61 protein-coding genes and 4 tRNA genes (2 of these 65 only partly in view) are annotated in these 55067 nt (G+C 59.1%); 11 read left to right on the top strand and 54 right to left on the bottom strand.

Features of this window, described 5'->3' with window-relative positions; all coding sequences use genetic code 11:
- The 32 genes from LQ231_RS10530 to rpsL all read right to left on the bottom strand — a co-directional run.
- On the bottom strand, positions 1–48 hold the beginning of the coding sequence (locus tag LQ231_RS10530; protein WP_230171280.1) for an EAL domain-containing protein. Its footprint begins 2100 nt before the window's first position; only the first 48 of its 2148 coding nucleotides appear in the window; it begins with the start codon at positions 46–48; its stop codon lies off the left edge, out of view.
- Between the two features lie 326 nt (positions 49–374).
- Complete coding sequence (rplQ, locus tag LQ231_RS10525; RefSeq protein WP_007598335.1) at positions 375–797, bottom strand: 50S ribosomal protein L17; 423 nt, start codon at positions 795–797, stop codon at positions 375–377.
- Between the two features lie 116 nt (positions 798–913).
- Positions 914–1924 (bottom strand): DNA-directed RNA polymerase subunit alpha, encoded by a 1011-nt coding sequence (locus tag LQ231_RS10520; RefSeq protein WP_007598337.1) that lies wholly within the window; start codon positions 1922–1924, stop codon positions 914–916.
- Positions 1925–2024: 100 nt separating this feature from the next.
- Positions 2025–2414, bottom strand: a complete 390-nt coding sequence (gene rpsK, locus LQ231_RS10515; RefSeq protein ID WP_007598338.1) for a 30S ribosomal protein S11 — start codon at positions 2412–2414, stop codon at positions 2025–2027.
- Positions 2415–2540: 126 nt separating this feature from the next.
- The gene (gene rpsM, locus LQ231_RS10510; RefSeq protein ID WP_007598340.1) at positions 2541–2909 is read right to left on the bottom strand and encodes a 30S ribosomal protein S13; all 369 of its coding nucleotides are present in this window, start codon (positions 2907–2909) and stop codon (positions 2541–2543) included.
- 230 nt (positions 2910–3139) lie between these two features.
- Positions 3140–3790: an adenylate kinase gene (locus tag LQ231_RS10505; protein WP_230171279.1), complete on the bottom strand. Its 651-nt coding sequence runs from the start codon at positions 3788–3790 to the stop codon at positions 3140–3142.
- Positions 3787–5127: a preprotein translocase subunit SecY gene (gene secY, locus LQ231_RS10500; RefSeq protein ID WP_113140778.1), complete on the bottom strand. Its 1341-nt coding sequence runs from the start codon at positions 5125–5127 to the stop codon at positions 3787–3789. The genes LQ231_RS10505 and secY overlap by 4 nt, the downstream gene beginning before the upstream one ends.
- Before the next feature lie 239 nt (positions 5128–5366).
- Positions 5367–5846: a 50S ribosomal protein L15 gene (rplO, locus tag LQ231_RS10495; protein WP_230171278.1), complete on the bottom strand. Its 480-nt coding sequence runs from the start codon at positions 5844–5846 to the stop codon at positions 5367–5369.
- Between the two features lie 16 nt (positions 5847–5862).
- The gene (gene rpmD / locus LQ231_RS10490; RefSeq protein ID WP_007598359.1) at positions 5863–6072 is read right to left on the bottom strand and encodes a 50S ribosomal protein L30; all 210 of its coding nucleotides are present in this window, start codon (positions 6070–6072) and stop codon (positions 5863–5865) included.
- A 14-nt stretch (positions 6073–6086) separates the two neighbouring features.
- Positions 6087–6656, bottom strand: a complete 570-nt coding sequence (gene rpsE, locus LQ231_RS10485; RefSeq protein ID WP_113140776.1) for a 30S ribosomal protein S5 — start codon at positions 6654–6656, stop codon at positions 6087–6089.
- 144 nt (positions 6657–6800) lie between these two features.
- Positions 6801–7163, bottom strand: coding sequence for a 50S ribosomal protein L18 (gene rplR, locus LQ231_RS10480; RefSeq protein ID WP_007598363.1), 363 nt, complete (start codon positions 7161–7163; stop codon positions 6801–6803).
- 12 nt (positions 7164–7175) lie between these two features.
- Positions 7176–7709: a 50S ribosomal protein L6 gene (gene rplF, locus LQ231_RS10475; RefSeq protein ID WP_113140775.1), complete on the bottom strand. Its 534-nt coding sequence runs from the start codon at positions 7707–7709 to the stop codon at positions 7176–7178.
- Between the two features lie 42 nt (positions 7710–7751).
- Complete coding sequence (rpsH, locus tag LQ231_RS10470; protein ID WP_007598367.1) at positions 7752–8150, bottom strand: 30S ribosomal protein S8; 399 nt, start codon at positions 8148–8150, stop codon at positions 7752–7754.
- A gap of 12 nt (positions 8151–8162) precedes the next feature.
- Entirely contained in the window at positions 8163–8468 is a 306-nt protein-coding gene (gene rpsN / locus LQ231_RS10465) for a 30S ribosomal protein S14 (RefSeq protein WP_113140774.1), read from the bottom strand.
- A 33-nt stretch (positions 8469–8501) separates the two neighbouring features.
- Positions 8502–9059: a 50S ribosomal protein L5 gene (gene rplE / locus LQ231_RS10460; RefSeq protein ID WP_113140773.1), complete on the bottom strand. Its 558-nt coding sequence runs from the start codon at positions 9057–9059 to the stop codon at positions 8502–8504.
- Positions 9052–9360: a 50S ribosomal protein L24 gene (rplX, locus tag LQ231_RS10455; RefSeq protein WP_113140772.1), complete on the bottom strand. Its 309-nt coding sequence runs from the start codon at positions 9358–9360 to the stop codon at positions 9052–9054. Before rplX ends, rplE begins: the two co-directional genes overlap by 8 nt.
- A 13-nt stretch (positions 9361–9373) precedes the next feature.
- Entirely contained in the window at positions 9374–9742 is a 369-nt protein-coding gene (gene rplN / locus LQ231_RS10450; RefSeq protein WP_003495199.1) for a 50S ribosomal protein L14, read from the bottom strand.
- A 230-nt stretch (positions 9743–9972) separates the two neighbouring features.
- Positions 9973–10209, bottom strand: coding sequence for a 30S ribosomal protein S17 (gene rpsQ, locus LQ231_RS10445; protein ID WP_113140771.1), 237 nt, complete (start codon positions 10207–10209; stop codon positions 9973–9975).
- 14 nt (positions 10210–10223) lie between these two features.
- The gene (rpmC, locus tag LQ231_RS10440; protein WP_009109531.1) at positions 10224–10424 is read right to left on the bottom strand and encodes a 50S ribosomal protein L29; all 201 of its coding nucleotides are present in this window, start codon (positions 10422–10424) and stop codon (positions 10224–10226) included.
- A gap of 11 nt (positions 10425–10435) precedes the next feature.
- Positions 10436–10849, bottom strand: a complete 414-nt coding sequence (gene rplP / locus LQ231_RS10435; protein ID WP_009109534.1) for a 50S ribosomal protein L16 — start codon at positions 10847–10849, stop codon at positions 10436–10438.
- A gap of 37 nt (positions 10850–10886) precedes the next feature.
- Positions 10887–11609 carry a 30S ribosomal protein S3 gene (gene rpsC, locus LQ231_RS10430; RefSeq protein WP_113140769.1) on the bottom strand — a complete coding sequence of 241 codons (723 nt, stop codon included), beginning with the start codon at positions 11607–11609 and terminating at the stop codon, positions 10887–10889.
- Positions 11609–11998 carry a 50S ribosomal protein L22 gene (gene rplV, locus LQ231_RS10425; RefSeq protein WP_113140768.1) on the bottom strand — a complete coding sequence of 130 codons (390 nt, stop codon included), beginning with the start codon at positions 11996–11998 and terminating at the stop codon, positions 11609–11611. Before rplV ends, rpsC begins: the two co-directional genes overlap by 1 nt.
- 2 nt (positions 11999–12000) lie before the next feature.
- The gene (gene rpsS / locus LQ231_RS10420; protein ID WP_113140767.1) at positions 12001–12279 is read right to left on the bottom strand and encodes a 30S ribosomal protein S19; all 279 of its coding nucleotides are present in this window, start codon (positions 12277–12279) and stop codon (positions 12001–12003) included.
- A 15-nt stretch (positions 12280–12294) separates the two neighbouring features.
- Entirely contained in the window at positions 12295–13131 is an 837-nt protein-coding gene (gene rplB, locus LQ231_RS10415) for a 50S ribosomal protein L2 (protein WP_113140766.1), read from the bottom strand.
- A gap of 17 nt (positions 13132–13148) precedes the next feature.
- Positions 13149–13442, bottom strand: a complete 294-nt coding sequence (locus LQ231_RS10410; RefSeq protein ID WP_009109905.1) for a 50S ribosomal protein L23 — start codon at positions 13440–13442, stop codon at positions 13149–13151.
- The gene (gene rplD / locus LQ231_RS10405) at positions 13439–14059 is read right to left on the bottom strand and encodes a 50S ribosomal protein L4 (RefSeq protein ID WP_113140765.1); all 621 of its coding nucleotides are present in this window, start codon (positions 14057–14059) and stop codon (positions 13439–13441) included. Before rplD ends, LQ231_RS10410 begins: the two co-directional genes overlap by 4 nt.
- Positions 14060–14072: 13 nt before the next feature.
- Positions 14073–14711: a 50S ribosomal protein L3 gene (gene rplC / locus LQ231_RS10400; RefSeq protein ID WP_113140764.1), complete on the bottom strand. Its 639-nt coding sequence runs from the start codon at positions 14709–14711 to the stop codon at positions 14073–14075.
- Between the two features lie 176 nt (positions 14712–14887).
- Positions 14888–15196 (bottom strand): 30S ribosomal protein S10, encoded by a 309-nt coding sequence (gene rpsJ / locus LQ231_RS10395; protein WP_009109911.1) that lies wholly within the window; start codon positions 15194–15196, stop codon positions 14888–14890.
- A gap of 256 nt (positions 15197–15452) precedes the next feature.
- Positions 15453–16628, bottom strand: a complete 1176-nt coding sequence (gene tuf / locus LQ231_RS10390; RefSeq protein ID WP_230171273.1) for an elongation factor Tu — start codon at positions 16626–16628, stop codon at positions 15453–15455.
- A gap of 71 nt (positions 16629–16699) precedes the next feature.
- Positions 16700–18799 (bottom strand): elongation factor G, encoded by a 2100-nt coding sequence (gene fusA / locus LQ231_RS10385; protein ID WP_230171277.1) that lies wholly within the window; start codon positions 18797–18799, stop codon positions 16700–16702.
- A gap of 34 nt (positions 18800–18833) precedes the next feature.
- On the bottom strand, positions 18834–19304 hold the full coding sequence (rpsG, locus tag LQ231_RS10380) for a 30S ribosomal protein S7 (protein WP_113144305.1): 471 nt from the start codon (positions 19302–19304) through the stop codon (positions 18834–18836).
- Positions 19305–19383: 79 nt separating this feature from the next.
- Complete coding sequence (gene rpsL / locus LQ231_RS10375) at positions 19384–19755, bottom strand: 30S ribosomal protein S12 (protein ID WP_003507760.1); 372 nt, start codon at positions 19753–19755, stop codon at positions 19384–19386.
- 509 nt (positions 19756–20264) lie between these two features.
- On the opposite strand from rpsL, the gene LQ231_RS10370 reads away from it, so the two are divergent.
- On the top strand, positions 20265–20558 hold the full coding sequence (locus LQ231_RS10370) for a transcriptional regulator (protein WP_113144304.1): 294 nt from the start codon (positions 20265–20267) through the stop codon (positions 20556–20558).
- Positions 20559–20773: 215 nt separating this feature from the next.
- Here LQ231_RS10370 and rpoC read toward each other — a convergent pair whose 3' ends face one another.
- The 10 genes from rpoC to LQ231_RS10320 form a co-directional block, all read right to left on the bottom strand.
- Entirely contained in the window at positions 20774–24985 is a 4212-nt protein-coding gene (rpoC, locus tag LQ231_RS10365) for a DNA-directed RNA polymerase subunit beta' (RefSeq protein WP_113144303.1), read from the bottom strand.
- A gap of 184 nt (positions 24986–25169) precedes the next feature.
- Positions 25170–29306, bottom strand: coding sequence for a DNA-directed RNA polymerase subunit beta (gene rpoB / locus LQ231_RS10360; protein WP_113144302.1), 4137 nt, complete (start codon positions 29304–29306; stop codon positions 25170–25172).
- Between the two features lie 248 nt (positions 29307–29554).
- Positions 29555–29929, bottom strand: a complete 375-nt coding sequence (gene rplL / locus LQ231_RS10355; protein ID WP_113144301.1) for a 50S ribosomal protein L7/L12 — start codon at positions 29927–29929, stop codon at positions 29555–29557.
- A 68-nt stretch (positions 29930–29997) separates the two neighbouring features.
- Positions 29998–30516, bottom strand: coding sequence for a 50S ribosomal protein L10 (gene rplJ, locus LQ231_RS10350; protein ID WP_054160245.1), 519 nt, complete (start codon positions 30514–30516; stop codon positions 29998–30000).
- 342 nt (positions 30517–30858) lie between these two features.
- The gene (gene rplA, locus LQ231_RS10345) at positions 30859–31554 is read right to left on the bottom strand and encodes a 50S ribosomal protein L1 (protein ID WP_113144300.1); all 696 of its coding nucleotides are present in this window, start codon (positions 31552–31554) and stop codon (positions 30859–30861) included.
- 1 nt (position 31555) lies between these two features.
- Entirely contained in the window at positions 31556–31984 is a 429-nt protein-coding gene (gene rplK, locus LQ231_RS10340; RefSeq protein WP_113144299.1) for a 50S ribosomal protein L11, read from the bottom strand.
- Between the two features lie 124 nt (positions 31985–32108).
- The gene (gene nusG, locus LQ231_RS10335; RefSeq protein ID WP_113144298.1) at positions 32109–32639 is read right to left on the bottom strand and encodes a transcription termination/antitermination protein NusG; all 531 of its coding nucleotides are present in this window, start codon (positions 32637–32639) and stop codon (positions 32109–32111) included.
- 15 nt (positions 32640–32654) lie between these two features.
- Complete coding sequence (gene secE / locus LQ231_RS10330) at positions 32655–32855, bottom strand: preprotein translocase subunit SecE (RefSeq protein WP_230171276.1); 201 nt, start codon at positions 32853–32855, stop codon at positions 32655–32657.
- Between the two features lie 183 nt (positions 32856–33038).
- Positions 33039–33114, bottom strand: a tRNA-Trp gene (locus LQ231_RS10325).
- A gap of 127 nt (positions 33115–33241) precedes the next feature.
- Entirely contained in the window at positions 33242–33871 is a 630-nt protein-coding gene (locus LQ231_RS10320; RefSeq protein ID WP_230171275.1) for a hypothetical protein, read from the bottom strand.
- Positions 33872–34125: 254 nt separating this feature from the next.
- Here LQ231_RS10320 and LQ231_RS10315 point away from each other — a divergent pair, with 254 nt between their 5' ends.
- On the top strand, positions 34126–34509 hold the full coding sequence (locus LQ231_RS10315; protein WP_230171274.1) for a pentapeptide repeat-containing protein: 384 nt from the start codon (positions 34126–34128) through the stop codon (positions 34507–34509).
- 254 nt (positions 34510–34763) lie between these two features.
- Here LQ231_RS10315 and tuf (LQ231_RS10310) read toward each other — a convergent pair whose 3' ends face one another.
- From tuf (LQ231_RS10310) to LQ231_RS10300, 3 genes are all read right to left on the bottom strand, one after another.
- Positions 34764–35939, bottom strand: coding sequence for an elongation factor Tu (gene tuf, locus LQ231_RS10310; protein WP_230171273.1), 1176 nt, complete (start codon positions 35937–35939; stop codon positions 34764–34766).
- 219 nt (positions 35940–36158) lie between these two features.
- Positions 36159–36232: transfer RNA gene (locus LQ231_RS10305), tRNA-Gly, on the bottom strand.
- Positions 36233–36253: 21 nt separating this feature from the next.
- Positions 36254–36338 (bottom strand) — tRNA-Tyr (locus tag LQ231_RS10300).
- Between the two features lie 209 nt (positions 36339–36547).
- Between LQ231_RS10300 and rlmB the strand changes: the two genes are divergently transcribed.
- From rlmB to LQ231_RS10285, 3 genes are read left to right on the top strand one after another with little or no spacing between them, the layout of a single operon-like run.
- Positions 36548–37423 carry a 23S rRNA (guanosine(2251)-2'-O)-methyltransferase RlmB gene (gene rlmB, locus LQ231_RS10295; RefSeq protein ID WP_230171272.1) on the top strand — a complete coding sequence of 292 codons (876 nt, stop codon included), beginning with the start codon at positions 36548–36550 and terminating at the stop codon, positions 37421–37423.
- Positions 37420–38208 carry an HAD-IIB family hydrolase gene (locus LQ231_RS10290; protein ID WP_230171271.1) on the top strand — a complete coding sequence of 263 codons (789 nt, stop codon included), beginning with the start codon at positions 37420–37422 and terminating at the stop codon, positions 38206–38208. The genes rlmB and LQ231_RS10290 overlap by 4 nt, the downstream gene beginning before the upstream one ends.
- Before the next feature lie 36 nt (positions 38209–38244).
- Entirely contained in the window at positions 38245–39459 is a 1215-nt protein-coding gene (locus LQ231_RS10285; RefSeq protein WP_230171270.1) for a glycosyl transferase, read from the top strand.
- Positions 39460–39471: 12 nt separating this feature from the next.
- Here the strand turns inward: LQ231_RS10285 and LQ231_RS10280 are convergent, their stop codons facing one another.
- Positions 39472–39978 (bottom strand): hypothetical protein, encoded by a 507-nt coding sequence (locus tag LQ231_RS10280; protein ID WP_230171269.1) that lies wholly within the window; start codon positions 39976–39978, stop codon positions 39472–39474.
- A 133-nt stretch (positions 39979–40111) separates the two neighbouring features.
- A complete protein-coding gene (locus tag LQ231_RS10275; protein WP_113141052.1) occupies positions 40112–40324 on the bottom strand; it encodes an alkylphosphonate utilization protein in 213 nt (70 codons plus the stop codon).
- Positions 40325–40565: 241 nt separating this feature from the next.
- On the opposite strand from LQ231_RS10275, the gene LQ231_RS10270 reads away from it, so the two are divergent.
- Positions 40566–40763 (top strand): hypothetical protein, encoded by a 198-nt coding sequence (locus tag LQ231_RS10270; protein ID WP_230171268.1) that lies wholly within the window; start codon positions 40566–40568, stop codon positions 40761–40763.
- 14 nt (positions 40764–40777) lie between these two features.
- Here LQ231_RS10270 and LQ231_RS10265 read toward each other — a convergent pair whose 3' ends face one another.
- Complete coding sequence (locus LQ231_RS10265; RefSeq protein ID WP_230171267.1) at positions 40778–41599, bottom strand: hypothetical protein; 822 nt, start codon at positions 41597–41599, stop codon at positions 40778–40780.
- Positions 41600–41905: 306 nt separating this feature from the next.
- On the opposite strand from LQ231_RS10265, the gene LQ231_RS10260 reads away from it, so the two are divergent.
- Positions 41906–43384 carry an amidohydrolase family protein gene (locus LQ231_RS10260; RefSeq protein ID WP_230171266.1) on the top strand — a complete coding sequence of 493 codons (1479 nt, stop codon included), beginning with the start codon at positions 41906–41908 and terminating at the stop codon, positions 43382–43384.
- Between the two features lie 167 nt (positions 43385–43551).
- Here LQ231_RS10260 and LQ231_RS10255 read toward each other — a convergent pair.
- Positions 43552–43627: transfer RNA gene (locus LQ231_RS10255), tRNA-Thr, on the bottom strand.
- 194 nt (positions 43628–43821) lie between these two features.
- On the opposite strand from LQ231_RS10255, the gene LQ231_RS10250 reads away from it, so the two are divergent.
- Together LQ231_RS10250 and LQ231_RS10245 are read left to right on the top strand one after the other, a co-directional pair.
- Entirely contained in the window at positions 43822–44595 is a 774-nt protein-coding gene (locus LQ231_RS10250) for an NAD kinase (protein ID WP_113141050.1), read from the top strand.
- A 20-nt stretch (positions 44596–44615) separates the two neighbouring features.
- Positions 44616–45137 (top strand): hypothetical protein, encoded by a 522-nt coding sequence (locus tag LQ231_RS10245; RefSeq protein WP_230171265.1) that lies wholly within the window; start codon positions 44616–44618, stop codon positions 45135–45137.
- A 52-nt stretch (positions 45138–45189) separates the two neighbouring features.
- On the opposite strand, the gene LQ231_RS10240 is transcribed toward LQ231_RS10245, so the two are convergent.
- The gene (locus tag LQ231_RS10240) at positions 45190–45840 is read right to left on the bottom strand and encodes a TetR/AcrR family transcriptional regulator (RefSeq protein WP_230171264.1); all 651 of its coding nucleotides are present in this window, start codon (positions 45838–45840) and stop codon (positions 45190–45192) included.
- 167 nt (positions 45841–46007) lie between these two features.
- Here LQ231_RS10240 and LQ231_RS10235 point away from each other — a divergent pair, with 167 nt between their 5' ends.
- Positions 46008–47228 carry a multidrug effflux MFS transporter gene (locus LQ231_RS10235; protein ID WP_230171263.1) on the top strand — a complete coding sequence of 407 codons (1221 nt, stop codon included), beginning with the start codon at positions 46008–46010 and terminating at the stop codon, positions 47226–47228.
- Positions 47229–47309: 81 nt separating this feature from the next.
- On the opposite strand, the gene prfB is transcribed toward LQ231_RS10235, so the two are convergent.
- From prfB to LQ231_RS10215, 4 genes are all read right to left on the bottom strand, one after another.
- A protein-coding gene (gene prfB, locus LQ231_RS10230; protein WP_113141046.1) for a peptide chain release factor 2 occupies positions 47310–48438 on the bottom strand; the annotation gives its coding sequence in 2 pieces (ribosomal slippage) (positions 47310–48368 and positions 48370–48438; 1128 coding nt in all).
- Positions 48439–48562: 124 nt separating this feature from the next.
- On the bottom strand, positions 48563–51016 hold the full coding sequence (locus LQ231_RS10225; RefSeq protein WP_230171262.1) for a penicillin-binding protein 1A: 2454 nt from the start codon (positions 51014–51016) through the stop codon (positions 48563–48565).
- A 237-nt stretch (positions 51017–51253) separates the two neighbouring features.
- Positions 51254–52450, bottom strand: coding sequence for an N-acetylmuramoyl-L-alanine amidase (locus tag LQ231_RS10220; protein ID WP_230173308.1), 1197 nt, complete (start codon positions 52448–52450; stop codon positions 51254–51256).
- A gap of 257 nt (positions 52451–52707) precedes the next feature.
- Complete coding sequence (locus LQ231_RS10215) at positions 52708–52950, bottom strand: hypothetical protein (protein WP_162742597.1); 243 nt, start codon at positions 52948–52950, stop codon at positions 52708–52710.
- A 246-nt stretch (positions 52951–53196) separates the two neighbouring features.
- On the opposite strand from LQ231_RS10215, the gene LQ231_RS10210 reads away from it, so the two are divergent.
- A protein-coding gene (locus tag LQ231_RS10210; RefSeq protein ID WP_230171261.1) for a ribonuclease E/G crosses the window boundary here: on the top strand, positions 53197–55067 show its 5' portion. 1087 nt of this gene lie beyond the right edge of the window; the window shows 1871 of its 2958 coding nt (coding positions 1–1871); the start codon lies at positions 53197–53199; the stop codon falls past the right edge of the window.

Genomic DNA, 55067 nt, shown 5'->3' with positions numbered 1-55067 from the left:
TTCACCGTCAGCTGACACAAAGGCCGGATTTGCTGCTTCGCTGTCCATATCGGGGGCCTTTGTATCCAGGCCCTCGAGCTTGAGGAGCTGATGTGTTGGTTCTAGCTGCGCAACGCCCTTTTTGCCATCCGCCGCGCAATACAAACGGGCAGCCCATCGGCCTCAACTCAGAGTGGAACACCATTCTTGATAATAGCCAAGATCATACAATAAATTCATAATTTTGTTCCAAAGAATCCGCAGCGCCTCGCCTGCAGACCTTCCAATGCCCGTATCCATCCAGCCCCGGCATCAGCAACATTCTGAAAAACGCCAAAGAGCCGGGTGATCGCTCACCCGGCTCTTTTGTCATCCATCCCTTGCGGGAAAGAAAATTACGCTGCTTCAGCTTCGGCTTCAGCGGCAACGCGGGCCTTGTCGGCTGCGCCCTTGGCATCGACGTCGCGCTCGACGAATTCGACAACAGCCATGGCGGCGTTGTCGCCGAGACGGTAGCCGGCCTTCATGATGCGCAGGTAGCCGCCGTTGCGGGTGGCGTAACGGGTCGCGATGGCATCGAACAGCTTGGCAACAACGGCAACGTCGCGGATCTGCGAGATTGCCTGGCGACGTGCATGCAGGTCGCCCTTCTTGCCGAGGGTCACGAGCTTTTCGACGATCGGGCGAATTTCCTTCGCCTTCGGCAGGGTCGTGACGATCTGCTCATGCAGGATGAGCGAAGCAGCCATGTTGGCGAACATCGCCTTACGGTGGCTGGCGGTACGGTTCAGCTTGCGGCCGGCTTTCTGGTGGCGCATTGCTATTCTCCTTTAAGTGCAGGCTCTATCTCAGAGGCTGCCGTTTCCTGACACATACAGGCATGCGCCTGCAGTTTGACGGGGAAAGGCAGATTTAGAGGCTGCCTTCACTGTTATTAATATTGGTCTTCGTAACGCTTGGCGAGATCTTCGATGTTCTCTGGCGGCCAGGCCGGTACTTCCATACCGAGGTGCAGGCCCATGGAAGCGAGAACTTCCTTGATTTCGTTCAGCGACTTGCGACCAAAGTTCGGCGTGCGCAGCATTTCCGCCTCGGTCTTCTGGATCAGATCGCCGATATACACGATGTTGTCGTTCTTCAGGCAGTTTGCCGAGCGGACAGACAATTCGAGTTCGTCGACCTTCTTGAGAAGCGCCGGGTTGAATGCGAGTTCGGTGACCGATTCCTCTTCGACTTCCTTCTGCGGCTCGTCGAAGTTGACGAACACGCCGAGCTGGTCCTGGAGAATGCGGGCGGCGAAGGCAACTGCGTCTTCACCGGTGACCGAACCGTCGGTCTCGATGGTCATGGACAGCTTGTCGTAGTCGAGAACCTGGCCTTCGCGGGTGTTTTCCACCTTGTAGGACACTTTCTTGACCGGCGAGTAGAGGCTGTCGACCGGGATAAGACCGATCGGGGCATCTTCTGCGCGGTTACGATCAGCCGGGACATAACCCTTGCCGTTGTTGACCGTGAACTCCATACGGATCTCGGCGCCCTCGTCGAGCGTGCAGATCACGTGGTTCGGGTTCAAGATCTCGATGTCGCCAACAGTCTGGATGTCGCCAGCGGTAACAACGCCCGGACCCTGCTTGCGAACGACCATGCGCTTGGCATCGTCGCCGTCCATCTTGATGGCGATTTCCTTGATGTTCAGGACGATATCGGTAACGTCTTCGCGGACGCCCGGGATCGACGAGAACTCATGCAGAACGCCGTCGATCTGCACAGCCGTGACAGCAGCACCGCGCAGCGACGACAAGAGAACGCGACGCAGAGCATTGCCGAGCGTCAGGCCGAAGCCACGCTCGAGCGGTTCTGCAACCAACGTTGCCTTGGTGCGGCCAGACGAGGTGAACTCCACCTTGTTCGGCTTGATCAGTTCCTGCCAATTCTTCTGGATCATAATTATACCTTCCGTTCGTCGTCACCATCCAATCGTGACGACCGAGCATGAGAAGCACCGGGAACGCGCTTTCAACGCATTCCCGGCAAACGAAGAATGATCAGACGCGACGCTTCTTGCGCGGACGGCAACCATTGTGCGGGATCGGGGTCACGTCGCGGATGGACGTGATCATGAAGCCGGCAGCCTGGAGGGCGCGCAGAGCGGACTCACGACCCGAACCCGGACCGCAAACTTCCACTTCGAGAGACTTCATTCCGTGTTCCTGAGCCTTCTTGGCGCAGTCTTCGGCCGCGATCTGAGCCGCAAACGGGGTCGACTTACGCGAACCCTTGAAGCCCTTCGCACCAGCAGACGACCAGGCAATTGCGTTGCCCTGTGCGTCAGTGATGGTGATCATGGTGTTGTTGAAGGTCGAGTTGACGTGAGCGACACCCGACGAGATGTTCTTGCGTTCGCGACGGCGAATGCGTGTGGCTTCCTTGGCCATGGTATTCCTTTCGTTGATCTTAGCACCGCCGTAATTCCAGCGGCTCCACCAATCGAGCCAATAGGCCAAAGGCTTTGCGCAATAGAGACCTATTGCCCAAAGCCTTCAAACCGATCGGCTCGAAAATTACTTCTTCTTACCAGCGATCGCCTTCGCCGGACCCTTGCGGGTGCGGGCGTTGGTGTGCGTACGCTGACCGCGGACCGGAAGGCCACGGCGATGACGCAGACCGCGATAGCAGCCCAGGTCCATCAGACGCTTGATGTTCATCGAGTTTTCGCGACGCAGGTCGCCTTCGACCTGGTAGTCGCGGTCGATGGTTTCGCGGATTGCCAAAACTTCAGCATCCGTGAGCTGGTGAACGCGACGTTCAGCCGGAATACCGACCTTCTCGACGATCTCCTGTGCGAATTTCGTGCCGATCCCGTGAATGTACGTCAGCGCAATAACTACGCGCTTCGCGGTCGGGATGTTGACGCCAGCGATACGTGCCACGCCTATTCTCCTTGCGTTCCAGTTGCCATCCGGCAAGTGGTGTCTCGTTACACGGCCCCCACGGAGCCGCAATTACAAATCCGGTTCTCAACAGTCAAAACGATCGGAACCGGTCTTCCGTCTTCAGGAAGAACGCGCCGATCGCTTCAATGTCGCGAGTTGGCGCGGTCTTTAGCGGAATCGGTCGACAAAAGCAACCGGCTCCACGAAGATTCTTAATCTCTAAGGCCTTACAGGCCGGCGAGAATGGCATCGATTTCGGCGGTCACGGCATCAATCTCGCCCATGCCGTCTACCGAATGCAGCTTGCCCTTGGCGTAGTAGTAGCCAAGCAGCGGTGCCGTTTCCTTGTAATAGGCCGACATGCGCGTGCGCACGGTTTCGGCATTATCGTCAGGACGGCGCTTGAAGTGGGTGGATCCGCACTTGTCGCAGACACCCTCGACCTTCGGCTTGAGGTTGGTATCGTGATAGCCGGCGCCACAGTTGGCACAGGTGTAGCGACCCGCAACACGTTCGGCCAGAACGATATCATCGACCTTGATCTCGATGACGGCCGACAGGTCAAGACCCTTGGCGTTCAGCATCGATTCGGTGGCATCCGCCTGCACCAGGGTGCGGGGGAAGCCATCGAGGATGAAACCCTTCGAACAATCCGGGGCGTCGATGCGCTCCGAGACGATCGCGATGACGATATCATCGGACACCAGCTTGCCGGCGTCCATGACGGCCTTGGCGCGCTTTCCGACTTCGGTGCCTGCGGATACAGCCGCACGCAGCATATCGCCCGTGGAGAGCTGCGGGATACCGTGCTTTTCCACGATCCGCTGGGCTTGGGTCCCCTTACCTGCGCCCGGCGGTCCTAATAGAATCAGTCTCATCGTCCCCTCTTTCCTCCACGCAACTTCGACTTCTTGATCAGGCCTTCATATTGCTGCGCGATCAGATGTCCCTGAATCTGTGCTACAGTATCAAGGGTGACGCTGACAACAATCAAAAGCGATGTACCACCAAGGGCTAATGGCACGCCGGTCTGCGCGACGAGGATTTCGGGAAGAATACACACCACGACCAAGTAGGCGGCGCCCACCACGGTGATGCGGGTCAACACGTAGTCGATGTACTCAGCCGTACGGTCGCCAGGACGGATGCCCGGAATGAAGCCGCCATGCTTCTTCAGATTGTCGGCCGTGTCCTTCGGATTGAAGACGATGGCCGTGTAGAAGAAGGCGAAGAAGGCGATCAGGCCCGCATACATCATCATATAGACCGGGTGACCATGGGTCAGGGCCGCGACGATCGTCGTTGCCCAGCCTGGCAGCTGCGCATTGCCGGCAAAACCGGCTGCCGTTGCCGGCAGGAGCAGCAGCGACGAGGCGAAGATTGCCGGGATGACGCCCGCAGTGTTCAGCTTCAGCGGCAGATGCGAGGTGTCGCCCTGGAACATGCGGTTGCCGACCTGGCGCTTCGGATACTGGATCAGAAGGCGACGCTGAGCGCGTTCGACAAAGACGATCAGGGCGATGGCTGCAATCGCCACGACAATGACGGCCAGGATGATGGCTGTCGACAGAGCGCCGGTGCGGCCGAGGTCGAGCGTGTGGGCAAGCGCCGTCGGCAGACCAGCAGCAATGCCGGCGAAGATGATCAGCGAAATGCCGTTGCCGATGCCGCGCGAGGTGATCTGCTCACCGAGCCACATCAGGAACATGGTGCCGCCAAGCAGCGTCAGAACCGTCGAAATGCGGAAGAACCAGCCTGCATCGGTGACGAGCCCCTGCCCGCTCTCGAGGCCGACGGCGATGCCGTAGGCCTGCAGAGCGCCGAGCAGAACCGTGCCGTAGCGGGTGTACTGGTTGATGATCTTGCGGCCCTGCTCGCCCTCTTTCTTGAGGTTTTCCAGCGCCGGAACGACCGAGGTCATCAGCTGGACGATAATCGAGGCCGAGATGTAAGGCATGATGCCGAGGGCGAAGATCGCCATGCGCTCTACAGCGCCACCGGAAAACATGTTGAAAAGACCGAGGATACCACCGGACTGACCCTGGAAGGCCGCGGCATATGCCTCAGGATTGAGGCCAGGCAGCGGAATATGCGTGCCAAGGCGATAGACCAGCAAGGCGGCCAGAGTGAACCAGAGGCGCTTCTTCAGATCTTCCGCCTTGGCGAAAGTCGAGAAGTTCAGGTTCGAGGCCAGTTGTTCCGCTGCAGAAGCCATAAAATTCTCCGCAAACCATGATCGGCAATGCTCATGCACCGACCGCAGGCTGTTCGTTCAAACTGCTTTTAAGAAAACAGGCGCGTGGGAGAAGTTGCCGAGCAACCGCATGCCTCACACTCTTGTTTTCCAGTACTTCCCGGAAGACGAAACAACGTCATTCCGTCCTGGGATCGTGAGGCTCACATATGGGAGCAAAATCGCCCGGTGTGAAGCACCCCGGGCGATTGATTCTTCACTTATTCAGCAACTTCTGCCTTGGCTTCCAGCAGCTTGATCGCGCCACCGGACTTTTCGATCTTCTCGACAGCGACCTTGGAGGCGCCGGCAACTTCGAACGTTACCTTTGTCGTGAGTTCGCCGCCGGACAGCACGCGAACGCCGTCCTTAAGACGACGGATAACACCGGCGGCCTTGAGGGCTGCCGCGTCAACCGTTGCCTTGGCATCGAGCTTGCCGGCATCGATCGCCTGCTGAACGCGGCCGAGCGATACGGTCACATATTCAGACGCGAAGATGTTGTTGAAGCCGCGCTTTGGCAGACGACGGTAGATAGGCATCTGACCGCCTTCGAAGCCGTTGACGGCAACGCCGGAACGGGCCTTCTGACCCTTGACGCCGCGACCACCGGTCTTGCCCTTGCCAGAGCCGATACCGCGACCTACGCGGATACGGTCCTTGGTTGCGCCTTCGTTGTCTTTGATTTCATTCAGTTTCATGATGGTATCCTCCGTCTCACTTCTCGTCGACGACGCGAACGAGATGCTGGACAGCACGGATCATACCGCGAACCGAAGGTGTATCCTCCAGCGTGCGAACCCGGTGCATCTTGTTGAGGCCCAAACCGACCAGCGTTGCGCGCTGGACTGCCGGACGGCGAATTGGGCTGCCGATCTGTTCGACCGTAACCGTCTTTGCTTCAGTCTTCTTCGTAGCCTTAGCCATGGATCCGACTCCTCTTATTCTTCAGACGCATTGCCGGAAGCGGCACGGCGAGACTGAAGCGTGGCGAATTTCAAGCCGCGCTGAGCTGCGATGTCCTTCGGATGCACCTGGTGCTTCAGGGCGTCGAATGTGGCGCGAACCATGTTGTATGGGTTCGACGAGCCAGTCGACTTGGCGACAACGTCGGACATGCCGAGCGTTTCGAAGACAGCGCGCATCGGGCCGCCTGCGATGATGCCGGTACCGGCCTTGGCCGAACGCAGAAGCACCTTGCCGGCGCCGTGGCGGCCATGAACGTCGTGATGCAGCGTACGGCCGTCACGCAGCGGAACGAAAATCAGTTCGCGCTTGGCGGCTTCGGTTGCCTTGCGGATCGCTTCCGGCACTTCACGTGCCTTGCCGTGGCCGAAACCAACGCGACCCTTCTGGTCACCAACGACGACGAGAGCTGCAAAGCCGAAACGACGGCCGCCCTTCACCACCTTGGCAACGCGGTTGATCGCGACCAGCTTGTCTACAAACTCGCTATCGCGCTCTTCACGGTTCTGGCGATCATCGCGCGAACCACGCTTTTCTTGTGCCATTGTCCTTTTCCTTTTTTCTTTTCCGGGTGCAATCGGCAGATTACTAAATTCCGCCCTGCCCTTTTCAGGCATGGGCGCGAATCCGGGGAGTGACCGGCTTTAAGCCGGAAATCCGCCCGAGCGCAAGCCCGGGCGGAGATTTCATCAGAAGTTCAGACCACCTTCGCGGGCCGCTTCGGCCAAAGCCTTGATGCGGCCGTGATAGATGAAGGCGCCGCGGTCGAATACGACATCCTTGACGCCAGCCTTGACAGCGCGTTCTGCAACCAGCTTGCCAACTGCGGCAGCTGCTGCAACGTCCGCGCCGGTCTTGAGACCGGTCTTCAGGCCGCCGTCGAGCGTCGAGGCAGCCGCGAGGGTCTTGCCAGCGACATCGTCGATGATCTGAGCGTAGATGTTCTTCGACGAGCGATGTACCGACAGACGCGGACGGCCATTGGCCACCGCTTTGATCTGACGTCGTACGCGGTTGGCACGACGAACAAGTGCTTCTTTTCTGCTTGCCATTTCGCGCGTTCCTTACTTCTTCTTGCCTTCTTTGCGGACAATCCGCTCTTCGGCATACTTAACACCCTTGCCCTTGTAGGGCTCAGGTCCGCGGTATTCGCGGATTTCAGCGGCGACCTGGCCGACCTGCTGCTTGTTGATGCCGGAGACGACGATTTCAGTCGGCTTAGGAACCGCGATCGAGATACCGACCGGTGGTTCGTAAACAACGTCATGGCTGAAGCCAAGTGCCAGCTGCAGGTTCTTGCCCTGCAGAGACGCGCGGTAACCAACGCCGTTGATTTCGAGCTTGCGCTCGTAACCGTCCTTGACGCCCTTGAAGATGTTTTCGATCATCGTGCGGGACATGCCCCACTTTGCGCGAGCATCCTTGGAGTCGTTGATCGGCAGGACGACAACAGCGTTGTCCTCGAGCTTCACGGAGACTTCGTCATTGGCGACGAAGAAGAGTTCGCCCTTAGGGCCCTTAGCAGTAACCTTCTGACCTTCAATCGAGGCCGTGATCCCTGCAGGAACCTGAACGGGCTTTTTACCGATACGAGACATGTTAAAATCCTGTCTGTTCGCTAGGGAGGACTTTGCTCAGTCTTAGAAGACCGAGCAAAGAACCTCACCACCAACATTCTGTTCGCGAGCTTGGTGATCGGCCATTACACCCTTCGGAGTCGAAAGGATCGTAATGCCGAGGCCGTTCGCGACCTGCGGGATGGACTTAACCGAGACATAAACTCGGCGGCCCGGCTTGGAGACACGGCCGATTTCGCGGATGACCGAAGCACCTTCGTAGTACTTCAGTTCAATCTGCAGCTCGGACTTGCCATTACCGTAATCGACCTGGGAATAGCCGCGGATATAACCTTCGGCCTGCAGGACATCGAGAACGCGTGCGCGCAGGTTCGAGGCCGGTGTGTTCACCGAGCTCTTGCGGCGTGCGGCGCCATTGCGGATGCGGGTGAGCATATCGCCCAACGGATCAGTCATCGTCATTTGCCCGTCTCCTTACCAGCTCGACTTGACAATGCCCGGCACCTTGCCGGAATTGCCCAGTTCGCGAAGTGCGATACGCGACATACCAAGCTTGCGATAGAACGCACGCGGGCGGCCAGTCACTTCGCAACGGTTGCGAATGCGTGTCTTGGAGCCATCGCGCGGCAATTCCGCGAGCTTTAGTGTTGCCTTGAACCGATCTTCAATCGAGAGCGACTGGTTCATGATGATCGCCTTCAGCCCGGCCCGCTTAGCGGCGTGCTGACCGACCAACTTGCGGCGGCGCTTGTTCTTTTCAACTGCGCTTGTCTTCGCCATATGGAAGTTCCTCTTCTACGCTCGTCGTTACGGTTATGTACGGAACGGGAAGTTGAACTCTTTCAAAAGAGCCCGTGCTTCGTCGTCCGTCGGCGCCGTCGTGCAAACGATGATGTCCATGCCCCACATCTGATCAACCTTATCGTAGTTGATCTCAGGGAACACAATGTGCTCCTTGATGCCCATGGCGAAGTTGCCACGGCCGTCAAAGCTCTTCGGGTTCAGGCCCCGGAAGTCGCGAACGCGCGGAAGCGCGATGTTGATCAGGCGGTCCAGGAATTCATACATGCGGGCGCCACGAAGAGTGACCTTCGCGCCGATCGGCATGAATTCGCGAACCTTGAAGCCTGCGATGGAGTTGCGTGCCTTGGTGATGACCGGCTTCTGGCCGGCGATCGCTGCCAGGTCCGCAGCCGCCACTGTGGGCTTCTTCGAATCGGCTGTTGCTTCACCAACGCCCATGTTGATGACGATCTTGTCCAGCTTGGGGATCATCATCTCGTTGGCGTAGGAGAACTGCTCCTGCATCGCTGCGCGAATGCGGGAAACGTATTCAGCCTTGAGCCGCGGCTCGTACTTGGACTCAGCCATCGATCACATCCCCCGAACGCTTGGCCACACGCACCTTCTTGCCGTCGACCACGGAGAAACCGACGCGGGTCGGCTTGCCGTCCTTGCCGACGATGGCAATGTTGGACAGGTGAATGGAGGCTTCCTTGTTGATGATGCCGGCTTCCTGCGTCTGAGACTGACGCTGGTGGCGCTTCACCATGTTGATACCACGCACAAATGCGCGATCTTCTTTCGGCATAACCTGCAGGACTTCGCCAGTACGGCCCTTGTCCTTGCCGGAGAGTACGACAACGCTGTCGCCTTTGCGGATCTTATTCATCGCTTCCCGCTCCTTACAGTACTTCTGGAGCCAGCGAGATGATCTTCATGTGGTTCTTGGCGCGAAGTTCGCGCGGAACCGGTCCGAAGATACGGGTGCCGATCGGCTCTTTCTTGTTGTCGATAAGAACAGCAGCGTTGTTATCGAATCGAATGACGCTGCCGTCAGCGCGACGGATGTCCTTGGCGGTACGAACAACAACCGCCTTCATCACGTCACCCTTTTTCACGCGGCCGCGCGGGATGGCTTCCTTGATCGAGACGACGATAATATCGCCGACCGAAGCGTACTTGCGCTTGGAGCCGCCCAGCACCTTGATGCACATGACACGACGTGCGCCGGAATTATCCGCGACGTCGAGGTTAGTCTGCATCTGAATCATGTCAGGTCGCCTTCTTGTTGTAACCGAGACGGTTGGGCGCGAGCCCCCTATTCCGGCTTATGGTAAATTTCGACTGTGCGCGGGAAGATAAATACAGGGTGGTTTCCCATATGGGACCTTCCGTGCGCTCAAAGCAAAAGAACGCCCGATTCCGAGCGTTCCTGCGCCAATGGCCTGCTTCATACAGAATTCTGCGCAAGGTGCAAGCCCTTGCGCAGAAACTCCGTAAATTAAGCCTGGGCGGCGATAACCGTCCAGGTCTTGTCCTTGGAGATCGGTGCGCATTCCTCAATGGAAACAACATCACCGGTCTTGTACTGATTGTTCTCGTCATGCGCCTTGTACTTCTTCGACCGACGAACGGTCTTCTGAAGCAGCGGATGGGCAAAACGACGCTCGACCCGGACCACTACGGTCTTGTCGTTCTTGTCGCTGACAACGACGCCCTGCAGAATGCGTTTAGGCATATTATTCTGGTCCTTTAGGCCTTGGCTTCTGCCGCCTTCTGGCGGGCAATGGTTTTCACGCGAGCGATATCCTTGCGGACTTCGTTGACACGCGAGGACTTTTCAAGCTGGCCGGTCGCCTTCTGGAAGCGCAGGTTGAACTGCTCCTTCTTCAGCTTGGCAAGCTCGTCATTCAATTGATCGGCGCTCATGGCGCGGACGTCTGCGGCTTTCATGAACCTGATCCTTACTCTGCAATGCGCTGAACGAAGCGCGTCTTGACCGAGAGCTTGGCAGAGCCGAGACGAAGCGCTTCGCGAGCGATTTCCTCAGATACACCGTCGATCTCGAACATCATACGGCCGGGCTTGACCTTGCAGGCCCAGTATTCAACCGAACCCTTACCCTTACCCATACGCACTTCGGTCGGCTTTGCCGTGACCGGAACGTCGGGGAATACCCGGATCCATACACGACCTGCGCGCTTCATGTAACGGGTGATGGCACGACGAGCAGCTTCAATCTCGCGGGCGTTGACGCGGTTCGGCTCAAGAGACTTGAGACCGAACTCGCCGAATGCCAGGTCGAAACCGCCCTTGGCAACACCCTTGATGCGGCCCTTGAACTGCTTGCGGTACTTAGTACGCTTTGGCTGCAACATTTTCTTATTCTCCGAACTTATCTTTCGCCAGCGCTAATCAAGCGTTTTCGCGGCGACGGTCGCCACGTTCACGGCTTGCCGGACCCTGCGCATCGCCTTCCATCGCACGGCGCTCGGAGGCCATCGGATCGTGCTCAAGGATTTCGCCCTTGAAGATCCAGACCTTGACGCCGCAGATGCCGTATGCAGTTTCGGCTTCCGCCGTACCGTAATCGATGTCAGCACGCAGGGTGTGAAGTGGCACGCGGCCTTCGCGGTACCATTCGGTACGTGCGATTTCCGCGCCGCCAAGGCGGCCGGCGCAAGTGATCTTGATGCCTTCGGCACCGAGACGCATTGCCGACTGAACGGCGCGCTTCATAGCGCGACGGAATGCAATACGACGCTCGAGCTGCTGGGTGATCGACTGGGCAACGAGCGTTGCGTCGACTTCCGGCTTGCGCACTTCAACGATGTTGAGATGCGTCTCGGAGTTCGTCATCGTCGAGATCTTCTTGCGAAGCTTCTCGATGTCTGCACCCTTCTTGCCGATGATCAAACCCGGGCGAGCCGAGTGGATCGTGACGCGGCACTTCTTGTGCGGACGCTCGATGACGACCTTAGCGATACCAGCCTGCTTCAGCTCTTCCATCAGGTAAGCGCGGATCTTCAGGTCTTCGTGCAGCAGCTTGCCGTATTCGGCATTGTCTGCAAACCAGCGGCTGTCCCAAGTGCGGTTAATGCCGAGGCGGAAACCGATTGGATTGATTTTCTGACCCATTATGCGGCCTCCCCTTTGGCTTCGACTTCACGCACCACGATGGTGAGGTGCGAGAACGGCTTTTCGATGCGCGATGCGCGGCCGCGGCCACGAGCGTGGAAACGCTTCATGACGATCGACTTGCCAACATAGGCTTCGGCGACAACCAGCTGGTCGACGTCGAGATCATGGTTGTTCTCGGCGTTTGCAATCGCAGATTCGAGCGTCTTCTTGACGGTCGCTGCGATACGCTTGCGGGAGAATTCCAGGTCAGCGAGAGCGCGCTCTACCTTCTTGCCGCGGATCAGCGCGGCAACCAGGTTGAGCTTCTGAGGGCTGACGCGCAGCGTACGTGCTACGGCCTGCGCCTCATTGTCCTTGAGCCGGCGTTCGGCTTTTGCCTTGCCCATGATTACTTCCTCTTCGCCTTCTTGTCCGCGCCGTGACCGTAGTAGGTCCGCGTCGGAGAGAATTCACCGAACTTGTGACCGACCATGTCTTCGTTGACGTTGACCGGAATGTGTTTGCTGCCGTTGTAGACGCCGAACGTGAGGCCGACGAACTGCGGCAAGATGGTGGAGCGACGGCTCCACATCTTGATCACTTCGTTACGGCCGCCTTCGCGAACCTTCTCAGCCTTCTTGAGAAGATAGCCGTCGACGAACGGGCCTTTCCATACTGAACGAGCCATTTCAGACTACCTCTCTTACTTCTTCTTCAGGTGGCGCGAGCGCATGATGAACTTGTCGGTCGACTTGTTAGACCGAGTCCGCTTGCCCTTCGTCGGCTTGCCCCAAGGGGAAACCGGGTGACGACCACCGGATGTGCGGCCTTCACCACCACCGTGCGGGTGGTCGACAGGGTTCATGACGACACCGCGGTTATGCGGTGTCTTGCCGCGCCAGCGGGTACGACCCGCCTTGCCATCATTGATGTTGCCGTGGTCCGGGTTGGAAACGGCGCCGATCGTTGCCAGGCACGAGCCGTGGACGAGACGCTGTTCACCCGAGTTCAGGCGAAGGATTGCCATGCCGGCATCGCGGCCGACCAGCTGAACGTAGGTGCCTGCAGAGCGGGCGATCTGACCACCCTTGCCCGGCTTCATTTCGACGTTGTGCACGATCGAACCAACCGGGATCGACTGCAGCGGCATGGCGTTGCCAGGCTTCACGTCAACGGCCTTTTCAGACGCGATGATCTTGTCGCCGGCAGCCAGACGCTGCGGAGCCAGGATGTAGGCCTGTTCGCCGTCGGTGTAGGTCACCAGAGCGATGAAGGCGGTGCGGTTCGGGTCGTATTCCAGACGCTCGACCGTGCCTTCAACTTCAAACTTACGACGCTTGAAGTCGATGAGACGGTAGGTGCGCTTGTGACCGCCGCCGATGAAACGGGCGGTGATACGGCCGAGGTTGTTACGACCGCCGCTCTTGGAGAGACCTTCGGTCAGTGCCTTTACAGGCTTGCCCTTGTGGAGGCCCGAGCGGTCGACGATGACCAGCTGGCGCTGGCTCGGCGTGGTCGGGTTAAAGCTTTTCAATGCCATTGTTCTTGTTCCCTACCTCAGACGCCCGTCGACACGTCGATGGACTGACCTTCGGCAAGCGTGACGATCGCCTTCTTGACGTCCTTCTGCTTGCCGGCGAAGCCGCGGAAACGCTTGGTCTTGCCCTTGCGGAGCAGCGTATTGACGGCGGTAACCTTGACGCCGAAGAGCGCTTCGACAGCAGCCTTGATTTCTGGCTTGCTGGCACCCTTGGCGACGTTGAAGACGACCTGGTTGAATTCGGAAACCGTGGTCGACTTTTCGGTGATCGACGGAGACACGATCACATCGTAGTGGCGAAGATCAGTCATTTGAACCGCTCCTCCAGAGCTTCAACCGCAGCCTTGGACAGCACGAGCTTGCCACGACGCAGGATGTCATAAACGTTGATGCCTTGAACCGGCAGAACATCGATGTTCGGGATGTTTGCGGCAGCGAGCTTGAAGTTGCTGTCGATTTCGGCACCGCCGATGACGAGAGCATTGGTGAGGCCGAGCAGCTCGAAGGTACCGACGAGCGACTTGGTCTTTGCTTCAGCGGAGATCAGCTGATCGATGATGATCAGGTCTTCCGACTTCAGCTTCGCCGACAGGGCGTGACGCAGAGCCAGAGCACGAACCTTCTTCGGCAGGTCATGGGCATGGCTGCGAACAACCGGGCCGTGAGCCTTACCACCGCCGCGGAACTGCGGGGCGCGAGCCGAATGGTGACGAGCACGACCGGTGCCCTTCTGCTTGTACATCTTGGCACCAGTGCGCGAAACTTCCGCACGGGTCTTCGTCTTGTGTGTACCCTGACGCTTGTTGGCAAGCTGCCAACGGATCATGCGAGCAATGATATCCTCGCGCGGGTCCAGGCCGAAAATGTCGTCCGACAGAGAAACCTTGCCGGCTTCCTTGCCCTCGAGGGTCTTGACGTTAAATTCCATGTCCTTGGCTCCCTTACTTCGCCGACTTGACGGCGTCGCGGACGATGATCCAGGAACCCTTGGAACCGGGAACGGCGCCCTTCACAAGGATAAGACCGCGATCTTCATCGGTCGAAACGACTTCGAGATTCTGGGTGGTTACGCGAGTCTGGCCCATGTGACCAGCCATGCGCTTGCCCTTCCAAACGCGACCCGGATCCTGGTTGGAACCAGTCGAGCCGTGCGAGCGGTGCGATACGGACACGCCGTGGGTCGCGCGAAGACCACCGAAGTTGTGGCGCTTCATGGCACCGGCAAAACCCTTACCGATAGTCGTGCCAGTGACGTCGACCAGCTGGCCGGCTTCAAAATGGCCAGCCGTGATCTGCGCGCCGACGTCGATCATGTTGTCTTCCGACACGCGGAATTCAACAAGCTTCGCCTTCGGCTCAACGCTTGCAGCGGCGAAATGGCCGCGCAGGCCCTTCGACGTATTCTTAACCTTGGAATTACCGGCACCGAGCTGAAGCGCTACGTAGCCGTTCTTTTCAACAGTGCGCTGAGCAACGACTTGTACGTTGTCCATACGCAGAACTGTTACCGGGATATGCTCGCCGGCGTCGTTGTAGACGCGCGTCATTCCCACTTTCTGTGCAATCACACCTGAACGCATTGGTTCATTCCTCTTGAGAGTCGCGTCAGGATCCTTTGAAAGATCCCTCGCCCGCCTCTTTGTTTAAGGATTCCACTCAAGCCCTTCCGAGCCATCGGGTTTCCCGTTTCGAGAAGTCGTTGGCAGGTCTTGCCACGTACCTTCCTTGTTATTACGGCTCTCGCCGGAATTTCTTCTTAGAGCTTGATCTCGACGTCTACGCCGGCAGCCAGGTCGAGCTTCATCAAAGCGTCAACGGTCTGCGGAGTCGGATCAACGATGTCGAGCAGGCGCTTGTGTGTGCGCATCTCGAACTGTTCGCGGCTCTTCTTGTCGACGTGCGGCGAACGGTTAACAGTGAATTTTTCAATTCGGGTCGGGAGCGGTACCGGACCGCGGACGCTTGCACCTGTGCGCTTTGCCGTCTGCACGATTTCGCGCGTGGAGGCATCAAGAACCCGGTGATCAAACGCTTTAAGGCGGATGCGGATATTCTGGCCGTTCATTCGACTTGTCCTTGTTTTTACTTGCGTCCCGCATGCGCAGAGACAGTGAATTACCAATTACGGCCGGCCCCTAATTTTCAAAAATCACAGGGACACCGTGAGGGTGTCCCTGTCACTTATCTGTATGAGGTGCCCTGCCGCCCAAAACCCGTTTCCGAGCTTCGTGAATACAGCGCTAGAATCGCACGATGCAGATCACCGCGCGATTCTGATTGTGGTCGGCGACATACACCGTCGCCGACTATTCGTCAATCGATTACTCGATGATCGAGGCAACGATGCCGGCGCCGACGGTGCGGCCGCCTTCGCGGATCGCGAAGCGCAGCTTTTCTTCCATCGCGATCGGAACGATCAGCTCAACCTGAACCGTGACGTTGTCGCCAGGCATAACCATTTCCGTGCCTTCCGGAAGCGACACGATGCCGGTCACGTCGGTGGTGCGGAAGTAGAACTGCGGACGGTAGTTGGTGAAGAACGGCGTATGACGGCCGCCTTCTTCCTTCGTCAGGATGTAGGCTTCTGCCATGAACTTCTTGTGCGGCTTCACAGAACCCGGCTTGCAAAGAACCTGACCACGCTCAACGTCGTCGCGCTGGATACCGCGAACGAGAGCACCGATGTTGTCGCCGGCCTGGCCCTGGTCGAGCAGCTTGCGGAACATTTCAACGCCGGTAACCGTCGTCTTCTTGGTGTCGCGGATGCCGACGAATTCGACTTCTTCGCCAACCTTGACGATACCACGCTCGACGCGGCCCGTCACAACCGTACCACGACCCGAGATCGAGAACACGTCTTCGATCGGCATCAGGAACGGCTGGTCGATCGGACGCTCAGGCGTCGGGATGTAGGCGTCGACAGCGGCCATCAGCGCGCGCACTGCGTCTTCGCCGATTTCCTTGTTGCTGTCGTTGAGAGCAGCAAGCGCCGAACCCTTGACGAACGGGATGTCGTCGCCCGGGAAGTCGTAGGACGACAGAAGTTCGCGCACTTCCAGCTCAACCAGTTCGAGCAGTTCTGCGTCGTCGACCTGGTCGACCTTGTTGAGGAACACGACGATCGCCGGAACGCCAACCTGACGGGCGAGCAGGATGTGCTCGCGGGTCTGCGGCATCGGGCCGTCGGCAGCCGAGCAAACCAGGATCGCGCCGTCCATCTGCGCTGCACCGGTGATCATGTTCTTGACGTAGTCGGCGTGGCCGGGGCAGTCGACGTGGGCGTAGTGGCGGGCCGGCGTCTCATACTCGACGTGTGCCGTCGAGATGGTGATGCCACGTGCCTTTTCTTCCGGAGCGGCGTCGATCTGATCGTAGGCCTTGTATTCACCGAAATACTTGGTGATCGCAGCCGTCAGAGACGTCTTGCCGTGGTCAACGTGGCCGATCGTGCCGATGTTAACGTGCGGCTTGTTGCGTTCAAACTTACTCTTTGCCATTTTCGGCTCTCCATTCTTGATCCCGTTAAGGGGAATTCCGTTTATTTCTTAGAGGCTTGGGTGTGTTCCGGTCACTTCTGACCGGAATACTTTGCCTGGATTTCTGCAGCAACGTTACTCGGGACCGGCGAATAGTGGTCGAACACCATCGAGTACTGTGCACGGCCCTGCGACATGGAGCGCAGGTTGTCGACGTACTTGAACATGTTGGCGAGCGGGACGTGAGCGTTGATCACGATCGCAATGCCGCGCTGTTCCTGGCCCTGGATCTGGCCACGACGCGAGTTCAGGTCGCCGATCACGTCACCGACGTAATCTTCCGGCGTTACCACTTCGACCTTCATCATCGGCTCGAGGAGCTGAGCGCCGGCCTTCTTGGCTGCTTCACGGAAGCAGGCACGCGAGGCGATTTCGAAGGCGAGGACCGAGGAGTCAACGTCGTGGTATGCGCCGTCGATCAGGGTTGCCTTGACGCCGAGCATCGGGAAGCCTGCGAGCGGACCAGACGACAGAACGCTTTCGATACCCTTCTGGACGCCCGGGATGTATTCCTTCGGAACAGCACCACCGACGATCTTGGATTCGAACTTGAACTCGTCACCTTCCGGATTCGGTTCGAAGACGATCTTGACGCGCGCGAACTGGCCGGTACCACCGGACTGCTTCTTGTGCGTGTAGTCTTCTTCGTGATTCCGGGTGATGGTTTCGCGGTAGGCAACCTGCGGAGCACCGACGTTGGCTTCAACCTTGAACTCGCGACGCATACGGTCAACGAGAATGTCGAGGTGAAGTTCGCCCATGCCAGCAATGATGGTCTGGCCGGATTCCTGGTCGGTCTTGACGCGGAACGACGGGTCTTCAGCAGCCAGGCGATTGAGCGCGAGGCCCATCTTTTCCTGGTCGCCCTTGGACTTCGGCTCGATCGCGATCTGGATGACCGGTTCCGGGAATTCCATGCGCTCGAGGATAACCGGCTTCAGCGGATCGCAGAGCGTGTCGCCAGTGGTGGTTTCCTTGAGGCCAGCCAGAGCCACGATGTCGCCCGAGAAGGCTTCCTCGATGTCTTCACGGCTGTTCGAATGCATCTGCAGCATGCGGCCGACGCGCTCGCGCTTGTCCTTGACCGTGTTCATGACCGAGACGCCCTTTTCGAGCTTGCCGGAGTAGATACGGGCGAAGGTCAGCGAACCGACGAAGGGGTCGTTCATGATCTTGAAGGCGAGCATAGCAAGCGGCTCGCTGTCATCGGCATGACGCTCGATTTCGGCTTCGGTCTTGAAGTCGATGCCCTTGATCGCCGGGATGTCCAGTGGCGACGGCAGGTATTCGACAACGGCGTCGAGCAGCGGCTGTACGCCCTTGTTCTTGAAGGCGGTGCCGCAGAACATCGGATGGAACTTGACGTCGATCGTGCCGCGGCGAACCAGGGCGCGGATCTTTTCGTTGTCCGGCATGATGCCGTTCAGGTAGTCTTCCATCGCCTGTTCATCGACTTCGACGATCTGTTCGATCATCTTTTCGCGATATTCAGCGGCCTTTTCCTTCAGGTCGTCCGGGATTTCGACAACATCCCAGGCGGCGCCGAGCGATTCATCGCGCCATACGAGCGCGTTCATCTCGATCAGGTCAACAACACCCTTGAATTCGGTTTCTGCACCGATCGGGAGCTGCATGACAACAGCGATGGCGCCAAGACGGGTCTTGATCATGTCAACCGAGCGGTAGAAGTCCGCGCCGGTCTTGTCCATCTTGTTGCAGAAGATCATCCGCGGAACGTTGTACTTCTCAGCCTGGCGCCAGACGGTTTCCGTCTGCGGCTCTACACCGGCGTTGGCATCGAGAAGAGCGATCGCACCGTCGAGCACGCGCAGCGAACGTTCGACTTCAATGGTGAAGTCGACGTGGCCGGGGGTGTCGATGATGTTGAAGCGGCGCATCTTGCCATCGCGACCCTTCCAGTAGGTCGTCGTGGCAGCGGACGTGATGGTGATACCACGTTCCTGCTCCTGCTCCATCCAGTCCATCGTAGCAGCGCCGTCATGGACTTCGCCGATCTTGTGAGACTTACCGGTGTAGTAGAGGATGCGTTCGGTGGTCGTGGTCTTGCCGGCGTCGATATGCGCCATGATACCGAAGTTGCGGTAGTCTTCGATTTTATATTCGCGAGCCATAATGGACTGCCTTTCAATATTCGATCGGTTCAGATTACCAACGGTAATGCGAGAAGGCGCGGTTTGCGTCGGCCATCTTGTGGGTGTCTTCGCGCTTCTTGACGGCGGAGCCACGGTTGTTGGACGCATCCATCAGTTCGCCCGACAGACGGTCGATCATGGTGGTCTCGTTGCGCTTGCGAGCGGCAGCGATCAGCCAACGGATGGCGAGGGCCTGACGGCGCTCCGGACGAACATCAACGGGAACCTGGTAAGTTGCACCACCTACGCGGCGCGAACGCACTTCAACATGCGGCGCGACATTGTCGAGCGCCTGATGGAAGATTGCGATCGGCTCTGCCTTGGCCTTGGCCTGGACCGCATCGAAAGCACCGTAAACGATGTTTTCAGCGACCGACTTCTTGCCGTGAAGCATGATGGCGTTCATGAACTTGGTGACGACGAGATCGCCGAACTTCGGGTCCGGATTGATTTCGCGCTTTTCTGCACTATGGCGACGGGACATACTAGTTTGTCTCTCAACGGTTAGGACGCTTTACCACGCGGAGAACCTCGCGCAGCGCCGTTAAATCTAAAAGGCCGAATTACTTCGGACGCTTGGCACCATACTTGGAACGGCGCTGCTTACGGTTCTTGACACCCTGGGTATCGAGAACGCCGCGGATGATGTGGTAACGAACGCCCGGCAAGTCCTTTACACGACCGCCACGGATCATGACGACGGAGTGTTCCTGCAGGTTGTGACCTTCACCCGGAATGTAGCCGATGACTTCGAAGCCATTGGTCAGACGGATCTTGGCGACCTTACGCAGAGCCGAGTTCGGCTTCTTCGGGGTCGTCGTATAAACGCGGGTGCAAACGCCGCGCTTCTGTGGGTTTTCCTGCAGAGCAGGTACCTTGTTGCGCTTTACCTGTGCCTGACGCGGCTTGCGGATCAGCTGGTTTACGGTAGGCATATAACCATCCCTTGCAAATTTAGTCTCTCAAGCCCTTGCGAGCCCACGGTATTGCCGTTTCCGGCGGCGGCCGCACATTTTCTTCATGCGCAAAATGTGGCCCGATCCGTTTCAAGCGGATGGACCACAAAAGACAGAGGACGCATTTCAAGAAACGCGTCTTGCGTGCAGCATTCGTGTCGTCAACGTGCGTAAAGAACCTTGTTTGAGGCGAACTCCAGGACGTGGCGTCCCAAAAAACCCGGCCTCACATGGGCTCTGATGGCCGGGGGAATACTGTTTTCCCCCTCTTTCGTCAAGTCTCAATCGAAAATTAATGGCCGGAAGGCCTGTAGAGTAGGCCTTTGGCGGCTTTCCGCATTGGAAAAACGGCGACAGGTAACGAATTGGCTTGGCTTGATCCGCGAAACTTCTAGATAAGGAGTTGGGCAACGTCAATTCACCCTACCCTGCCTTGGACGATTCGACCCGCAGAGAATCGTGACACTCGAACAAGAAGACCAGACGCCATGATCACCAGTCCCGACAACGACAACAATCGCGACGAGCCGATGGTGTTCATCATCATCGCAAAGGCATACGAAACCGAAGGCGGCGCGCCGATCGACCTGCATGTGCTTCTGACGGCGCCGGATGACGATTCGGCCGTGCGGCTGGCGCTCAACGCCCTTTCGGAGGAAGGCTTCCTCGAAGCGGACCTCGACCAGATCGGCATGATCACCGGCGAGCCGGACGAGGAACCGCATGCGTCCGCCTATCAGGGCGCACTCGAAGGCGAAGTGGCAATCATCCGCTTCAACTGAAGCGACCCGCGCTTTCTTCCTGACTTGCAAGGCCATCCGGATTTCTCCGGGTGGCCTTTTCGCATTTTGCCGCCGGATCGCAGGTCGCGCCAGTCATATTCGATCGGCGTCAGCCCCGGACATTCTTCACCAAACGAAAAAGCGCCCGGGAAACCCGGGCGCCTTCGATCTGTCAAACTGGCGGATGCGACTTCGTCGCGCCCGTCGTTTGCGGCTTATTCGGCAGCAGGTGCTGCTTGACCGGCCAGGTTCTGCAGCATCGGCGTTGCAACGTCGGCGCCCGTGCCCTTCTTGCGTTCCTCGATGATGAGTTCATCACGCGAGGTGGCAATGCGGCGGATCTGCGTCATGGTGCCACCGGTACCGGCCGGGATCAGACGGCCGACGATGACGTTCTCCTTGAGACCCTGCAGCGTGTCGGTCTTGCCGGCGATCGCAGCTTCCGTGAGAACCTTGGTGGTTTCCTGGAAGGATGCGGCCGAGATGAACGACGGGGTCTGCAGCGATGCCTTGGTGATACCGAGAAGGACCGGATCGCCGTAAGCCGGCTTCTTGCCTTCCTCGATCAGACGCTCGTTGTTGTCGTCCATTTCGATCCGGTCGACATTGTCGCCAACGATGTAATGGCTATCGCCAGCATCGGTGATTTCAACCTTCTGCAGCATCTGGCGAACGATCACCTCGATGTGCTTGTCGTTGATGACAACGCCCTGCAGACGGTAGACTTCCTGGATTTCGTTGACCAGGTACGAAGCGAGTGCTTCGACGCCCTTGATCGCCAGGATGTCGTGCGGTGCCGGGTTACCGTCGAGGATGTAATCACCCTTTTCGATATAGTCGCCGTCCTGAAGGTGGAAGGGCTTGCCCTTCGGGATCAGGTACTCGACCGGTTCGACACCGTCTTCCGCCGGCTCGATGATGACGCGACGCTTGTTCTTGTAGTCGCGGCCGAGGCGGATCGTACCATCGATCTCAGCGATGATGGCATGGTCCTTTGGACGACGAGCTTCGAACAGTTCGGCAACACGTGGCAGACCACCGGTGATGTCCTTGGTCTTGGCGCTTTCCAGCGGCGAACGTGCAAGCACGTCACCCTGGGAAACCTTGGTACCAGGTTCAACCGACAGGATCGCATCCACCGAGAGGAAGAAGCGAGCATCGCTGCCGCGGGACATCTTCAGGACATTGCCTGCAGCGTCCTTGATGACGATGGCCGGCTTCAGATCCGCACCGCGCGGGGTCGAACGCCAGTCGATAACCTGACGCTTGGTGATGCCGGTGGATTCGTCGGTCGCTTCGAGCACCGAGAGACCGTCGATGACGTCCTCGAAATGCACGGTACCTTCGACTTCCGTCATCATCGGGCGTGTGTACGGATCCCACTCGGCCAGACGCTGGCCGCGCTTCACCTTGTCGCCGTCATCAACGAAGACCTTCGAACCGTAGGCAACACGCTGCGAGGAGCGCTCGACACCGCGTTCGTCAAGAATGGTCACGGCCAGGCTGCGGCCCATGGCAATCAGATTGCCATCGGAATTGCGCAGCATGTTGCGGTTCTTGATCTGAACGGTCCCTTCGTACGACGCTTCCAGGAACGACTGGTCGACCACGGTCGCCGTGCCACCAAGGTGGAACGTACGCATGGTGAGCTGGGTGCCCGGTTCACCGATCGACTGCGCCGCGATGACGCCGACGGCTTCGCCCATGTTGACAGGCGTACCGCGGGCCAGATCTCGGCCGTAGCAGATCGAGCAAACGCCGGTCTGAACTTCGCAGGTCAGGGCCGAACGGATACGGATCGACTGAATGCCAGCCTTTTCGATTTCGATGACATCGGGCTCGAGGATCATCTTGCCAGCATCGACGATGCGTTCACCCGTGAGCGGATGATCGATGTCGTCCAGTGCCGTACGTCCGAGAACGCGAACGCCGATGGAAGCCACGACCTGACCGGCATCGATGATCGCCGTCATGGTCAGGCCCTTGTCGGTGCCGCAATCCACGAGGTTGACGATGCAATCCTGCGCGACGTCGACGAGACGACGGGTCAGGTAACCGGAGTTCGCGGTCTTCAAGGCGGTGTCTGCGAGACCCTTACGGGCACCGTGGGTCGAGTTGAAGTACTCGTTAACGGTCAGACCTTCCTTGAAGTTCGAGATGATCGGCGTCTCGATGATTTCACCCGACGGCTTGGCCATCAGGCCGCGCATGCCGCCCAGCTGACGCATCTGGTTCGGAGAACCACGCGCACCGGAATGGGACATCATGTAGATGGCGTTCATCTGCTTCTGGCGACCCGTTTCCGGATCGAACTCGACGGCCTTAATGCGGGCCATCATGTCCTCGGCGACCTTTTCGGTTGCCTTGCCCCAAGCGTCGACGACCTTGTTGTACTTTTCGCCCTGAGTGATCAGACCGTCATTGTACTGCTGCTCGTATTCCTTGACCAGACTTTCGGTATCGCCGACGATCTTGGCCTTGGTTTCCGGGATGACCATGTCGTCCTTGCCGAACGAGATGCCAGCCTTGCACGCATGGCTGAAGCCGAGCTGCATGATGCGGTCGCAGAAGATGACCGTGTCTTTCTGGCCGCAATGACGGTAGACCGTGTCGATCATCTTGGAGATGTTCTTCTTGGTCATTTCCTGGTTGCAGGTGTCGAAAGGCACCTTGACGTTCTTCGGCAGAAGTTCGCCGATGAGCATACGGCCAGGCGTCGTTTCGAAAATCTTCGAAACCGGCTTGCCTTCTTCGTCAACCGTCTTGAAGCGGCCGCGGATCTTCGAGTGCAGCGTCACGATCTTGTTTTCAAGCGCGTGATGCAGCTCGCCGATGTCGGAGAAGGCCATGCCTTCGCCCGGCTCGTTCTGGTTCATGATCGACAGGTAGTAGAGACCCAGAACCATGTCCTGCGACGGAACGATGATCGGTGCACCGTTGGCCGGGTGCAGGATGTTGTTCGTCGACATCATCAGAACGCGGGCTTCAAGCTGGGCTTCGAGCGACAGCGGCACGTGAACGGCCATCTGGTCGCCGTCGAAGTCGGCATTGAAGGCCGTGCAGACGAGCGGGTGCAGCTGGATAGCCTTGCCTTCGACCAGCGTGGGTTCGAAGGCCTGGATGCCCAGGCGGTGGAGCGTCGGCGCGCGGTTCAGGAGAACCGGATGCTCGCGGATAACCTCGTCGAGGATATCCCAGACTTCCGGCTTTTCCTTTTCAACCAGCTTCTTGGCCTGCTTGACGGTCGAGGAATAACCCTTGGCGTCGAGACGGGCATAGATGAACGGCTTGAACAGCTCGAGCGCCATCTTCTTCGGCAGACCGCACTGGTGCAGCTTCAGTTCCGGACCTGTCACGATAACCGAACGACCGGAATAGTCGACGCGCTTGCCGAGAAGGTTCTGGCGGAAGCGGCCCTGCTTGCCCTTGAGCATGTCGGACAGCGACTTCAGCGGACGCTTATTGGCACCGGTGATGACGCGGCCACGACGGCCGTTGTCGAACAGCGCGTCCACAGATTCCTGCAGCATGCGCTTTTCGTTGCGGATGATGATGCCCGGCGCGCGCAGTTCGATCAGGCGCTTCAGACGGTTGTTACGGTTGATCACGCGACGATAGAGATCGTTCAGGTCGGACGTGGCGAAACGGCCGCCGTCCAGAGGAACGAGCGGGCGCAGATCCGGCGGGATGACCGGAACGACCTTCATGATCATCCATTCCGGGCGGTTGCCGGATTCCATGAAGTTCTCGACGATCTTCAGGCGCTTCATCAGCTTCTTCTGCTTGAGATCCGACGTGGTCTCAGCCAGATCAGCACGCAGATCGCCAGCGATCTTCTCGAGGTTCATCGAGGCCAGCATCTCATAGATGGCTTCAGCGCCGATCATGGCGGTGAACTGGTCTTCGCCGAACTCGTCAACGGCAATCATGTATTCTTCTTCGGAAAGAAGCTGATTTTCCTTGAGCGAGGTCAGGCCCGGCTCCGTGACGATGTAGTTTTCGAAGTAGAGAACGCGCTCCACATCCTTCAGCGTCATGTCGAGCAGGGTCGAGATGCGCGACGGCAACGACTTCAGGAACCAGATATGGGCAACGGGTGCAGCGAGCTCGATATGGCCCATGCGCTCACGGCGAACACGCGACAACGTCACTTCGACGCCGCACTTTTCGCAGATGATGCCCTTGTACTTCATACGCTTGTACTTGCCGCACAAGCATTCGTAGTCCTTGATCGGTCCGAAGATACGCGCGCAGAAAAGACCGTCGCGTTCCGGCTTGAACGTACGATAGTTGATGGTTTCCGGCTTCTTGATCTCGCCGTAGGACCACGAAAGAATCTTTTCCGGGCTGGCAATCGAAATCCGGATGGAATCGAAGTGCTGCGCCGGTACCGACGGGTTGAAAAGGTTCATGACCTCTTGGTTCATGCCTGTCTCCTTCATGGGGCAAAAGAGCCCTCAATTGGGTGTCGGTTTCAGCAAATTCCCGGGATGCTGGACCGAACCCTTAAATGACAATAACCGCCAAATGCGGCGAAACTTCCCTGCCCCGACCAAAGCGGTTCAAGGCGGGAATGGCGTGCGAGACTGTCCCGCACGCCCTTGTCAACTTTTACTCTGCCGCGTCAGGCAGCTGGCCGGTTGCCGCGTCATCGAGCTTGGAATTCTCCAGTTCGACGCTGAGGCCCAGCGAGCGCATTTCCTTAACGAGAACGTTGAAGCTCTCGGGAATGCCCGCTTCGAAGGTATCGTCGCCACGGACGATCGCCTCGTAGACCTTGGTACGGCCGGCCACGTCGTCCGACTTCACCGTCAGCATTTCCTGCAGGGTGTAGGCGGCGCCGTAGGCTTCCAGCGCCCAGACTTCCATTTCCCCGAAACGCTGACCGCCGAACTGCGCCTTACCACCGAGCGGCTGCTGGGTGACGAGCGAGTAAGGACCGATCGAACGAGCGTGGATCTTGTCATCGACCAAGTGGTTCAGCTTGATCATGTACATGTAGCCAACGGTCACCTGACGGTCGAAAGCTTCGCCGGTACGGCCATCATACAGAACAGACTGGCCCGACGGGTTGAGGCCCGCCTTCGTCAGCATCTCGGAGACGTCGCTTTCATGCGCACCGTCGAAAACCGGGGTCGCGATGGAGACACCGCGCTTGGCTTCTTCGGCAAGACGAACCAGCGATTCATCGTCGAAGGACGAGACCTCGTTGTGCTGTTCCGAGGCATAGATCCCGGTCAGCTCGTTGCGCAGGTCGGTGATGTCGAGATGCTTGCGATAGTCCTCAAGCATCTGGCCGATCTTCTTGCCCATGCCGGCGCAAGCCCAGGCAAGGTGGGTTTCGAGGATCTGGCCGACGTTCATGCGCGACGGAACGCCGAGCGGGTTCAGAACGATGTCGACATGCGTGCCGTCTTCGAGGAACGGCATGTCTTCGACAGGCACGATCCGCGACACAACACCCTTGTTGCCGTGACGGCCGGCCATCTTGTCGCCTGGCTGGATCTTGCGCTTCACAGCGACAAAGACCTTGACCATCTTCATGACGCCCGGAGGCATTTCGTCACCGCGCTGGACCTTCTCGACCTTGTCCATGAAGCGCTGTTCAAGGCGCGACTTGGATTCGTCGTACTGACCGCGAAGCGCTTCGAGTTCGGCCTGAGCCTTTTCGTCTTCGACAGCGAACATCCACCATTGCGAACGAGGATACTCGGAGATGACGGCGTTCGACAGTTCGCCACCCTTCTTGTAGCCCTTCGGACCGGCAATCGAGACGTGGCCACGCAGCATGTCGAGCAGACGGCCGTAGACGTTACGGTCGAGGATCGCCTGTTCGTCGTCACGGTCCTTGGCGAGGCGTTCGATTTCCTCGCGCTCGATCGCCATCGCACGTTCGTCCTTCTCAACGCCGTGGCGGTTGAAGACGCGAACTTCGACGACGGTACCGAACGTGCCCGGAGGCATGCGCATGGACGTGTCGCGGACGTCGGAAGCCTTTTCACCGAAGATGGCGCGCAGAAGCTTTTCTTCCGGCGTCATCGGGCTTTCGCCCTTCGGGGTGATCTTGCCGACGAGGATGTCACCCGGCTGAACTTCGGCACCGATATAGACAATACCGGCTTCGTCGAGGTTGCGCAGCGCTTCTTCCGAAACGTTCGGAATGTCGCGGGTGATTTCTTCCGGACCGAGCTTGGTGTCACGGGCCATGACTTCGAACTCCTCGATATGGATCGAGGTGAAGACGTCTTCCGAGACGATGCGCTCCGACATGAGGATCGAGTCCTCATAGTTGTAGCCGTTCCACGGCATGAACGCGACGAGCGCGTTGCGGCCGAGAGCCAGATCGCCGAGGTCGGTCGAAGGACCGTCCGCGATGATGTCGCCCTTGTTCAAGATGTCACCGACGGTGACCAGCGGACGCTGGTTGACGCAGGTGTTCTGGTTGGAGCGCTGGAACTTCTGCAGACGGTAGATATCAACGCCGGACTTCGACGGATCGAGGTCCTCGGTGGCGCGGATAACGATACGCGTCGCATCGACCTGGTCGACCACGCCGCCGCGACGGGCACCGATGGCAGCACCGGAGTCACGGGCAACGATCGGCTCCATGCCGGTACCGACGAACGGGGCTTCGGCACGCAGAAGCGGCACGGCCTGACGCTGCATGTTCGAGCCCATGAGGGCGCGGTTGGCGTCGTCGTTTTCCAGGAACGGAATGAGAGCGGCCGCAACGGACACCAGCTGCTTCGGCGAAACGTCCATCAGGTTGATGGTGTCGCGCGGGGACAGCATGACTTCGCCGGCATGACGGCATACGACGAACTCTTCGACGAATTCGTTGTCGGCCGTCAGCTCGGAATTGGCCTGGGCGACGTAGTATTTCGCTTCTTCCATCGCTGAAAGATAGACGACGTCCTTTGTCACCTTGCCGTCGATGATCTTGCGGTACGGGCTTTCAATGAAGCCGTACTTGTTGACCCGTGCAAAGGTAGCCAGCGAGTTGATCAGACCGATGTTCGGGCCTTCCGGCGTCTCGATCGGGCAAATACGGCCGTAGTGGGTCGGATGAACGTCGCGGACTTCAAAGCCGGCGCGCTCGCGGGTCAGACCACCCGGTCCAAGAGCCGAAAGGCGGCGCTTGTGGGTGATTTCCGAAAGCGGGTTCACCTGGTCCATGAACTGCGACAGCTGCGAGGAGCCGAAGAATTCGCGGACGGCAGCTGCTGCCGGCTTGGCGTTGATCAGGTCCTGCGGCATGACGGTGTCGATCTCGATCGACGACATGCGTTCCTTGATGGCGCGCTCCATGCGCAAGAGACCCAGACGATACTGGTTCTCCATCAATTCACCGACCGAGCGAACGCGGCGGTTGCCGAGGTTGTCGATGTCGTCGATCTCGCCCTTGCCGTCGCGCAGTTCGACCAGCATCTTGACCACGGCCAGGATGTCGTCCTTGCGCAGGACACGAACGGTGTCTTCGACGTCGAGGTCGAGGCGCATGTTCATCTTGACGCGGCCAACGGCGGACAGATCATAGCGCTCGCTGTCGAAGAACAGCGAGTTGAACATGGCTTCAGCCGAATCCATCGTCGGCGGTTCACCCGGACGCATGACACGGTAGATATCGAACAGAGCGTCCTGACGGTTCTCGTTCTTGTCTGCGGCCAGCGTGTTGCGGATGTAGGCGCCCACGTTGATATGGTCGATGCCGAGAACCGGGATTTCGTCGAAACCGGTTTCAAGGATCTGCGGCAGGGTCTTCTCGTCGATTTCCGCGCCGGCTTCCATGTAGATCTCGCCGGTCGCCATGTTGACCAGGTCTTCGGCAAGGTAGTTGCCGTAGAGGTCTTCATCGGCCGCGCGCAGGGCCTTGAGGCCCTTGTCGGTCAACTGACGCAAGAGACGCGGGGTGAGCTTCTTACCACCTTCGACCACGACTTCGCCGGTGTCGGCGTCGATCATGTCGGTGATGGTCTTGGCGCCCTTCAGCGTTTCAGGCGTGAACGGAATGCGCCAGCCCTTGCCGTCGCGGACATAGTTCGACTTGGTATAGAAGGTCGACAGGATCTCTTCGCCGTCCATGCCGAGCGCCATCAGCAGCGAGGTCACGGGGATCTTGCGACGACGGTCGATACGGGCGTGCACGATGTCCTTGGCGTCGAATTCGATATCGAGCCAGGAGCCGCGATACGGAATGACGCGTGCGGCAAACAGCAGCTTGCCCGACGAATGGCTCTTGCCCTTGTCGTGGTCGAAGAAGACGCCCGGCGAACGGTGCATCTGCGAGACGATGACGCGCTCGGTGCCGTTGACGATGAACGTGCCGTTGTTGGTCATGAGCGGCATGTCGCCCATGTAGACAGACTGTTCCTTGATGTCCTTGATGGACTTCGCGCCCGTATCCTCGTCGATATCGAACACGATCAGGCGCAGCGTGACCTTGAGCGGTGCGGCATAGGTCAGGTCGCGCTGACGGCATTCGTCAACGTCGAACTTGGGCTGTTCGAATTCATAGGACACGAATTCCAGCATCGACGCACCGGAAAAATCGGTGATCGGGAATACGGACCTGAAAACGGCATTCAGTCCCTCGTCGGGACGGCCGCCTTCGGGCTCGTCGACCATGAGGAACTGGTCATAAGATGCCTTCTGAACCTCAATAAGGTTCGGCATTTCTGCGACTTCTGGAATTTTTCCGAAAAACTTGCGTACGCGCCTGCGACCGTTAAAGGTAAGGGTCTGAGCCATCGTCGCTCCTTGTCAGTTTGCACCCGGGCCTGCAACAGACGGTGACCGCTGGCCAGGCGGCTCCGTCAAAAAATGGATCACTCAATCTCGTCTCGAGATCCGGGCGGCCGGCCGGTTTGCCGGGTGCGCGGGTCAAGACCATCCTCTTGAGAACCCATTACCCAGGAACCGTTTTCATACGGTTCCTGGGTAATATGTTCGGAGGAAACCGGCGGGAAAAGGAAACCTTCTCCCGCCGCATTCCGATATTACTTAACGTCGACCTTAGCGCCGGCGTCTTCAAGCTTCTTCTTGAGGTCGGCAGCTTCAGCCTTCGAAACAGCTTCCTTGACAGCCTTCGGAGCGCCTTCGACGAGGTCCTTGGCTTCCTTCAGGCCGAGACCTGTGATAGCGCGGACTTCCTTGATGACGTTGATCTTGTTTGCGCCGGCATCCGTGAGGATGACGTCAAACTCGGTCTTTTCTTCTTCAACAACAGCAGCAGCGCCGCCGCCAGCAGCAGCAACAGCTACAGGAGCAGCTGCAGAAACGCCCCACTTTTCTTCGAGCAGCTTGGAAAGCTCAGCAGCTTCCAGAACGGTCAGAGCCGAGAGGTCGTCAACGATCTTTGCGAGATCAGCCATTTTACTATTTCCTTATAGATGTTCGGTTCGAAACGAACGAGTTAGGGTATGAACAGCGAAAAACCGCCTTACGCGGCTTCGTCCTTCTTTGCATAGGCCGCAAACACGCGGGCAAGCTGAGCTGCCGGTGCCTGTACCACACCTGCGATACGCGTAGCCGGAGTCTGGATCATGCCCAGCAGCTTCGCACGCAGCTCGTCCAGCGAAGGCAGGGTCGCAAGCGACTTGACTGCATCGGCGGTGAGCGTGGTTGTTCCCATGGCGCCACCGAGAACAACGATCTTGTCGTTGGTCTTGGCGAAATCCATGACGACCTTCGGAGCCGTGATCGGATCATTGCTGAATGCAATCAGCGTCTGACCCTTGAAGAGATCGGTGATCCCTTCGGCTTCCGTGCCCTGAAGAGCGATCTTGGCCAGGCGGTTCTTCGCGACTTTGACGGTGCCGCCAGCAGCACGCATTTTTGAACGGAAGTCGTTCATCTGCGCAACTGTGACACCAGCATAGTGGGCCACAACAACCGAACCGGAAGCCTTGAAGACTTCGTTCAGTTCTGTGACGAATTCGCGTTTTTCCGCTCTTTCCACTGTCTGTCTCCAGTTGATGAGACCGCAATCTGCGGGCCCCATCGGGTTTGCCTTTTGCCTCAAGGGATCCAACTCATCAGATCCCGAGCGACGCTTGAGGATCCTGCCCCCTCGCAGCGAAGCGAACTTCGATGCCAAGGCGAATAAGGCTCGAACCGAACTTCAAGACGTCTACAGACGTTTAAAATCGGGTCTTACCCCGTCTCATGCAGGTGAATATTAAGGCCACGGGGGCCACCCACAATCTCGGACAGGAGTGTCTGGTTTTTAAGGCCAGACATTTCCGGCCCCGAAAGGCCGGAAACTTGGTTGACCGGAGCGCGAAGCCCCGGCCGAAATAGATTAAGCCGTAACCGTCGACGGATCGATCTTGACGCCCGGACCCATGGTCGAGGAGATCGCTACGCGCTTAACGTAGTTACCCTTGGCACCAGCCGGCTTTGCCTTGACGACAGCGTCAGCAAAAGCCTTGATGTTTTCTTCGAGCGCCTTGGCATCGAAGGAAGCCTTGCCGATGCCGGCATGGATGATACCAGCCTTCTCGACGCGGAACTCGACAGCACCGCCCTTGGAAGCCTTGACGGCGCCAGCGACGTCCATGGTCACAGTGCCGACCTTCGGGTTCGGCATCATGCCGCGCGGGCCGAGAACCTTACCGAGACGACCGACGAGCGGCATCATGTCCGGGGTCGCGATGCAACGATCGAAGTCGATCTTGCCGCCCTGAACGATTTCGACGAGGTCTTCGGCGCCGACGATGTCTGCACCAGCGGCCTTGGCTTCATCAGCCTTGGCGCCACGTGCGAAGACAGCAACGCGAACGTCGCGGCCCGTGCCGTTCGGCAGGTTGACAACGCCACGAACCATCTGGTCGGCATGACGCGGGTCAACGCCGAGGTTCATTGCGATTTCAACGGTTTCGTCGAACTTGGCAACCGCACGTTCCTTGACCATCGAAATGGCGTCGGACAGAGCGACGAGCTTGGTCGGATCAACGCCTTCGCGGATCTTCTGAATACGCTTTGCAAGCTTTGCCATTTTAAGCCACCACTTCCAGGCCCATGGCGCGGGCGGAGCCCTCGATCATAGCCATTGCGCCAGCGAGATCCGCGGCGTTGAGATCCTTCATCTTAGCTTCAGCGATCGTCTGGACCTGAGCCTTGGTGATGGAGCCAGCCTTTGTCTTACCCGGCAGCTTCGAGCCGGATGTGATCTTGGCTTCCTTCTTCAGGAAGTAGCTGACCGGCGGCTGCTTCATGATGAAAGTGAAGGACTTGTCCTGGTAATAGGTGATGACGACCGGGATCGGCATACCCTTTTCCATTTCCTGCGTGGCGGCATTGAACGCCTTGCAGAATTCCATGATGTTTACGCCACGCTGACCAAGCGCCGGGCCGATTGGCGGGGACGGGTTTGCCGATCCTGCCTTGACCTGAAGCTTGAGCTGGCCTGCAACTTTCTTAGCCATATCTCTCTGCCTTTCAATATGCCGGAATTACCCGGCGGCTGCGGTTGCGTGGTACGTCTGGTCAGTCCGGCTTAGAGACTGCCATCCTCCCACGCGGCTCGGGGAGTTACCTCCCCTTCTCCACTCAGACCTTTTCGACCTGAGCGTATTCGAGTTCGACCGGCGTCGCGCGACCGAAGATGGAAACTTCGACCTTGAGGCGCGAACGCTCCTCATCGACATCCTGAACAACGCCGTTGAACGAGGCGAAGGGACCGTCAGAGACGCGAACCTGCTCGCCGATCTCGAAGGTAACGGACGACTTCGGACGCTCGACGCCTTCCTGGACCTGACCCAGGATACGATCAGCCTCAAAGTCGGGAATCGGAACCGGCTTATTGTCGGAACCGAGGAAACCCGTAACCTTCGGGGTATTCTTGATCAGGTGATAAGCTTCGTCCGTCAGATCCGCCCGCACCATCACATAGCCGGGAAAGAACTTGCGCTCGCTATCAACCTTGCGGCCGCGACGAACCTCGACGACCTTTTCGGTCGGAACGAGGATCTTTTCGAACAAATGAGTGAGACCCTTCTGACGAGCCTTGTTCTCGATGTCCTCTGCGACCTTCTTTTCAAAATTCGAGTATGCGTGGACGATGTACCAACGTGCCGCCATGTTCGTCTCCGTCCGTTAATTGCCGATGCTCAGCACAAGGCTGAGGAGCCAGCCGATGAGCTGGTCAGCGCCGAAGAAAAACAGCGCAGCGAAAACGACCATCGCCAGAACCATGAGCGTCGAAATCACGGTCTCGCGGCGCGATGGCCACGTGACCTTGGACGTCTCGGAGCGTACCTGCTGCAGAAACGCGAATGGATTTGCCTTGGATGCCATTTAATGCCCACGCATTTACGGCGCGTAAAGCTGAATAACTCAGCCCCACGCACCGCGTGTCTGTTTGAACCCTACATAAAGACCGATTCCCTTTTTCACAAGAGGGAAACGGACCTTCAGCAACTTTTTGGCTTATGCCATAAATCACCGCACGTCGCGAAGTGATGCGCGCCGCACTGAAAATGGCAGGGGCAGCCGGGCTTGAACCGACGACCTGCGGTTTTGGAGACCGCCGCTCTACCAACTGAGCTATACCCCTAAGCCGTCCTGCGGATTGAACATAACCGTTCTGTCCGAGGCATGGCGCACCCTTTAAGACGGCAAACAAAGATTGGCAAGAGGCTTTTTATTCCTTTTTGCCAAAGCCCCCGCTTCGCCGGTCCGAACTACCACCGGCGCTGCAGCCGGGCGCTGACCTTCGCCGGGGATCCACTCTGGAATTCACCCACCGAGACCGAGAGACTGACGCCGAGCGGCAGGCCTTTGCGTACCGTCACATAGGCCTGGTGCGAGGCGGCGCTGTCGAGAGCAATGTCGGCGAGGATAGCGGCATCGATGTCGGAGAAGGTGAAGGTGACGTTCTGGCGTGCGACAATGTTCATTGGCGATGCCTCAAGACCCCGGCTTGCAGAGACATCCAGCGACGGCGAGACGCTCGTCGAGCGATTCTCGGCCATCACCACCCTGGCGGCGCCGGTCCTCGCGTTGAACCGCAGCCCCACCGATGCCTGCCGCGTGCTTTGCGAGACCAGCGTCAGATCACCCCACAGCCTCAGCGGCAGCACGCGTGTGCCCGAACCTGCAGCACCCGCAGCCGTCACATTTGATTCGGCCCCGAGACTGACACGCAAGCCCATGTCGAATTCGACACCCGAGCGGAAGGCGAAATCACGATCGCCCGATCTGGAAACCGACCAGATCAGCGGCCTTTCGTCGGCAAGGACAGCACCAGCACCGAAGACGGACGATAGAATGGCGAGCATGCCGGCGCGTTTTGCACCCGTCGCTGGTCTCATGGCATAGTCCACAATCGCTGAGGCCACAGACAATGCAGCATCCGGCTGCACGAGGATCGGTCGCCGCCAGCCCCACAGGCACAGCCGTCAACACGAATCGCAAATGGCGCATGGCTGCCCTGCAGAGCCGCTGTCAGGACTTTCCCGACATCCCGGGAGCAAACAGCGCCATGGTGGGCGGCTCGCTTGCCTGCACGGGGCAATTGGCCAATAGTAAGCAATCAAACGCCCGGTTGCCTGCGATGGGAGCTTTCATGATCCGAATCCACAATGCCACCCTGCCTGCCTCAGAATTCGAAGACGCCAACCTCAGCGGCTCCCGGTTCGTCGATGTCAATCTGGAGGAAGCGGTGTTCAGCGACGTCAATCTCGACAATGTGCTGATCAGCGACGCGCGGGCCTATCACGCGACATTCCGCAAGACGTCAATGGAGAGTGCCACGTTCGAGAATATCGACATGCGCTCGGTCGCGCTACGCCATGTGGACCTCGACGGAGCTTCGATCCGGTTCGCCAGCCTGATCAACGTGTCGATCGCCGAATGCGACGTCAGGGGTATGACCATCGACGGCTACATGGTGACGGATTTGCTGAAGCTGGCCAGGCCTGAAATCGAGGAGGAGGTCGACGAGCGCTGAAGAATCGTTCCGCAGCCTCCATATAGACGGTGATTGCAGCGCCCGGCAGAGTTGCGGCATGGGCAACCGGCACCCATGCGATTGAGCAACAAAAAACCCCGCTGTCTCCAGCGGGGTTTTGTCTTCAATCCCGTGCGGGATCAAAATTACTCGATGATCGAGGCAACGATGCCGGCGCCGCACACGAACCGCGCTTGCGCGCCGTTCGTGCATTTCAATCTGCGTCGGCAGGTTTCGCCATCGACACTCGATTATTATTCAATAATCGAGGCAACGATGCCGGCGCCGACGGTGCGGCCGCCTTCGCGGATCGCGAAGCGCAGCTTTTCTTCCATCGCGATCGGAACGATCAGCTCAACCTGAACCGTGACGTTGTCGCCAGGCATAACCATTTCCGTGCCTTCCGGAAGCGACACGATGCCGGTCACGTCGGTGGTGCGGAAGTAGAACTGCGGACGGTAGTTGGTGAAGAACGGCGTATGACGGCCGCCTTCTTCCTTCGTCAGGATGTAGGCTTCTGCCATGAACTTCTTGTGCGGCTTCACAGAACCCGGCTTGCAAAGAACCTGACCACGCTCAACGTCGTCGCGCTGGATACCGCGAACGAGAGCACCGATGTTGTCGCCGGCCTGGCCCTGGTCGAGCAGCTTGCGGAACATTTCAACGCCGGTAACCGTCGTCTTCTTGGTGTCGCGGATGCCGACGAACTCGACTTCTTCGCCAACCTTGACGATACCACGCTCGACGCGGCCCGTCACAACCGTACCACGACCCGAGATCGAGAACACGTCTTCGATCGGCATCAGGAACGGCTGGTCGATCGGACGCTCAGGCGTCGGGATGTAGGCGTCGACAGCGGCCATCAGCGCGCGCACTGCGTCTTCGCCGATTTCCTTGTTGCTGTCGTTGAGAGCAGCAAGCGCCGAACCCTTGACGAACGGGATGTCGTCGCCCGGGAAGTCGTAGGACGACAGAAGTTCGCGCACTTCCAGCTCAACCAGTTCGAGCAGTTCTGCGTCGTCGACCTGGTCGACCTTGTTGAGGAACACGACGATCGCCGGAACGCCAACCTGACGGGCGAGCAGGATGTGCTCGCGGGTCTGCGGCATCGGGCCGTCGGCAGCCGAGCAAACCAGGATCGCGCCGTCCATCTGCGCTGCACCGGTGATCATGTTCTTGACGTAGTCGGCGTGGCCGGGGCAGTCGACGTGGGCGTAGTGGCGGGCCGGCGTCTCATACTCGACGTGTGCCGTCGAGATGGTGATGCCACGTGCCTTTTCTTCCGGAGCGGCGTCGATCTGATCGTAGGCCTTGTATTCACCGAAATACTTGGTGATCGCAGCCGTCAGAGACGTCTTGCCGTGGTCAACGTGGCCGATCGTGCCGATGTTAACGTGCGGCTTGTTGCGCTCAAACTTACTCTTTGCCATTTGAATGCTTCCTATGAACGAAAAGAGGTTGCCCCGGGCAAACCGGTTTGGTCCGCCGTTTAAGGGTTTCGAGAGGATTGCGCAAGCGATAAATGCTCGCTGCAGATGGCGCTCAGAAAGGCGGCTAAGCGCGCGCGCAACGCGAGATCAAACCGACATTCCCGCAACGGAAAGCAATTTGATAAATTCTCGTAATTTCAATGTGTTGGGCATAAGACTTGGAGCGGGTAACGGGAATCGAACCCGTGTATTCAGCTTGGAAGGCTGCTGCTCTACCATTGAGCTATACCCGCGATGTGTGATCCGAGGACGAATGGTGGAGAGAGTTGGATTTGAACCAACGTAGGCTGAGCCAACGGATTTACAGTCCGTCCCCTTTAACCACTCGGGCATCTCTCCAGTTTTTCGTCCGGATCAAAGCGACCAAGCTTTTCATTCCAGACCGGTGGAGCGGCGCCCCCTCGGTCTGCGGCGGGTATATGACTGCCCAATTCCCTGATGTCAACACGATGACATACGAAAAATCTCGAAAAATTTTGCAGCCCCAGAAATGCTCGGCTTTCGCCCCGGGTCTATCCCCAGATGCATCGGAGCGTTATAAGGGCTGCATGGCAAAAGACACTTCCGACGACAAATCCTCCCGTGACACCCACTATGCAACGCTGCGCCGTCAGGTGCGCGACGCAAAGCGCGAGCGTGGCGAAATCCCAACCCCGCAGCCGCAAAAGCGACGCAAAAGCAATGCCGACTGGACGCCGCCGCCGGTGGCGCCCGATCAGGTCCATCTCTATGGCCTGCACACCGTGCGCGCGGCTCTCGACAATCCCGAGCGCAAGCTGATCAAGCTGTCGGCGACCCAGAACGCGCTGGTGCGGTTGCAGATCGAGTCTGTGGCGGCCCTCGGCTTTCCGGTCGAGATGGTCACCCCGCAGGATCTCGACAAGATCCTCGGACCGGAGGCGATCCATCAGGGCGTGATGCTCGAGACGAGGCCCCTGCCCGTGCGCCGGCTGGAAGCGCTGCAGGACAGCCCGCTGCTGCTGGTGCTCGACCAGGTCACCGATCCGCACAATGTCGGCGCGATCATGCGCTCGGCCGTGGCGTTCGGCGCCGGTGCAGTGATCACAACCATGCGCCACAGCCCGACCGAATCGGGCGTGCTGGCCAAGTCGGCCTCGGGCGCTCTGGAAATGATCCCCTATATCCAGATCACCAACCTGTCGGATGCGCTGGCCGAATTGCACAAGCTCGGCTTTTTCTCCATCGGGCTTGATTCGGACGGTCCCGAACCGATGGAAAGCACATTGACAGGCGACAAGATCGCGCTGGTGCTCGGCGCCGAAGGCAAGGGCCTGCGGCAGAAGACGCGTGACACCGTGTCTGCACTGGCACGCCTCGACATGCCGGGCGCGATCAAGTCGCTGAACGTCTCCAATGCGGCAGCGATCGCGCTTTATGCGTCGCGCCAGCATCTGGCAAAATGATCGTCGTCTTCACCGATCTCGATGGAACGCTGCTCGATCACGACAGCTATTCCTTCGAGGCGGCGAAGCCAGCGCTGGCGCTTCTGAAGGCGCGCGGCATTGCCCTCATTCTCGCTAGCAGCAAGACGGAGGCCGAGATGCGGCCTCTTTCGCTGGCGCTTGGCATGGATTATCCGCTGATCGTCGAAAACGGTGCGGGCATCGCCAATTGGCGGAATCCGGAGCGTGGCGGCGATGATTCGCCGAGTCTCTACCAACACATACGGCTGTTTCTTGCGGCGTTGCCGCAAGAGCTGCGTGGTTGTTTCGCCGGTTTCGGTGACTGGAGCGTCGAAAAGGTGGCACTGGCCACAGGGCTTTCACTCGAGGCCGCGGCGCTTGCCAAGCAGCGCAATTTTTCCGAACCCGGCCATTTTACAGGCAGCGACGTGCAGAGGCACGCCTTTTTGGCGCTGCTCGAGGTCGCCGGCTTCCAGGCCATACAGGGCGGGCGCTTCTTCACCGTGATGCCAAGGACATCGAAAGCAGTCCGCATGGCAGAGCTTGTGGCCTTTTATCGTCGGCAATCCGGCGAGGCGGTCGTTTCGGTGGCCCTCGGCGATGCGCCAAATGACCTGGCGATGCTGCAGGCGGCCGATCTCGGCATCATCATCGCAAATCCGTCCCACACACCATTGCCGGTCACCGAACGGGAACGGCAGGGTCTCATCCTGCGCTCCGAAGAACCGGGGCCTGCCGGCTGGAACCGCATGATCCATCATCTCGTTGCAACAGGATTGCTCTGACGCGGCGGCAACCGCGCATTTTTCGAAAGGAATATCATGGCCGATTTTCACCAGAACGGGGTGGTTGCCACCCTGCACAATCTGCGCGAACGCGATCTCGACCGGATGGAGAAGGAACTGGCGGTGTTTGCCTCCAGCCGTCCGATTACGCTGATCCTGCCATCGCTCTATTCCGAACTGGAAACCCCTGCCCTCGAACACATCGTCTCGGAGCTGTCGCAGGTTCCCTATATTTCCGAAATCGTCATCGGGCTCGATCAGGCCGACCGGGCGCAATTCCAGCATGCCCGGCAGTATTTCTCCCGCCTGCCGCAAAAGCACACGATCCTGTGGCATGACGGACCGCGACTTCGTGCGGTTGACGAAAAGCTCAAGGCGCAGGACCTGTCGCCTGACCAGCCCGGCAAAGGACGCAATGTCTGGTTCTGCATGGGTTACCTGCTCGGGGCACGTCAACCGGGCGTGGTGGCACTGCACGACTGCGATATCGTCACCTATTCCCGCGAGATGCTGGCGCGTCTCGTCTATCCGGTCGCCAATCCGCGTTTTCCCTATGTGTTTTCCAAGGGCTACTATCCCCGCATCGCCGACCGTTCGCTGAATGGCCGCGTCACACGGCTGCTGGTGACACCCCTGCTGCTCAGCCTGGAAAAGGTCATCGGGCATCATCCATACATCGACTACCTCAAGGCCTTTCGCTATCCGCTGGCTGGCGAGTTCGCCATGCAGACCCATATCCTGTCGGATATCCGCATTCCATCCGACTGGGGGCTGGAGATCGGCGTGCTGTCGGAGCTGTGGCGCAACTATTCGAACCATTCGATCTGCCAGGTCGACATCGCCGATGCCTATGACCACAAGCACCAGCCGCTTTCGCCGGAAGATGCGGCCCGCGGCCTGTCGCGCATGTCGATCGACATTACCAAGGCGCTGTATCGAAAACTGGCAACCGATGGGGTGGTGTTCAGCCAGGACGCCTTCCGCACGCTGAAGGCCACCTATTACCGGACGGCACTCGATCTGGTGGAGACCTATCACCACGACGCGCGCATGAACGGGCTGACCACCGACCGGCACCGGGAGGAGCAGGCGGTGGAACTGTTCGCCGCCAACCTGATCGAGGCCGGCAATGTCTACCTGGACAATCCGAACGCGACACCGTTCATGCCGAGTTGGAACAGGGTGCAAAGCGCCCTGCCCGACCTGATCCGCGACATTCAGGAGGCCGCGCGCCTTGACGCGGACAGCTAGAGTGTTTCGCGGCTAGAACCGCGAGCGCAGGCCCTGCGCGAGACCCGGGCGGAAGCGGACGGTCGCCAGATAGCCGAGACCAAGAAAGGCGACGAGTACCAGGCCTTGGGCGATGGCAAATGGCGGCTCGGAGCCGTTCGGTGCCAATGCGTTGAGGGCCGGAACCTTGAGAAAGGCCTGCACCACGAGAACGAAGGTGTTGAGGTAGAGCGAAACCACCGAACAGATGACAAAAGCCGGCCGCCAATAGCCCGACAGATGCCCGCGGTAAAGGGCATAGACGGCAACCGCCAGAAACACCGCGGTGATGATGCCAACGCCGATGGCCGGGGTGAAGAGCGTGTAGGGAAACAAGAAGCCGGTCACCACCGTCGCAATCGTGGTGCCGAGAAATATCGCCGTCCAGCCGGCGCGCAGTTCCGACCGGAGCCAGCCCTGCAGCGCGACAAAACCCGCCGCGATGCCGATCAGACTGAGAAGGACATGAAAGAACGTAAAAGGCGTCATACCGAAGATCATAACGAAGCTCCGTCGCAAGATTACCGCTGCATCACTACGCCGGTATTTTTGACGATTGTCTACTGCCAGACTTAGCCGCGACGCGCGAATCTATCTGGATTCTTGACAACGATCATGCCCGCTATCGCGCGGGTCAGGCTTTCTTCAGAAATTCGGTGCGCAGAACCAGGCCCTTGATCTTGGCATGGCGGCATTCGACCTCGTCTTCATTGTCGGTCAGGTGGATGCCCTTGATCACCGTGCCGCGCTTCAGCGTCTCGGACGTACCCTTGACCTTGAGGTCCTTCACCAGGGTCACGTTGTCGCCCTCATTGAGGACCGTTCCATTTGAATCGCGGACTTCCATCAGCCTTGCTCCTGTTCGACAAAGCCGGGCTCTAGCATGCGCGTTTGCGCGGCGTATATGACAATCGTCAAGATGCTCGCGACCCGCAGATCAATTGGCGAGGTCGCCCGACTGCGTCGTCGGTTCGGCCATCAAAAAGTCGTCTCGCCAGTTATGGTTAACGCTTGGTCAATGGAATGGCTCGTAAGAAGGAACCGAGTGCGGCGTATCGTCGTTTCCGCACTCATCTGGAGGACAAAACATGCTGACATTGCTGAACGCGATCCGCACAGTTGAACGCGCCACTGCCACGGGAACGCCGGACACCGGAACCTATGCCGATGGTGCCACACGCCCGGCCGTTATCGAACTTCAGGCCATGGGGCGCAGCCAGAATGCTTTTGCCCGCGACTACGGAGCCAATCGTCAGGTCGCGCCCGAGTTCATCGGCTACGCCTGATCCTGCCACGCCGATCAAAACTGCATGGAAAAACCGATGATCGGACCATGCTGGGTGACGTCCCACTGGAATTTGTTGCTGCCGGTGAAATCATCCGTTTCGAAGTCTTGCGCGGTGACGCGATATCCCAGGCGCAAGACCGTTGGATGATCGAGAACGAAGGTGCGATAGCCAAGAAAGGCCTGTGCACTGTAGCTGATCTTCGACCCGATATCGAAACCGCCGATATCGGCCTCGGCCCACAGGTTCCATCGCTCGTCGAGGTCGGCGTTCAATCGTAGACCGATGAAAGGATCCGTCCAGTTGGCCTGCTTGGTGACCGACAGGCCAAGGGCATCGACAGTTGCCTCCAGTTTGGTCCAACGCAACCCGATCGTCGGCTCCAGGGCAAAAACCCGCGCTTCGTTGAACACGGTCAGTCCGCCGAGTTCGACCTCGTAAGCGCGGTAAAAGGCACCGAGCGCCAATGTCGTGGTGGTAATCCCAACCGCGAGCTCGTTGGACAGCAATTCCTCCTCCTGGCTCGTTTGCGCATACTGGCCGTCGACATAAAAACCAAAGCGCCCGTTGGTGACTTCGACATTGCCCATGATGGCCAGATCGAGATGTTTGAGCGTCTCGGAAAACGGCACGTCGACATGGGTGTCGAAGCCGGCCAACGACGCATCCCCATCCAGCGACAGGGCCCAGACATAGGGACTGACGATCAGCTTCCAGCGATCGGGCAGAGACGAGGCTTCGGCTGCGTTTCCGGCGTCAAGGGCCGATATCGCGGCCGATGGGCCGGTGGGGGCCTGTTGCGCTGCCGCCTGCGGCAAAGACGAGAGCAGCAGCATTGCACTCCCGGCAAGAAGACGGGTCGTAGCGCCCTTACATCTGAACACAAGCCCATCTCCCGTTGAAAGCGCAGACTGGCATCACCGCGACACTCTGTACTATAACTCTCCAGATCTTCACCACTCATTCGATATATTCAACAGAAGGACAAATTAATAATCCTGCCAAAAGAAAAAACATGCGATATTTTTGACAAAGGTCAAACCACAACAATATAAAATCAGATCCTTATTTGATTGAACACGAAGCCGATATTGATAGTATGCCGAAAGATCGATCTGCTAACCTTCCTGAAGGGTATCGATATGCCTGTGCGATTTGGACGCAAATACGACAGCCTGATCGATATCGATACATGCCGGCGCTGCGATCCAGCTCTGAACGCCCTCACAATGCGGATGAACGCCGATCTCTCCCGGCGCGGTTTCTTTCTCGGAGCCGGTGCGGTGTTTGCCGCCGCCGGACTGTCGAGCATCTCGACCGCGGCGAAAGCGCAGACAGGCCAATCGGGCCAGCCCAACGGTATCCTGTTTGAAAATGTCCGTATCTTCGATGGTGTGTCGGACAGGCTTTCGGAACCGTCCAGCGTCCTGATCGTCGGCAATACGATCAAAGCCATTTCAACCGCTCCAATCGCCTCCCCCGCCGATGTCGCGCTGACCCGGATTGCCGGTGACGGCCGGACGCTGATGCCGGGCCTGATCGATGCGCATACCCACATCATGTTCGCCTCGGTCCCGCAGGCGGCCGTGCTGACTGCCGATATCGGCTTCATCAACGTTGCTGCTGTCAAGGAAGCCAATGACACGCTGATGCGCGGCTTTACCTCGATCCGCGATATGGGCGGCCCCGCATTCGGCCTGAAGCGTGGTATCGACACAGGCCTTGCGGCTGGGCCGCGCATATGGCCGTCGGGTGCCTTCATCTCGCAGACCGGCGGGCACGGCGATTTCCGCATGCCCAATGAACTGCCTTCGCAACCCGGCGACTATTCATACAGCGAACGGGTGGGCGCTGCTGCGATTGCCGACGATCCGGGCGCTGTCAGAAAGCGCGCACGCGAGCAACTGGCGCTGGGCGCGTCGCAGATCAAACTGATGGCAGGCGGCGGTGTGTCGTCGTTCTACGATCCGCTCGATGTGACGCAGTTCACCCTGGAGGAAATGCAGGCCGGTGTCATCGCCGCCGAGAACTGGGGCACCTATGCCACGGTGCACGCCTATACGCCGAAAGCGGTGCAGCAGGCGATCAATGCCGGGGTGCGGTGCATCGAACATGGCAATCTGCTCGATGACACGACTGTCGCGATGATGGCTGAGAAGGGCATCTGGTGGTGCCTGCAGCCCTTTCTCGATGATCAGGATGCGACGCCGTTTCCGGAAGGCTCCGCCAACCGGAAAAAGCAGATCGAAATGTTCAGCGGCACGGACAATGCCTATGCGCTGGCGAAGAAACACAAGGTCAAGACCGGCTGGGGGAGTGATACGCTTTTCGACGCCAAGCTCGCCAAGCGCCAGAATGCGCAATTGGCCAAGCTGACCCGCTGGTACCAGCCGGCCGAAATTCTCAAGATGGCCACGGCGGACAATGGCCAGATACTGGCTTTGTCAGGATTGCGCAACCCTTACGAAGGCAAGCTTGGCGTGGTGGAGGAAGGCGCGCTGGCGGATCTGCTGCTGGTCGACGGCAACCCGCTGGCCGAGATCGGACTGATCGAGGATCCGGCGCAGAATTTCGTCGTCATCGTCAAGGACGGCAGGATACACAAGAACATCGTTGGATAAAGCCGCTTGGAAGAGACGGGTATCGACCGGAGGTATTTCAGCCGGACATCACGTTGACGCGGGCAGCCTGCCGTCGGCAGGTCTGCGCCGCCGAGCCGGCCAATGGAATTCCGGCCGCGCTGCATAGACACGCGTACCAGAATACCAGCCAAGCTGAAGAGAAAAAGTGGTGCCCCCGACAAGGTTCGAACTCGTGACCCCCTGATTACAAATCAGGTGCTCTACCAACTGAGCTACAAGGGCAGTGGCGCCGTCAATAAGACGAAAATGATTTGCCGTAAAGCAAAAAATTGCAGGATGGTTAGAAGAAATGGTTAGCGGGCGATATTGGCACCCGGGGGCAAAAAGCCAGTCGGGGGAACTGTTTGGCGGCGCAAACGGCTTGTGGTTCCAAGGCTTTGTCATGTACCACTGGCACCTGTTCAAAAGGGTCCGCCATGTCTCGATCGTTCCGGTCACTGTCGTTTATCGCCTCCAACACGGACGACGCGCAGGCTTCGCGCGACGAACTGATTCGCCTTTACGGCCATGTCGCCCCCACCGAGGCCGATGTCATCGTGGCGCTCGGCGGCGATGGGTTCATGCTGCAGACGCTGCATGATACGATGAACAGCGGCAAGATGATCTATGGGATGAACCGCGGTTCCGTCGGCTTCCTGATGAATGATTTTTCCACCGAGCGGCTGGACGAGCGCATTGCGCAGGCCGTCGAGAATGATTTCCATCCGCTGCAGATGACGACCAGCAATGCCGACGGTTCGATTTCCTATGCGCTGGCGATCAACGAGGTGTCGCTGTTTCGGCAATCCTACCAGGCGGCCAAGCTGCGGGTGGTGATCGACGGCCAGGTTAGGCTCGAGGAATTGATCTGCGACGGCCTGATGGTGGCGACGCCGGTCGGGTCGACTGCCTATAATCTTTCGGCGCATGGGCCTATATTGCCGCTGGAGGCGCCGCTTCTGGCGCTGACGCCGGTCAGCGCCTTCCGTCCGCGGCGCTGGCGCGGTGCGCTGCTGCCGAACAGGGCGAAGGTGGTGCTGGAGGTGCTGGAGCCGGAAAAGCGGCCGGTGAATGCGGTTGCCGATCATTCCGAGGTCAAATCGGTGCTCAGGGTCGAGATCGGACAATCTGAGGATACGACGGCGCATATCCTGTCTGACCCGGACCGCTCGTGGTCGGACCGGATTCTGGCCGAGCAATTTGCCAATTGACGGCGTAATGGGTGATGCCAATGGATGGTCTTGGTTTGAAATTGCCTGCGCTTGGCCGAACATGGCTGCTGGCGCTATCGCTATCGGCGGCCACGCCGGTGCTGGCCGACGAGATCGGCCAGTTGCCCGTGACCGCGACATTCGTGGTCAGCGGCGGGTTCTGGATCACCGGGCCGGAAGGCATGCCGGACGAGAATACCGAAGCTGAAACCGGCACTTCTGCAGACGCGACCGGCGCGCGCGGCTACTACAAGCTTGCGGCCATACGCCAGCAGGACAGGACGACAAAGATCTACCTGCAGATGATTGCGGCGGAAGCAACCGGCCCGCGCCTGGTGCAAAGTGTCGAACTGGAAGAATTCAGCGCGATACGTCCCTATGTGACCGGCATCATGCCGGAAAGCATGACCGGCGTCGGCGAGGAGCCGGGCTTCATGGCAACCGTCTATCTGAAGACCAGCCCCCAGGCCGACCGGGCCGAGGAATGGACCGTGCTGATCGACGATCTCGGCGATATCCGCGTCGAACGCGCCAGCAACTGATCCCGCCCAATATCCGGCTCCAGCGACTGGATATGGCAATCGGCGTGGACTATCAGCGCCGGGCAAAGGCGCGCAGGAACGTCCTGACGGCGTTGCGCGCCAGGCTGTCCAGCTCGGCCTCCGGGATCGGAATGCCCAATTGCAGATCGGCACGCACATCCGACATGATCAGCGCCATGAACTGGCGGGCGGCCAGCGACGGATCGTCGATATCGAGAAAACCGGCATGGGCAAGCTGGGCAAAACGCGCCGCCATGGCCGGATGTTTGCGGCCCGGCCCGTATTCGCGCCATGAGGCGAACAGTTCGGGATGGCGGACACCTTCGAGCGAGAGCAGGCGCAAAAGCCAGCGGCCATTCGGCTCGCAGACGGCAACCCGCAGCAGGCGCCCAGCAAAGGCGACCAAGTCATTTTCCAGATCGGTCGGCTGGTCCGGAAAGGTTTCCAGCACCGAGAAAAAGCCGGCGCTGGAGCGCTGCGTCACTTCGGCGACGACCGCCTTGAAGACTTTCTCCTTGTCGCCGATCTGATTGTAAACCGTCTGGCGGGACACGTCGGCACGCACCGCGATCGCATCGATGCTGGCACCCTGATAGCCACTTTCGGAAAAAATCGCCGCGGCGGCATCGATGATGGTATCGCGCTTGGTGCGCGGACCGGTTTCGGTTGTGGGGAGATTCGGGGCATGCGTTCTTGTGTCCATGGCGCACCATAGAGCCGCTTGACAGATTGGACAATTGTGTCCAATATTTTTTACATGGTGTCCCGATACGTTTGCGGCCGACACCCCTTCCTGTTCAACGCCATACCCCTTTTCGTATTTTCCTCCCCCGCCGCTCCCTCCCCGGGTGACGCAAAGGCTATTTTTTGATGTCTGAGAAAACCACTGCATCCCTTCCGATCGTGCTCGGCCTGCTGACCGCGGTCGGCCTGTTTGCCATCGACATGTACCTGCCCTCGCTGCCGGAAATCGGCATTGCGCTCAATGCCGACGACGGCGCCGTGCAGGCAAGCCTGATTTCCTTCTTCGTTGCCATGGGCCTTTCCCAGCTCGTCTATGGGCCGGTCTCCGACATGATCGGCCGCAAGAAGCCGCTTTATTTCGGCCTTGTGCTGTTTGCCCTTGGCGGCGTCGGCTGCGCGCTGGCACCCAGCATCGAATGGCTGATTGCGTTTCGTGCGCTGCAGGGTGTCGGCGCCTGTGCCGGCGCCGTCCTGTGTCGGGCGATCGTGCGCGATCTTCTGACCGGGGTTGCCGCCGCGCACCTGATGTCGCGCCTGATGCTGGTGTTCAGCGTCTCGCCGATCCTCGCCCCGCTTGCTGGAAGCCTGGTGACCACCGTCGGCAGCTGGCGGGCGATCTTCTGGGTGATGGTCTTGGCGGCCGGCCTCGGCATCATCCTGGTGGCGACGCTTTTGCCGGAAACGCGCACGGCAGAGGCGCGCAGCCAGAGCAACTTCAGAAGCGCAATTGCCAGCTATGGCACGCTGCTGCGTGATCCGCATTATCTTGGGCTGGTTTTCATCGCGTCCTTCGGCATGTCGAGCTACATGATCTATGTCGCGAACTCGTCCTTCGTGCTGATCGATCATTACGGCCTGTCGCCGCGGCTCTACAGCGTTGTCTTCTCGCTGAACGCCGTCTCCTTCATCGGCGCATCGCAGATGAACGGCCGGCTGTCGCGGCGATTTGGCCTGAAGCGGCTGATCCGGACGGCTGTCACCGGCTTCGCGCTGGCCTCGCTTGCCCTGTTTGCCTTGTTTGAACTCGGCCTTGGCAGCCTGCCGCTGATGTGTGCCCTGCTGTTTGTCGCCTACGGCTTCCTCGGCATGGTCATTCCGACCTCGGCAGTGCTGGCGCTCGACGGCCACGGCAAGATTGCGGGCACGGCCTCTGCCCTCATGGGCACGCTGCAATTCGTCACGGCATCGAGCGTGATCGGGATTGCCAGCATCTTTGCCGACGGAACCGCCCTGCCGATGGTTGCCACGGTGGCCGCCTGCGCCACGGCGGTGCTGATCCTCGCGACTGTCACGCTGCGACAAAAGCCGGCGACGGCAGGCGCTAACGCAATTAGCGAAACGCCTTAATGATTCAGTAAAAAGAACGGCGGCGGGATTGAGGTCCCGCCGCCGTTTTCTGTTTGATCCTGTTCTGCCCGGGAGAACAGATCAGTCGATATCGGAGACCGCATCCGCCTTGCCGCTGATGCGGTGGGCAAGGGCTGCTTCCATGAAGGGGTTCAGATCGCCGTTGAGGACATTGTCCGGATCGGTGCTTTCGACACCGGTGCGCAGGTCCTTGACCAACTGGTAGGGCTGCAAGACGTAGGAGCGGATCTGGTGGCCCCAGCCGATATCCGTCTTGGAGGCGGCTTCGGCATTGGCTGCGTCTTCACGCTTCTTCAGTTCGGCTTCGTACATGCGGGCCCGCAGCATGTCCCAGGCCTTGGCCTTGTTCTTGTGCTGCGAACGCTCCTGCTGGCACTGCACGACGATGCCGGTCGGAATATGCGTGATGCGCACGGCCGAGTCGGTGGTGTTGACGTGCTGGCCGCCGGCGCCCGACGACCGGTAGGTATCGATGCGGCAATCGCTTTCGTTGATGTCGATCTGGATCGAATCGTCGACGACCGGATAGACCCAGACGCTCGAGAACGAGGTGTGGCGGCGGGCATTCGAATCGTAGGGCGAGATGCGCACCAGACGGTGAACGCCCGATTCGGTCTTCATCCAGCCATAGGCATTGTGGCCCTTGATATGCACGGTCGCCGACTTGATGCCGGCTTCTTCGCCGTCATGCACTTCAAGCACTTCGACCTTGAAGCCCTGCTTTTCGGCCCAGCGGATATACATGCGCAGCAGCATGTTGGCCCAGTCCTGGGACTCAGTACCGCCAGCGCCGGAATGCACTTCGATATAGGTGTCATTGCCGTCGGCTTCGCCCGATAGCATGGCTTCGACCTGACGGCGGGCCGCTTCGGTCTTCAGGGCCTTGAGCTGATCCTCGGCATCCTTGATGATGCTGTCGTCGCCCTCTTCCTCGCCCATCTCGATCAGTTCGATGTTGTCCAGCATCTGCTGTTCGAGACGCTTGACGCCGGAAATGCTGTCATCCAGCTGCTGGCGCTCGCGCATCAGCTTCTGAGCTTCCTGAGCATCATTCCAGAGGTTCGGGTCTTCGGCCCTGTTGTTCAACCAGTCCAGTCGTCTTACCGCCTGATCCCAGTCAAAGATGCCTCCTCAGCAGGCTTATGGCCTGCTTGATTTCGTCGACTACATTCTCGATTTCATTGCGCATAGATCTGGTTCTCAACCTCGACAGAAACTGGTCCGATGGGGAACGGTTTAAAAAACGTGGCCCTCGAATAGTTGCGCCCGGCCTTTCTGTAAAGGGCCGGGCGCAAGCATCCAGGGATGATGGGTCAGAACAGGCCGCCGGAACCCGAGGTTACGGCCTGGTTTGCCTGCGGCGAAGCCTTGAGAATTTCTTCCGGAGGCACATAGCCATCCATGCCGATGACCGAGAGCGTGTCCGCCGGACCGGTGCCGGGCTTGAAGGCTTCCATGATCGTGTCCGGCTCGCCTTCCAGGGCAAACATGCCGGTGGTGCGATTGACCGCAACGACGCTCATGCCATCCGGCACGAGGAACTTGCCCGGCGGCTTGCCTGCTACGGCGGCCTGCATGAAGTCGTTGAAGATCGGGGCCGCCAGCGATCCGCCGGTCGAACCCCGGCCAAGCGGGGCCGGCGTGTCAAAGCCGATGAACACACCGGCCACGAGGTCCGGCGTGTAGCCAACGAACCAGGCGTCCTTTTCATCGTTCGACGTCCCGGTCTTGCCAGCGACCGGACGGTCGAGCTTGATCTTGCCGGCTGCGGTCCCGCGGCTGACGACGCCTTCCAGCATCGAGGTAATCTGGTAGGCGGTCATCGGATCGAGAACCTGCTCGCGGTTGTCGACGATGTTCGGCTCCTGCTGGCCGGCAAAGCTGTCTGCGTTGCAACCTTCGCAGATCCGATCCTCATGGCGGAAGATCGTCTTGCCGTGGCGGTCCTGGATACGGTCGATCAGCGTCGGCTTGATCTGCTTGCCGCCATTGGCGAACACGGCATAGGCCGACACCATGCGCAGGACAGTCGTTTCGCCGGAGCCCAGCGACATGGCCAGAACCGGGTTCATCTTGTCATAGACGCCGAAGCGCTCGGCATATTCGGCCACAAGGTTCATGCCCATGTCATTGGCAAGGCGGACCGTCATCAGGTTACGCGACTTCTCGATGCCCATGCGCAGCGTCTGCGGACCGGCCGAGCCGCCACCGTAGTTCTGCGGGCGCCAGACCTGGCCGCCCGAGACAAACTCGATCGGCGCGTCGAGAATAACCGAGGCCGGCGTGTAGCCGGTGTCCAGCGCCGCGGCATAGACGAAGGGCTTGAAGGACGAACCGGGCTGGCGCATGGCCTGGGTGGCGCGGTTGAACTCGGACTGGGCATAGGAAAAGCCGCCGACCAGAGCCAGAACTCGGCCCGTGTGCGGATCCATGGCGACGAGGCCACCCTGGACCTTCGGCGGCTGGCGCAGGCGGTAGCGATTGCTCTCGCCGGCGACCGGCTCGATATAAACGACGTCACCGACCGAAAGCACGCCCTGCGGCGACTTTGCCGACTTGCGATCCGCCGAGGCCGAACGATAGGCCCATTCCATGTCTTCCGGCTCGATCCGACCACGGACACGCTCTGCGACAACCTTGCCGCCGCCCTCCTTGGCCGGCTGGAGGCCGATGTCGACCCCGTCGGTCGAGGAATCGAGCACGATCGCGATCTTCCATTCCGGAACGTCGGCGAGACCTGGAACTTCCGCCAAAGGCACGCCCCAGTCGGTGTCGACCGGGATCTGCTTGATCGGCCCACGGAAACCGCGACGCTGGTCATAGGTCAGGAGCGCCGACTGCAAGGCCCTGCGCGCCTGGATCTGCATTTCCGGATCGAGCGAGGTGCGGATCGACAGGCCGCCTTCATAGAGCGACTTGTCACCGAACCGTTCGATGATCTGGCGACGCACTTCCTCGGAGAAATAATCAGATGCAAACAGAGACGAACCGGAACGGCGCAGATTGACGCCAAGCGGCTGCTTCTTGGCGTCGTCGCCTTCTTCGCGGGTGACAAAGCCGTTTTCGACCATGCGGTCGACAACCCAGTTGCGGCGCTCGATGGCGGCCGCTTCCCGGCGGAACGGATGATAGTTGTTCGGTCCCTTGGGCAGGGCTGCCAGATAGGCGGTTTCGGCGATCGTCAGTTCGGTGACCGACTTGTCGAAATAGGTGAGCGCGGCACCGGCGATGCCATAGGCATTCAGACCGAAGAAGATCTCGTTGAGATAGAGCTCGAGGATCTTGTCCTTCGAATAGGCCTGCTCGATGCGGAAGGAGAGGATCGCTTCCTTGATCTTGCGGTCCATGGTCTGGTCGGACGAAAGCAGGAAGTTCTTGGCGACCTGCTGGGTGATGGTCGACGCGCCGACGGGACGGCGGCCGGACCCGAAATTCTGCAGGTTGACCAGGATGGCGCGTCCCAGACCATAGATATCGACACCGGGATGGTTGTAGAAATTCTTGTCTTCGGCCGACAGGAAGGCCGCCTTGACGCGGTCGGGGATCGCCTGGATCGGCAGGAAGAGGCGGCGTTCGCGCGCGTATTCCGCCATCAGTGCGCCGTTGCCGGCATGGATGCGTGTCGTGACCGGCGGTGCGTAGCTCGCCAGAACCTCGTAATTGGGAAGGTCCTTGGTCATCCCGTTCAGATAAATGGCAACGCCGCCGGCCACAATAAGGGCCAGCACGGATGCCAATCCGAAGAGATATCCAATCAGTCTGATCATGTTTTCGCTACCGGCTCTTGCTTCGGGTTCGGCGCGCCGCGAAAAGCTTCGCACACCCCGTGGCGTTTTGCACGTCGAGCGATGCTTGGCAAGACATGCGAGGCTCCTGCGCGGGCTGGGCGATTCGCCGATCGGACCAGATGCGCCTTCGATTTCGAGTAACTGCGGGAATGTGAGGAAAATAGGGCCGTTGGCGAGACTTCGTCATGGTCCGCACCGACGTCCACAGCCAGACCCTCACCCGCCATTGGCCAGAACCGGTGCCCGATAGCGCCGGATCGCATCAACCATCAAGCCGGCAACCTTGTCGCGCCAGACCGGATCGAGCAACAGTTTCTCGTCCTCCTTGTTGGACAGAAAGCCGAGTTCCAGCAGGATCGACGGTACATCATGGGCCTGCAGCACTCTGAAACCTGCATAACGATGCGGATTGTTGATCAGCCCGATCTGACCCTCAAAGGAACTGACGACCGCTTGCGCCATGGAGATCGAAAATGCCTGCGTCTCGCGCCGCGTCAGGTCGAGCAGAATATCGCTGACTTCCGACGGTTCGTCGGACAGGGCGACACCACCGATGGCATCGGAAAAGTTCTCACGCTCGGCCAGTTGCGCCGCCATATGGTCGGAGGCCTTGTCGGATATGGTGTAGACGGTCGCCCCGCGAATGTCGCCCTGGCGCAAGGTGTCGGCATGCAACGAGATCAGCAGCTCGGCACCCTTTTGCCGCGCCAGCACGACGCGTTGCGAGAGCGACAGAAACTCATCATTCTCGCGCGTCATCACGGCGTGAATGCCCGGTTCCTTTTTCAGTTTCTCCAGCAGGATTCGGGCGAAGGCGAGCGTGATGTCCTTTTCGGACGTCTTTGTGGTTGCGCCGGCCGCGCCGGCGTCGATCCCACCGTGGCCGGCATCGATTGCAATGACATATTCATCCGGTACGGAGCCGACGGCTGCAGCACTGTCCGCCGCGATCGTCATCGGCTGCGGTTCCGAACCCCAGGCCTGCTCCTTGACCAACTGATCGAAATCCTGCTGCGGGATCAGTTCGGCGTCCAGTACAAGCCGGAACCCCTTGCCATCGTCATTGGCAAGCACCTGGGCAGAGACGAGCTTGGCCGGACGCTGGGCAGTGAGGACGATGCGGGCGGAATTTGCATCCATGGAGCCATAGCGAATGTCACTGAACAGGCCGGTCGCCTTCAGGTCGCTCTCCGCAAACGCAAAGGCAGTCGCCGGCAGATCAACCACGATGCGATCGGGATTGGAAATATAGCGGGCCTGGAAGGTGGGACGCGTGTCGAAATCAAGCACGACGCGGGTGCGCGCGTCATCGCCGGCGACGCGGGCGGCATAGGCCACCATGAGTTCGGAAGGTGGCTGGGCAGACACCGCGCAAGCGCCAGAAGCCCCTGCTCCGAGCGCGGCACCACACATCAATATAACGCTCGCGATTCGGCTGGAACGCCTGACCTTACCCACCGCCGATTGCACAATTGCTGAAATCAAGCCTGTTCCCCAGATTGGTTGCCGCCGCGCGTGATACCCGTCACAGATCAGGCGCAGCTCAATTTTGCACCAAAGCCCGCCGGCAGCCCGTCATTCGCGATGAATTCACGACAGAAAATACGAATATACAGCCAGTTTGGACCGGGAATCGCAGCACACGAGCGAAACCATCTAATTGACTGCCATTATGGCATAAATTCGTTTGCTCTTGCTATTGTGACACAGAAAACATACAAGTCACGTGAGGGAAAAAGTGCAAACGGGATAGAAATTCCGCCACGGCTGCCAACCTCTGACAATGGAATTGGCGCCTGTTTAGCCGGACGTTCATCTGCCGTCTCCGCATTTTTTTCTGAAACTGGTTTAACACCGCCGGCACGGCCGGCAAACATCGGTGGCTCCCCCACCAAAAGCTCTTGAATGAGCATCCATCGGATCCCGAGGGGTCCATATCATTGTCGTTGACGTACGGTTTTTGATGTCTTTGCAGCAGGTTGACATAACCACGAACGGACCGGGATCGACAGATCACCCGAAGCCCGTTCGGATGTTGCAAACCCGGTCCTCCGTGCGTCCACATTCATATCCGGCGCACAGTCCGCTTGGTTCCAGCCGCTTCCCAGTTCAGCGCGCGGATGGACCACCGACCGAGGGCGCCGAGGAGCACAGCTTAAATGGCAGACAAAATGCTTATCGACGCGTCTCACGAAGAAGAGACGCGCGTTGTCGTCGTACGCGGTAACCGCATTGAAGAATTCGATTTTGAATCCCAGCACAAGAAACAAATTCGAGGCAACATCTATCTGGCAAAAGTAACGAGGGTCGAACCTTCGCTGCAGGCCGCTTTTGTCGACTACGGCGGCAACCGCCACGGCTTCCTGGCCTTTGCCGAAATCCACCCCGACTACTACCAGATCCCGCTTGCGGATCGTCAGGCTCTGCTTCGCGCCGAAGCCGAAGAGCATCGCAAGGAAAATGACGTCGAAGGCGACGAGCCTTTGGATCAGCCCGTGAGCGCCGATCCGGCATACCAGGATCAGCCCGACATCGGCATTCCCTCCAACGAAGAATTTGCGGCGACCGAAAGCAATTTCGAGGCGGTCGAAACCGTTACCGAAACCGAAGTCGCGACCGTTGAAGCAGAGGCCGAGGTTGCTGAAGAGGCGCCAAAGGCCAAGCCGAAGCGCGTTCGCAAGCCGCGCGCCAAGAAGGCGGCTGCCGGCGAGGAAGCCGCAGCTTCCGACGACACCGCAGGTGACGACGATGCTTCGGGCGGCACAATCGCCGCCATGGTCGAAATGGATGAGATTTCCGAAGAAGCCGGACGTCGCCGTGGCCGCGATGACGACGGTGATGATGATGACGACGATCACATCGAAGAAAAGGAAGAGATCGAATCCGTTGGCGCCGAAGACGCGATGGAAGAGGTTCCGGACCGCATTCAGCGCAAGCCGCGCAAGTTGTACCGCATCCAGGAAGTGATCAAGCGCCGGCAGATCCTGCTGGTTCAGGTTTCCAAGGAAGAACGCGGCAACAAGGGCGCGGCACTCACCACCTATCTGTCGCTGGCCGGACGTTATTCGGTCCTGATGCCAAACACGGCACGTGGCGGTGGCATTTCCCGCAAGATCACCAATCCGGCCGACCGCAAGCGCCTGAAGGAAATCGCACGTGGTCTCGAAGTGCCGCAGGGCATGGGCGTGATCCTGCGCACGGCCGGCGCCAACCGCACCAAGGTCGAGATCAAGCGCGACTTCGAATATCTGATGCGTCTGTGGGAAAACGTCCGCACGCTCACGCTTGCGTCGACCGCCCCCTGCCTCGTCTATGAAGAAGGCTCGCTGATCAAGCGCTCGATCCGCGACCTCTACAACAAGGACATCAGCGAAATCGTCGTGTCCGGCGAAGAAGGCTATCGCGAAGCGAAAGACTTCATGAAGATGCTGATGCCGAGCCACGCCAAGGTGGTTCAGCCTTACCGCGACCTGCATCCGATCTTTGCCCGCTCCGGCATCGAAGCGCAGCTCGACCGCATGCTGCAGCCGCAGGTGACGCTGAAATCCGGCGGCTACATCATTATCAACCAGACCGAGGCGCTGGTTTCGATTGACGTGAACTCGGGTCGCTCGACCCGCGAATATTCGATCGAAGACACCGCGCTGCAGACCAATCTGGAGGCCGCCGAAGAAGTCGCCCGCCAGCTGCGCCTGCGCGACCTTGCCGGCCTGATCGTCATCGACTTCATCGACATGGAAGAAAAGCGGAACAACCGCTCTGTCGAGAAGAAGCTGAAGGATTGCCTGAAGAACGACCGCGCCCGCATCCAGGTCGGCCGCATCTCGCATTTCGGCCTGCTCGAAATGTCGCGCCAGCGTATCCGCGCCAGCGTGCTGGAATCGACCACCCAGGTTTGCCCGCATTGCTCGGGCACCGGCCTGATCCGGTCGCAGTCGTCGGTGGCCCTGCATGTCCTGCGCGGCATCGAGGAATTCCTGCTGAAGAGCACGACACACGACATCATCGTGCATACGACGCCGGAAACGGC

It is taken from the genome of Rhizobium sp. CECT 9324 (genome assembly GCF_918741265.1).
Lineage (GTDB): Bacteria > Pseudomonadota > Alphaproteobacteria > Rhizobiales > Rhizobiaceae > Allorhizobium.
The sequence above is the reverse complement of the archived record's forward strand: the minus strand, read 5'-3'. Positions and strand labels throughout refer to the sequence as shown.

What these genes read in the sequence shown, in the direction of transcription:
- rplQ (WP_007598335.1), bottom strand. Translation starts at nt 797, where the DNA reads ATGCGCCACCAGAAAGCCGGCCGCAAGCTGAACCGTACCGCCAGCCAC.
- LQ231_RS10520 (WP_007598337.1), bottom strand. Translation starts at nt 1,924, where the DNA reads ATGATCCAGAAGAATTGGCAGGAACTGATCAAGCCGAACAAGGTGGAG.
- rpsK (WP_007598338.1), bottom strand. Translation starts at nt 2,414, where the DNA reads ATGGCCAAGGAAGCCACACGCATTCGCCGTCGCGAACGCAAGAACATC.
- LQ231_RS10505 (WP_230171279.1), bottom strand. Translation starts at nt 3,790, where the DNA reads ATGAGACTGATTCTATTAGGACCGCCGGGCGCAGGTAAGGGGACCCAA.
- secY (WP_113140778.1), bottom strand. Translation starts at nt 5,127, where the DNA reads ATGGCTTCTGCAGCGGAACAACTGGCCTCGAACCTGAACTTCTCGACT.
- rplO (WP_230171278.1), bottom strand. Translation starts at nt 5,846, where the DNA reads ATGAAACTGAATGAAATCAAAGACAACGAAGGCGCAACCAAGGACCGT.
- rpmD (WP_007598359.1), bottom strand. Translation starts at nt 6,072, where the DNA reads ATGGCTAAGGCTACGAAGAAGACTGAAGCAAAGACGGTTACGGTCGAA.
- rpsE (WP_113140776.1), bottom strand. Translation starts at nt 6,656, where the DNA reads ATGGCACAAGAAAAGCGTGGTTCGCGCGATGATCGCCAGAACCGTGAA.
- rplR (WP_007598363.1), bottom strand. Translation starts at nt 7,163, where the DNA reads ATGGCAAGCAGAAAAGAAGCACTTGTTCGTCGTGCCAACCGCGTACGA.
- rplF (WP_113140775.1), bottom strand. Translation starts at nt 7,709, where the DNA reads ATGTCTCGTATCGGTAAAAAGCCCGTTCAGGTTCCTGCAGGGATCACG.
- rpsH (WP_007598367.1), bottom strand. Translation starts at nt 8,150, where the DNA reads ATGACGATGACTGATCCGTTGGGCGATATGCTCACCCGCATCCGCAAT.
- rpsN (WP_113140774.1), bottom strand. Translation starts at nt 8,468, where the DNA reads ATGGCGAAGACAAGCGCAGTTGAAAAGAACAAGCGCCGCCGCAAGTTG.
- rplE (WP_113140773.1), bottom strand. Translation starts at nt 9,059, where the DNA reads ATGGCTGAGTCCAAGTACGAGCCGCGGCTCAAGGCTGAATACGTTTCC.
- rplX (WP_113140772.1), bottom strand. Translation starts at nt 9,360, where the DNA reads ATGAATAAGATCCGCAAAGGCGACAGCGTTGTCGTACTCTCCGGCAAG.
- rplN (WP_003495199.1), bottom strand. Translation starts at nt 9,742, where the DNA reads ATGATTCAGATGCAGACTAACCTCGACGTCGCGGATAATTCCGGCGCA.
- rpsQ (WP_113140771.1), bottom strand. Translation starts at nt 10,209, where the DNA reads ATGCCTAAACGCATTCTGCAGGGCGTCGTTGTCAGCGACAAGAACGAC.
- rpmC (WP_009109531.1), bottom strand. Translation starts at nt 10,424, where the DNA reads ATGAAAGCCGCAGACGTCCGCGCCATGAGCGCCGATCAATTGAATGAC.
- rplP (WP_009109534.1), bottom strand. Translation starts at nt 10,849, where the DNA reads ATGTTGCAGCCAAAGCGTACTAAGTACCGCAAGCAGTTCAAGGGCCGC.
- rpsC (WP_113140769.1), bottom strand. Translation starts at nt 11,609, where the DNA reads ATGGGTCAGAAAATCAATCCAATCGGTTTCCGCCTCGGCATTAACCGC.
- rplV (WP_113140768.1), bottom strand. Translation starts at nt 11,998, where the DNA reads ATGGGCAAGGCAAAAGCCGAACGCCGGCTCAAGGACAATGAGGCGCAG.
- rpsS (WP_113140767.1), bottom strand. Translation starts at nt 12,279, where the DNA reads ATGGCTCGTTCAGTATGGAAAGGCCCGTTCGTCGACGGCTATCTTCTC.
- rplB (WP_113140766.1), bottom strand. Translation starts at nt 13,131, where the DNA reads ATGGCATTGAAAAGCTTTAACCCGACCACGCCGAGCCAGCGCCAGCTG.
- LQ231_RS10410 (WP_009109905.1), bottom strand. Translation starts at nt 13,442, where the DNA reads ATGACTGATCTTCGCCACTACGATGTGATCGTGTCTCCGTCGATCACC.
- rplD (WP_113140765.1), bottom strand. Translation starts at nt 14,059, where the DNA reads ATGGAATTTAACGTCAAGACCCTCGAGGGCAAGGAAGCCGGCAAGGTT.
- rplC (WP_113140764.1), bottom strand. Translation starts at nt 14,711, where the DNA reads ATGCGTTCAGGTGTGATTGCACAGAAAGTGGGAATGACGCGCGTCTAC.
- rpsJ (WP_009109911.1), bottom strand. Translation starts at nt 15,196, where the DNA reads ATGAACGGCCAGAATATCCGCATCCGCCTTAAAGCGTTTGATCACCGG.
- tuf (WP_230171273.1), bottom strand. Translation starts at nt 16,628, where the DNA reads ATGGCAAAGAGTAAGTTTGAACGCAACAAGCCGCACGTTAACATCGGC.
- fusA (WP_230171277.1), bottom strand. Translation starts at nt 18,799, where the DNA reads ATGGCTCGCGAATATAAAATCGAAGACTACCGCAACTTCGGTATCATG.
- rpsG (WP_113144305.1), bottom strand. Translation starts at nt 19,304, where the DNA reads ATGTCCCGTCGCCATAGTGCAGAAAAGCGCGAAATCAATCCGGACCCG.
- rpsL (WP_003507760.1), bottom strand. Translation starts at nt 19,755, where the DNA reads ATGCCTACCGTAAACCAGCTGATCCGCAAGCCGCGTCAGGCACAGGTA.
- LQ231_RS10370 (WP_113144304.1), top strand. Translation starts at nt 20,265, where the DNA reads ATGATCACCAGTCCCGACAACGACAACAATCGCGACGAGCCGATGGTG.
- rpoC (WP_113144303.1), bottom strand. Translation starts at nt 24,985, where the DNA reads ATGAACCAAGAGGTCATGAACCTTTTCAACCCGTCGGTACCGGCGCAG.
- rpoB (WP_113144302.1), bottom strand. Translation starts at nt 29,306, where the DNA reads ATGGCTCAGACCCTTACCTTTAACGGTCGCAGGCGCGTACGCAAGTTT.
- rplL (WP_113144301.1), bottom strand. Translation starts at nt 29,929, where the DNA reads ATGGCTGATCTCGCAAAGATCGTTGACGACCTCTCGGCTCTGACCGTT.
- rplA (WP_113144300.1), bottom strand. Translation starts at nt 31,554, where the DNA reads ATGGCAAAGCTTGCAAAGCGTATTCAGAAGATCCGCGAAGGCGTTGAT.
- rplK (WP_113144299.1), bottom strand. Translation starts at nt 31,984, where the DNA reads ATGGCTAAGAAAGTTGCAGGCCAGCTCAAGCTTCAGGTCAAGGCAGGA.
- nusG (WP_113144298.1), bottom strand. Translation starts at nt 32,639, where the DNA reads ATGGCGGCACGTTGGTACATCGTCCACGCATACTCGAATTTTGAAAAG.
- secE (WP_230171276.1), bottom strand. Translation starts at nt 32,855, where the DNA reads ATGGCATCCAAGGCAAATCCATTCGCGTTTCTGCAGCAGGTACGCTCC.
- LQ231_RS10320 (WP_230171275.1), bottom strand. Translation starts at nt 33,871, where the DNA reads ATGAGACCAGCGACGGGTGCAAAACGCGCCGGCATGCTCGCCATTCTA.
- LQ231_RS10315 (WP_230171274.1), top strand. Translation starts at nt 34,126, where the DNA reads ATGATCCGAATCCACAATGCCACCCTGCCTGCCTCAGAATTCGAAGAC.
- tuf (WP_230171273.1), bottom strand. Translation starts at nt 35,939, where the DNA reads ATGGCAAAGAGTAAGTTTGAGCGCAACAAGCCGCACGTTAACATCGGC.
- rlmB (WP_230171272.1), top strand. Translation starts at nt 36,548, where the DNA reads ATGGCAAAAGACACTTCCGACGACAAATCCTCCCGTGACACCCACTAT.
- LQ231_RS10290 (WP_230171271.1), top strand. Translation starts at nt 37,420, where the DNA reads ATGATCGTCGTCTTCACCGATCTCGATGGAACGCTGCTCGATCACGAC.
- LQ231_RS10285 (WP_230171270.1), top strand. Translation starts at nt 38,245, where the DNA reads ATGGCCGATTTTCACCAGAACGGGGTGGTTGCCACCCTGCACAATCTG.
- LQ231_RS10280 (WP_230171269.1), bottom strand. Translation starts at nt 39,978, where the DNA reads ATGATCTTCGGTATGACGCCTTTTACGTTCTTTCATGTCCTTCTCAGT.
- LQ231_RS10275 (WP_113141052.1), bottom strand. Translation starts at nt 40,324, where the DNA reads ATGGAAGTCCGCGATTCAAATGGAACGGTCCTCAATGAGGGCGACAAC.
- LQ231_RS10270 (WP_230171268.1), top strand. Translation starts at nt 40,566, where the DNA reads ATGCTGACATTGCTGAACGCGATCCGCACAGTTGAACGCGCCACTGCC.
- LQ231_RS10265 (WP_230171267.1), bottom strand. Translation starts at nt 41,599, where the DNA reads ATGCTGCTGCTCTCGTCTTTGCCGCAGGCGGCAGCGCAACAGGCCCCC.
- LQ231_RS10260 (WP_230171266.1), top strand. Translation starts at nt 41,906, where the DNA reads ATGCCTGTGCGATTTGGACGCAAATACGACAGCCTGATCGATATCGAT.
- LQ231_RS10250 (WP_113141050.1), top strand. Translation starts at nt 43,822, where the DNA reads ATGTCTCGATCGTTCCGGTCACTGTCGTTTATCGCCTCCAACACGGAC.
- LQ231_RS10245 (WP_230171265.1), top strand. Translation starts at nt 44,616, where the DNA reads ATGGATGGTCTTGGTTTGAAATTGCCTGCGCTTGGCCGAACATGGCTG.
- LQ231_RS10240 (WP_230171264.1), bottom strand. Translation starts at nt 45,840, where the DNA reads ATGGACACAAGAACGCATGCCCCGAATCTCCCCACAACCGAAACCGGT.
- LQ231_RS10235 (WP_230171263.1), top strand. Translation starts at nt 46,008, where the DNA reads ATGTCTGAGAAAACCACTGCATCCCTTCCGATCGTGCTCGGCCTGCTG.
- LQ231_RS10225 (WP_230171262.1), bottom strand. Translation starts at nt 51,016, where the DNA reads ATGATCAGACTGATTGGATATCTCTTCGGATTGGCATCCGTGCTGGCC.
- LQ231_RS10220 (WP_230173308.1), bottom strand. Translation starts at nt 52,450, where the DNA reads ATGTGTGGTGCCGCGCTCGGAGCAGGGGCTTCTGGCGCTTGCGCGGTG.
- LQ231_RS10215 (WP_162742597.1), bottom strand. Translation starts at nt 52,950, where the DNA reads ATGCTCATTCAAGAGCTTTTGGTGGGGGAGCCACCGATGTTTGCCGGC.